57 protein-coding genes and 4 tRNA genes (2 of these 61 running past the window's edge) are annotated in these 56541 nt (G+C 58.1%); 13 read left to right on the top strand and 48 right to left on the bottom strand.

The features are described from left to right. The 6 genes in view from rplF to rplN are tightly spaced (at most 12 nt apart) and all read right to left on the bottom strand, a layout consistent with a single transcriptional unit that may run on beyond the window. Window positions 1-113, bottom strand: the beginning of a protein-coding gene (gene rplF, locus CKA81_RS14650) for a 50S ribosomal protein L6 (RefSeq protein ID WP_128355952.1). The gene continues 421 nt to the left of window position 1, outside the view; the window shows 113 of its 534 coding nt (coding positions 1-113); it begins with the start codon at window positions 111-113; its stop codon lies off the left edge, out of view. 10 nt (window positions 114-123) lie between these two features. Then, window positions 124-519, bottom strand: coding sequence for a 30S ribosomal protein S8 (rpsH, locus tag CKA81_RS14645; protein ID WP_128355951.1), 396 nt, complete (start codon window positions 517-519; stop codon window positions 124-126). Window positions 520-530: 11 nt separating this feature from the next. Then, window positions 531-836 (bottom strand): 30S ribosomal protein S14, encoded by a 306-nt coding sequence (rpsN, locus tag CKA81_RS14640; protein WP_128355950.1) that lies wholly within the window; start codon window positions 834-836, stop codon window positions 531-533. An 11-nt stretch (window positions 837-847) separates the two neighbouring features. Continuing rightward, window positions 848-1387, bottom strand: a complete 540-nt coding sequence (rplE, locus tag CKA81_RS14635) for a 50S ribosomal protein L5 (RefSeq protein ID WP_128355949.1) — start codon at window positions 1385-1387, stop codon at window positions 848-850. Between the two features lie 12 nt (window positions 1388-1399). After that, entirely contained in the window at window positions 1400-1720 is a 321-nt protein-coding gene (gene rplX, locus CKA81_RS14630) for a 50S ribosomal protein L24 (protein ID WP_128355948.1), read from the bottom strand. 10 nt (window positions 1721-1730) lie between these two features. Beyond that, entirely contained in the window at window positions 1731-2099 is a 369-nt protein-coding gene (gene rplN / locus CKA81_RS14625; RefSeq protein WP_128355947.1) for a 50S ribosomal protein L14, read from the bottom strand. A 284-nt stretch (window positions 2100-2383) separates the two neighbouring features. Between rplN and CKA81_RS14620 the strand changes: the two genes are divergently transcribed. The 5 genes from CKA81_RS14620 to CKA81_RS14600 all read left to right on the top strand — a co-directional run bounded on the left by CKA81_RS14620 (window position 2384) and on the right by CKA81_RS14600 (window position 10174). After that, entirely contained in the window at window positions 2384-3811 is a 1428-nt protein-coding gene (locus CKA81_RS14620) for an NAD-dependent succinate-semialdehyde dehydrogenase (protein WP_128355946.1), read from the top strand. 6 nt (window positions 3812-3817) lie between these two features. Next, on the top strand, window positions 3818-5122 hold the full coding sequence (locus CKA81_RS14615; protein ID WP_128355945.1) for an acetyl-CoA C-acetyltransferase: 1305 nt from the start codon (window positions 3818-3820) through the stop codon (window positions 5120-5122). After that, window positions 5119-7050, top strand: a complete 1932-nt coding sequence (locus CKA81_RS14610; RefSeq protein ID WP_164878417.1) for a 3-hydroxyacyl-CoA dehydrogenase NAD-binding domain-containing protein — start codon at window positions 5119-5121, stop codon at window positions 7048-7050. The genes CKA81_RS14615 and CKA81_RS14610 overlap by 4 nt, the downstream gene beginning before the upstream one ends. A 57-nt stretch (window positions 7051-7107) precedes the next feature. Further along, a complete protein-coding gene (locus CKA81_RS14605) occupies window positions 7108-8424 on the top strand; it encodes an OmpP1/FadL family transporter (protein ID WP_128355944.1) in 1317 nt (438 codons plus the stop codon). A gap of 73 nt (window positions 8425-8497) precedes the next feature. Beyond that, on the top strand, window positions 8498-10174 hold the full coding sequence (locus CKA81_RS14600) for an AMP-binding protein (protein ID WP_128355943.1): 1677 nt from the start codon (window positions 8498-8500) through the stop codon (window positions 10172-10174). An 80-nt stretch (window positions 10175-10254) separates the two neighbouring features. Here the strand turns inward: CKA81_RS14600 and rpsQ are convergent, their stop codons facing one another. From rpsQ to rplC, 10 genes are read right to left on the bottom strand one after another with little or no spacing between them, the layout of a single operon-like run. Beyond that, on the bottom strand, window positions 10255-10536 hold the full coding sequence (gene rpsQ, locus CKA81_RS14595; RefSeq protein ID WP_128355942.1) for a 30S ribosomal protein S17: 282 nt from the start codon (window positions 10534-10536) through the stop codon (window positions 10255-10257). A 1-nt stretch (window position 10537) separates the two neighbouring features. Further along, window positions 10538-10729: a 50S ribosomal protein L29 gene (rpmC, locus tag CKA81_RS14590; RefSeq protein WP_128355941.1), complete on the bottom strand. Its 192-nt coding sequence runs from the start codon at window positions 10727-10729 to the stop codon at window positions 10538-10540. A 9-nt stretch (window positions 10730-10738) separates the two neighbouring features. After that, window positions 10739-11155: a 50S ribosomal protein L16 gene (gene rplP / locus CKA81_RS14585; RefSeq protein WP_128355940.1), complete on the bottom strand. Its 417-nt coding sequence runs from the start codon at window positions 11153-11155 to the stop codon at window positions 10739-10741. Between the two features lie 3 nt (window positions 11156-11158). Then, window positions 11159-12007, bottom strand: coding sequence for a 30S ribosomal protein S3 (gene rpsC, locus CKA81_RS14580; RefSeq protein WP_228255732.1), 849 nt, complete (start codon window positions 12005-12007; stop codon window positions 11159-11161). A 9-nt stretch (window positions 12008-12016) separates the two neighbouring features. Then, window positions 12017-12346, bottom strand: coding sequence for a 50S ribosomal protein L22 (gene rplV / locus CKA81_RS14575; protein WP_128355939.1), 330 nt, complete (start codon window positions 12344-12346; stop codon window positions 12017-12019). 3 nt (window positions 12347-12349) lie between these two features. Further along, the gene (gene rpsS / locus CKA81_RS14570; protein WP_128355938.1) at window positions 12350-12625 is read right to left on the bottom strand and encodes a 30S ribosomal protein S19; all 276 of its coding nucleotides are present in this window, start codon (window positions 12623-12625) and stop codon (window positions 12350-12352) included. A 12-nt stretch (window positions 12626-12637) separates the two neighbouring features. Then, on the bottom strand, window positions 12638-13465 hold the full coding sequence (gene rplB, locus CKA81_RS14565; protein ID WP_128355937.1) for a 50S ribosomal protein L2: 828 nt from the start codon (window positions 13463-13465) through the stop codon (window positions 12638-12640). After that, window positions 13466-13762 carry a 50S ribosomal protein L23 gene (gene rplW, locus CKA81_RS14560; RefSeq protein WP_128355936.1) on the bottom strand — a complete coding sequence of 99 codons (297 nt, stop codon included), beginning with the start codon at window positions 13760-13762 and terminating at the stop codon, window positions 13466-13468. It abuts the gene before it with no gap. After that, window positions 13759-14379 (bottom strand): 50S ribosomal protein L4, encoded by a 621-nt coding sequence (gene rplD, locus CKA81_RS14555; protein WP_128355935.1) that lies wholly within the window; start codon window positions 14377-14379, stop codon window positions 13759-13761. The genes rplW and rplD overlap by 4 nt, the downstream gene beginning before the upstream one ends. A 2-nt stretch (window positions 14380-14381) precedes the next feature. Continuing rightward, window positions 14382-15071: a 50S ribosomal protein L3 gene (gene rplC, locus CKA81_RS14550; protein WP_164878416.1), complete on the bottom strand. Its 690-nt coding sequence runs from the start codon at window positions 15069-15071 to the stop codon at window positions 14382-14384. Window positions 15072-15344: 273 nt separating this feature from the next. Between rplC and guaD the strand changes: the two genes are divergently transcribed. After that, entirely contained in the window at window positions 15345-16664 is a 1320-nt protein-coding gene (guaD, locus tag CKA81_RS14545) for a guanine deaminase (protein WP_128355933.1), read from the top strand. A 319-nt stretch (window positions 16665-16983) separates the two neighbouring features. On the opposite strand, the gene CKA81_RS14540 is transcribed toward guaD, so the two are convergent. The 7 genes from CKA81_RS14540 to rpsL all read right to left on the bottom strand — a co-directional run bounded on the left by CKA81_RS14540 (window position 16984) and on the right by rpsL (window position 24613). Further along, on the bottom strand, window positions 16984-17799 hold the full coding sequence (locus tag CKA81_RS14540; protein ID WP_128355932.1) for a betaine/proline/choline family ABC transporter ATP-binding protein: 816 nt from the start codon (window positions 17797-17799) through the stop codon (window positions 16984-16986). Next, complete coding sequence (locus tag CKA81_RS17580) at window positions 17799-19793, bottom strand: glycine betaine ABC transporter substrate-binding protein (RefSeq protein ID WP_128355931.1); 1995 nt, start codon at window positions 19791-19793, stop codon at window positions 17799-17801. Before CKA81_RS17580 ends, CKA81_RS14540 begins: the two co-directional genes overlap by 1 nt. A gap of 79 nt (window positions 19794-19872) precedes the next feature. Beyond that, window positions 19873-20184: a 30S ribosomal protein S10 gene (gene rpsJ / locus CKA81_RS14530; protein WP_013743964.1), complete on the bottom strand. Its 312-nt coding sequence runs from the start codon at window positions 20182-20184 to the stop codon at window positions 19873-19875. Window positions 20185-20245: 61 nt separating this feature from the next. Next, window positions 20246-21436 (bottom strand): elongation factor Tu, encoded by a 1191-nt coding sequence (gene tuf / locus CKA81_RS14525; protein ID WP_128355930.1) that lies wholly within the window; start codon window positions 21434-21436, stop codon window positions 20246-20248. A gap of 74 nt (window positions 21437-21510) precedes the next feature. After that, window positions 21511-23613 carry an elongation factor G gene (gene fusA, locus CKA81_RS14520; protein ID WP_128355929.1) on the bottom strand — a complete coding sequence of 701 codons (2103 nt, stop codon included), beginning with the start codon at window positions 23611-23613 and terminating at the stop codon, window positions 21511-21513. 15 nt (window positions 23614-23628) lie between these two features. After that, the gene (gene rpsG, locus CKA81_RS14515; protein WP_128355928.1) at window positions 23629-24099 is read right to left on the bottom strand and encodes a 30S ribosomal protein S7; all 471 of its coding nucleotides are present in this window, start codon (window positions 24097-24099) and stop codon (window positions 23629-23631) included. 136 nt (window positions 24100-24235) lie between these two features. After that, on the bottom strand, window positions 24236-24613 hold the full coding sequence (rpsL, locus tag CKA81_RS14510; protein ID WP_041682771.1) for a 30S ribosomal protein S12: 378 nt from the start codon (window positions 24611-24613) through the stop codon (window positions 24236-24238). Between the two features lie 434 nt (window positions 24614-25047). On the opposite strand from rpsL, the gene CKA81_RS14505 reads away from it, so the two are divergent. The 3 genes from CKA81_RS14505 to CKA81_RS14495 are packed head-to-tail and all read left to right on the top strand — an operon-like array spanning window position 25048 to window position 28782. After that, on the top strand, window positions 25048-25761 hold the full coding sequence (locus CKA81_RS14505) for a response regulator transcription factor (RefSeq protein WP_128355927.1): 714 nt from the start codon (window positions 25048-25050) through the stop codon (window positions 25759-25761). Next, window positions 25758-26867 (top strand): FecR family protein, encoded by a 1110-nt coding sequence (locus tag CKA81_RS14500; protein ID WP_128355926.1) that lies wholly within the window; start codon window positions 25758-25760, stop codon window positions 26865-26867. The genes CKA81_RS14505 and CKA81_RS14500 overlap by 4 nt, the downstream gene beginning before the upstream one ends. Before the next feature lie 10 nt (window positions 26868-26877). Then, complete coding sequence (locus CKA81_RS14495) at window positions 26878-28782, top strand: CHASE2 domain-containing protein (RefSeq protein WP_128355925.1); 1905 nt, start codon at window positions 26878-26880, stop codon at window positions 28780-28782. A gap of 56 nt (window positions 28783-28838) precedes the next feature. On the opposite strand, the gene rpoC is transcribed toward CKA81_RS14495, so the two are convergent. The 18 genes from rpoC to CKA81_RS14405 all read right to left on the bottom strand — a co-directional run bounded on the left by rpoC (window position 28839) and on the right by CKA81_RS14405 (window position 47429). Continuing rightward, the gene (rpoC, locus tag CKA81_RS14490) at window positions 28839-33086 is read right to left on the bottom strand and encodes a DNA-directed RNA polymerase subunit beta' (RefSeq protein ID WP_128355924.1); all 4248 of its coding nucleotides are present in this window, start codon (window positions 33084-33086) and stop codon (window positions 28839-28841) included. Continuing rightward, entirely contained in the window at window positions 33086-37198 is a 4113-nt protein-coding gene (rpoB, locus tag CKA81_RS14485; RefSeq protein WP_128355923.1) for a DNA-directed RNA polymerase subunit beta, read from the bottom strand. Before rpoB ends, rpoC begins: the two co-directional genes overlap by 1 nt. A gap of 162 nt (window positions 37199-37360) precedes the next feature. Beyond that, window positions 37361-37741, bottom strand: a complete 381-nt coding sequence (rplL, locus tag CKA81_RS14480) for a 50S ribosomal protein L7/L12 (protein ID WP_128355922.1) — start codon at window positions 37739-37741, stop codon at window positions 37361-37363. Between the two features lie 71 nt (window positions 37742-37812). Further along, window positions 37813-38337: a 50S ribosomal protein L10 gene (gene rplJ / locus CKA81_RS14475; protein ID WP_128355921.1), complete on the bottom strand. Its 525-nt coding sequence runs from the start codon at window positions 38335-38337 to the stop codon at window positions 37813-37815. Between the two features lie 232 nt (window positions 38338-38569). Next, complete coding sequence (rplA, locus tag CKA81_RS14470; RefSeq protein WP_128355920.1) at window positions 38570-39268, bottom strand: 50S ribosomal protein L1; 699 nt, start codon at window positions 39266-39268, stop codon at window positions 38570-38572. A gap of 2 nt (window positions 39269-39270) precedes the next feature. Beyond that, the gene (rplK, locus tag CKA81_RS14465; RefSeq protein ID WP_128355919.1) at window positions 39271-39702 is read right to left on the bottom strand and encodes a 50S ribosomal protein L11; all 432 of its coding nucleotides are present in this window, start codon (window positions 39700-39702) and stop codon (window positions 39271-39273) included. Between the two features lie 65 nt (window positions 39703-39767). Next, window positions 39768-40301 (bottom strand): transcription termination/antitermination protein NusG, encoded by a 534-nt coding sequence (gene nusG / locus CKA81_RS14460; RefSeq protein ID WP_128355918.1) that lies wholly within the window; start codon window positions 40299-40301, stop codon window positions 39768-39770. Between the two features lie 9 nt (window positions 40302-40310). After that, window positions 40311-40691: a preprotein translocase subunit SecE gene (gene secE / locus CKA81_RS14455; protein WP_128355917.1), complete on the bottom strand. Its 381-nt coding sequence runs from the start codon at window positions 40689-40691 to the stop codon at window positions 40311-40313. A 50-nt stretch (window positions 40692-40741) separates the two neighbouring features. Further along, window positions 40742-40817, bottom strand: a tRNA-Trp gene (locus tag CKA81_RS14450). Window positions 40818-40910: 93 nt separating this feature from the next. Continuing rightward, entirely contained in the window at window positions 40911-42101 is a 1191-nt protein-coding gene (tuf, locus tag CKA81_RS14445) for an elongation factor Tu (RefSeq protein ID WP_128355916.1), read from the bottom strand. 43 nt (window positions 42102-42144) lie between these two features. Next, window positions 42145-42219: transfer RNA gene (locus CKA81_RS14440), tRNA-Thr, on the bottom strand. A 50-nt stretch (window positions 42220-42269) separates the two neighbouring features. Next, window positions 42270-42343, bottom strand: a tRNA-Gly gene (locus CKA81_RS14435). Window positions 42344-42434: 91 nt separating this feature from the next. Beyond that, window positions 42435-42521: transfer RNA gene (locus tag CKA81_RS14430), tRNA-Tyr, on the bottom strand. Window positions 42522-42605: 84 nt separating this feature from the next. Then, entirely contained in the window at window positions 42606-43526 is a 921-nt protein-coding gene (locus tag CKA81_RS14425) for a ParB/RepB/Spo0J family partition protein (RefSeq protein WP_128355915.1), read from the bottom strand. 20 nt (window positions 43527-43546) lie between these two features. Continuing rightward, on the bottom strand, window positions 43547-44365 hold the full coding sequence (locus CKA81_RS14420; protein WP_128355914.1) for a ParA family protein: 819 nt from the start codon (window positions 44363-44365) through the stop codon (window positions 43547-43549). Then, the gene (gene rsmG / locus CKA81_RS14415; protein ID WP_128355913.1) at window positions 44362-45036 is read right to left on the bottom strand and encodes a 16S rRNA (guanine(527)-N(7))-methyltransferase RsmG; all 675 of its coding nucleotides are present in this window, start codon (window positions 45034-45036) and stop codon (window positions 44362-44364) included. The genes CKA81_RS14420 and rsmG overlap by 4 nt, the downstream gene beginning before the upstream one ends. After that, on the bottom strand, window positions 45036-46952 hold the full coding sequence (gene mnmG, locus CKA81_RS14410) for a tRNA uridine-5-carboxymethylaminomethyl(34) synthesis enzyme MnmG (RefSeq protein WP_128355912.1): 1917 nt from the start codon (window positions 46950-46952) through the stop codon (window positions 45036-45038). Before mnmG ends, rsmG begins: the two co-directional genes overlap by 1 nt. 270 nt (window positions 46953-47222) lie before the next feature. After that, window positions 47223-47429, bottom strand: coding sequence for a cold-shock protein (locus CKA81_RS14405; RefSeq protein ID WP_128355911.1), 207 nt, complete (start codon window positions 47427-47429; stop codon window positions 47223-47225). A 165-nt stretch (window positions 47430-47594) separates the two neighbouring features. On the opposite strand from CKA81_RS14405, the gene CKA81_RS14400 reads away from it, so the two are divergent. Beyond that, window positions 47595-48764 carry a methionine aminotransferase gene (locus CKA81_RS14400; RefSeq protein ID WP_128356831.1) on the top strand — a complete coding sequence of 390 codons (1170 nt, stop codon included), beginning with the start codon at window positions 47595-47597 and terminating at the stop codon, window positions 48762-48764. A 420-nt stretch (window positions 48765-49184) separates the two neighbouring features. Next, the gene (locus tag CKA81_RS14395; protein ID WP_128355910.1) at window positions 49185-49823 is read left to right on the top strand and encodes a Fic/DOC family protein; all 639 of its coding nucleotides are present in this window, start codon (window positions 49185-49187) and stop codon (window positions 49821-49823) included. Here CKA81_RS14395 and CKA81_RS17120 read toward each other — a convergent pair. Continuing rightward, on the bottom strand, window positions 49813-49986 hold the full coding sequence (locus CKA81_RS17120) for a hypothetical protein (protein WP_164878415.1): 174 nt from the start codon (window positions 49984-49986) through the stop codon (window positions 49813-49815). The genes CKA81_RS14395 and CKA81_RS17120 overlap by 11 nt on opposite strands. 378 nt (window positions 49987-50364) lie before the next feature. On the opposite strand from CKA81_RS17120, the gene CKA81_RS14390 reads away from it, so the two are divergent. Continuing rightward, on the top strand, window positions 50365-50694 hold the full coding sequence (locus CKA81_RS14390) for a hypothetical protein (protein ID WP_128355909.1): 330 nt from the start codon (window positions 50365-50367) through the stop codon (window positions 50692-50694). Here CKA81_RS14390 and CKA81_RS14385 read toward each other — a convergent pair. Next, window positions 50691-51239 carry a hypothetical protein gene (locus CKA81_RS14385; protein WP_228255731.1) on the bottom strand — a complete coding sequence of 183 codons (549 nt, stop codon included), beginning with the start codon at window positions 51237-51239 and terminating at the stop codon, window positions 50691-50693. The two genes, CKA81_RS14390 and CKA81_RS14385, sit on opposite strands and share 4 nt — an antisense overlap. Before the next feature lie 56 nt (window positions 51240-51295). On the opposite strand from CKA81_RS14385, the gene CKA81_RS14380 reads away from it, so the two are divergent. Then, entirely contained in the window at window positions 51296-51652 is a 357-nt protein-coding gene (locus CKA81_RS14380; RefSeq protein ID WP_128355908.1) for a helix-turn-helix domain-containing protein, read from the top strand. A gap of 4 nt (window positions 51653-51656) precedes the next feature. Here the strand turns inward: CKA81_RS14380 and mnmE are convergent, their stop codons facing one another. The 5 genes from mnmE to rnpA all read right to left on the bottom strand — a co-directional run. Beyond that, window positions 51657-53024: a tRNA uridine-5-carboxymethylaminomethyl(34) synthesis GTPase MnmE gene (gene mnmE, locus CKA81_RS14375; RefSeq protein ID WP_128356827.1), complete on the bottom strand. Its 1368-nt coding sequence runs from the start codon at window positions 53022-53024 to the stop codon at window positions 51657-51659. Between the two features lie 89 nt (window positions 53025-53113). Beyond that, entirely contained in the window at window positions 53114-54268 is a 1155-nt protein-coding gene (locus CKA81_RS14370; protein WP_128355907.1) for an iron-containing alcohol dehydrogenase, read from the bottom strand. A 137-nt stretch (window positions 54269-54405) separates the two neighbouring features. Beyond that, window positions 54406-56097, bottom strand: a complete 1692-nt coding sequence (yidC, locus tag CKA81_RS14365) for a membrane protein insertase YidC (protein ID WP_128355906.1) — start codon at window positions 56095-56097, stop codon at window positions 54406-54408. A 111-nt stretch (window positions 56098-56208) separates the two neighbouring features. Beyond that, window positions 56209-56442 (bottom strand): membrane protein insertion efficiency factor YidD, encoded by a 234-nt coding sequence (gene yidD / locus CKA81_RS14360; RefSeq protein WP_128355905.1) that lies wholly within the window; start codon window positions 56440-56442, stop codon window positions 56209-56211. Beyond that, on the bottom strand, window positions 56439-56541 hold the final stretch of the coding sequence (rnpA, locus tag CKA81_RS14355; RefSeq protein ID WP_128355904.1) for a ribonuclease P protein component. The gene runs 290 nt beyond the window's last position; 103 of the gene's 393 nt are visible here — the last part of the coding sequence; its start codon lies off the right edge, out of view; the stop codon is at window positions 56439-56441. Before rnpA ends, yidD begins: the two co-directional genes overlap by 4 nt.

Here is a 56541-nt window from a genome sequence, read left to right as displayed (position 1 = left end):
GAGAGGTCTTGGGTCAGCGTGCCCAGAGGTCCTTTGACGGAAATCTGACTTGCGCTGATGGCCGCCTCTACGCCTTTGGGGACGGGAACGGGGTACTTAGCAATACGTGACATATGATTCTCCTTATGCCACGTAGCAGAGTACTTCGCCGCCCACGCCGTTGGCGCGTGCCTTGCGATCGGTCATGACACCACGTGGCGTCGACACGATGGCCACACCCAGGCCATTCATGACCTGAGGAATGGCTTTGCTGCCCTTGTAGATACGCAGCCCTGGGCGCGAGACGCGGTCGATGCGCTCGATGACCGGACGGCCGGCGTAGTACTTCAGGGTGATCTCGAGGACAGGTTTAACCTTGTCACCGGTGATCTGGAAACTGTCGATATAGCCTTCGTCTTTCAGCACGGCAGCAATGGCTGCCTTAAGCTTCGAGGAGGGCATGCTTACCGAAGTCTTGTTGACTTGTTGCGCATTGCGCACCCGGGTCAACATGTCGGCGATGGGATCGCTCATGCTCATGTGTAATTCTCCTACCAGCTGGCTTTGATCATGCCCGGCACCTCGCCACGCAGCGCCATTTCGCGCAGCTTGTGACGAGTGAGACCGAACTGGCTGTATACGCCACGCGAACGACCGGTGACTACGCAACGATTGCGTTGGCGGGTCGGGTTGGCATTACGCGGCAGTTGCTGCAACTGCAAGCGAGCCTGATAGCGTTCTTCGTCAGTCTTGGACTGATCGTCGATGATCGCCTTCAGTGCTGCACGCTTGGGTGCATATTTGTCTGCCAGCTTGGCGCGTTTGATATCGCGATTGATGAGTGAAAGTTTTGCCACGTCATCGCCCCTTAGTTGCGAAACGGGAAGCTGAACGCTGTAAGCAGCGCCTTGGCTTCGTCGTCGGTCTTGGCTGTCGTGATGATGCTGATGTTCATCCCACGTACGGCGTCGATTTTGTCGTATTCGATTTCAGGGAAAATAAGCTGCTCTTTAACCCCGATGTTGTAGTTGCCACGTCCGTCGAATGCACGACCTGAAATACCACGGAAGTCGCGAACGCGCGGCAATGCCACGGCGACCAGGCGGTCCAAAAATTCGTACATGCGGCGACCGCGCAAAGTCACCATGCAACCAATTGGGTAGTCTTCACGGATCTTGAAGCCCGCGATGGCCTTCTTGGTTTTCGTGACAACCGGCTTCTGGCCTGAGATCTTGGTGAGATCGGAGACAGCGTGCTCGATGACTTTCTTGTCGGCAACCGCTTCAGACACACCCATATTCAGGGTGATCTTGGTGATGCGCGGCACTTGCATGATGCTTTTGTAGCCGAATTTTTCTTGCAGGTCGGCCATGACCTTACTGCGGTAAAACTCTTGTAAACGAGCCATGTTCTTCGCCCCTTAAGCCTTGGCGCCAACGACTGCGCCGCTGGAACGGAATACACGGACCTTGCTGCCGTCAATGACCTGGATACCGACGCGATCAGCCTTGCCGGATTCTGGATTGAACAGCGCCACATTGGAAATGTGGATGGGCATGGTCTTGTCGATAATGCCGCCTTGCGTACCGGCCATCGGATTGGCTTTCACGTGCTTCTTGACGACATTGATGCCTTCAACGAGTACGTGGTCGGCGTCAACGCGCTTCAGTACGGTGCCACGGCGCTTTTTGTCGCGGCCTGTGAGAATGACGACTTCGTCGCCTTTACGGATTTTTTCCATGCTTCGCTCCTTACAGCACTTCTGGAGCCAGGGATACGATCTTCATGAACTTCTCTGTACGCAGTTCGCGCGTTACAGGTCCGAAGATACGGGTACCGATGGGTTCCAGTTTGGCATTGAGCAATACGGCGGCGTTGCCGCCGAACTTGATCAGCGAACCGTCTTTGCGACGTACACCCTTAGCGGTACGAACCACTACAGCGTTGTAAATTTCGCCTTTTTTGACGCGCCCGCGTGGGGCCGCTTCTTTGACACTGACTTTGATGATGTCACCGATAGCGGCATAACGGCGCTTCGAGCCGCCCAACACCTTGATGCACATAATAGAACGTGCGCCAGTGTTGTCGGCCACGTCTAGCGTGGTCTGCATTTGGATCATGATTTTTCCTGTTCCAACTTAGTTGCATTGCGCGGCCCTTCAATTGGCCCCGCCACACAACCAGTTTTGGTCCCGTCAGATTTAAGTAGGCTTGCACGCCCACCCAAAGCCTGGGTTGAAATCTTGCTAAAAATTAGCGCTGTTGCTTTCGTAATAAAGCAAGCCATGTACTATAAGCGATCCACAAACCAAAAGCAAGTGGTAAGTATCGTGTATTTGCTTTGCAACCACAGCGCGATTGCGATACAACTGTGGGTTTGATGCAAACACACAGGGATCGAGGCATGTACGAGAAGTTGGCACTATATATAGATGGCGAGTTTCTGGGCGAAGAAGGGCGCAAGACCGAAGAGGTCAGCAACCCCGCCACGCTGGAAGTCCTGGGGCAACTGCCCCATGCCAGCACGGCAGACCTGGACCGCGCGCTGGCCGCCGCGGCCCGCGCATTCGAGACATGGCGCCACAGCTCGCCCATGACACGCTCCGAAATTTTACGCAAAGTCGGCCAACTGACCCGCGAACGGGCCCAGGAAATCGGCCGCAACATGACACTGGACCAGGGCAAGCCGCTGGCGGAGGCCGTGGGCGAGGTTATGTCTTGCGCCGAGCACTGCGATTGGCATGCGGAAGAATGCCGCCGCATTTACGGGCGCATCATTCCATCGCGCAAGCCAGAGGTACGTCAAATGGTGTTGCGCGAGCCCATAGGGGTGTGCGCAGCCTTCACCCCCTGGAACTTCCCGTACAACCAGGCCATACGCAAGATCTGCGCTGCCATAGGCGCCGGTTGCACCATCATACTGAAGGGGCCCGAAGACGCCCCCAGCGCGGTCGTGGCTATCGCGCGCATGTTCCACGACGCGGGCCTGCCTCCGGGTGTGCTCAATATCGTCTGGGGTGTTCCGGCCGAGATTTCCGACTACCTAATTCGCTCCCCCATCGTTCGCAAGGTCTCGTTTACCGGCTCTGTGCCGGTCGGCAAGCAATTGGCTTCGCTGGCCGGCGCACACATGAAGCGCGTAACGATGGAATTGGGCGGCCATTCGCCGGTGCTGGTGTTCGACGATGCCGATATCGGTAAAGCCGCAAAGCAACTGGCCCGCTTCAAACTGCGCAATGCCGGGCAGGTATGCATATCGCCCACCCGCTTCTATGTACAGGACAAGGTCTATGGTCAGTTCCTGGAAGCCTTCGTCGAGACGCTCAAAACCGTCAAAGTCGGCGATGGCCTCGACCCTGACACCCAGATGGGCCCCTTGGCGCATGCACGCCGCATACCGACCATGGATAAATTTGTTGAGAACGCACGCCAGCTGGGCGGAAAAGTCGTCCTGGGCGGTGAGCGTATCGATCGCACGGGTCATTTCTTCTCGCCCACCGTGGTTACCGATCTGCCCGAAGACGCCATGCTGATGACCGAAGAGCCTTTCGGCCCCATCGCGCCGGTCGTGCGATTCAGCGACATCGAAGAAGGAATACGCCGCGCCAACGCATTGCCCTTTGGCTTGTCCTCGTATGTGTTCACCAATTCTCTTCAAACGGCCACACGTACCTCCAATGGCCTGGAAGCGGGCATGATCAATATCAACCACTTTGGCAGTGCCTTGGCCGAAACGCCTTTTGGCGGTATCAAGGACAGCGGCATCGGCAGCGAAGGGGGCACCGAGACCTTCGACGGCTACCTCGTCACCAAGTTCGTAACGCACGTGTAGGTTCAGATGCCCAGGGCCTTTGTACCCGTATACATCATCGACGGTGCCCGCAGCCCGTTCTTGAAGGCGCGCAATACGCCAGGCCCGTTCTCGGCATCTGACCTGGCGGTGCAGCCTGCTCGCGAGCTGCTGTTGCGGCAGGCGTTCCGCCCCACCGATTTATCCGAGGTCATCATCGGCTGCGCGGCGCCGTCCCCCGAAGAAACCAATATCGGCAGGTTGATAGCCTTGCGCCTGGGCTGCGGCCACAAGGTGCCTGGCTGGACGGTCATGCGCAACTGTGCATCAGGCATGCAGGCGCTCGATTCCGCAGTCATGTCCATACAGACCGGCCGTGCCGACCTGGTGCTGGCCGGGGGAACCGACGCGCTGTCCCGCGCGCCTGTTCTACTGGGCGACGAGCTCGTGCGTTGGTTGGCCGCCTGGGGCAAGCAGCGCAGTCTGATCAAGAAGCTTGCCACACTGAAAACGCTGCGCCCCCGGCATCTGGCGCCCGTCATCGGCCTGCTTAAGGGACTGACCGATCCTTATGTCGGGCTGTCCATGGGGCAGACTGCCGAGAACCTCGCACATCGTTTCGGCATCAGTCGGTCCGATATGGATTACTACGCAGCCCGTAGCCACGAGCTGGCAAGGCAAGCACAACAACGGCAAGCCTTCAACGAGATCGTGCCGCTTACCGATCATGGCGGCAGGCTGTATGCCCAGGACGATGGCATACGCGACGACTCGACCCCCGAGAAGCTCGGACGGCTCAAGCCGGTGTTCGACAAACCGTGGGGCAATATCACCGCCGGCAACAGCTCGCAAGTCACTGACGGCGCCGCCGTGCTGCTGCTCGCCTCACAGGCGGCTGTGCAGCGCTGGCAGTTGCGGCCCATCGGACGCATACTCGACGCTCAGTGGGCTGCACTTGATCCGGCCAACATGGGTCTGGGGCCCGTGCATGCCGCCACACCGATACTCCAACGTCACGGACTGGGACTCAACGATCTTGACCTGTGGGAAATCAACGAAGCCTTTGCCGCGCAGGTACTGGCCTGCATCGCGGCCTGGAACGACGCAGACTGGTGTCAACAGAACCTGGGCCTGGGCGCCCTGGGGACTTTGGACATGCAACGTCTGAATGTCGACGGCGGCGCCATCGCGATGGGCCATCCTGTAGGGGCGTCGGGCGCGCGCATCGTGCTGCATTTGCTTCGCGCGCTGCAGGCGCGGGGCCTGCAGCGCGGCATGGCGGCAATTTGCATCGGCGGCGGCCAGGGCGGCGCCATGCTGGTGGAAACCTGCGACGATGGAGCCACAGCATGATCGCCCTGCCGGAATCCATGGTCTTGCGCAATTTCAGTTGCCACATCGACCAGGACAATGTTGCTTGGCTCGCCATCAATTGCCCCGACAGTCCAATCAACCGCCTGTCCCGCGCAGTCATGCAAGAATTGGCCGAGGTGCTGGATCACTTCGAGCATGGGCCGCCAGCCGGTCTTGTCATCTACTCCACCAAAGACGCGGGCTTTATTGCCGGCGCCGACATTGACGAATTCGCAGGTCTGGATACGCCGGAAAAAGGGCTGGAACTCGTGACCCGGGGTTGGGAGCTCTTCAATCGGCTGGCCAGGGTCAGGTATCCGACGCTTGCGCTTATACATGGACACTGCCTGGGCGGCGGTCTTGAGCTGGCCCTCGCTTGCCGATACCGGCTTGTGGTCGACCAGCCCGGTACGTCTCTTGCGCTGCCGGAAGTCATGCTGGGCATCTTCCCCGGGTGGGGTGGGATGCGGCGGCTGCCGGCCCTGATCGGCGCGCCGGCAGCTTTGGACATGATGCTTAGCGGACGCCCACAAGATGCGCGCAAGGCCGTGAAGTCCGCCCTGGCCGACGGCATGGTCGCGCCCCGGCTCCAACGCCAGGCCGCCAAAACGCAAGTGCTAAGTGGCAAACCTCGGCGCAAGGCCGCTGGCGTGCCGGCCTTACTGAATCACAGGCTGCTGCGTGCGCTGGTGGCCCGCCAGACAGCCAGGACGGTCGACCAAAAAGACCCCTACCATCATTACCCTGCGCCACGCGCCATTATCGAGATCTGGTCCCGGCACGACGGCAACCCGTTGCAAGCACCTCACTTGGTCGACCGACTGATACGGTCCGACACAGCCCGCAACCTGTTGCGGGTGTTCAGACTGCAAGAGCGCCTGAAATCCTTAGTCAAGCGCGACAACGCGACAGCCAAGGCAGCACATGTGCATGTCGTGGGCGCAGGGGTGATGGGCGGCGATATCGCGGCATGGTGTGCGCTGAAAGGGCTCACCGTCACCCTGCAGGATCGCGATCGCGAACTGATCGCCAGTGCACAGGGGCGGGCCAACACATTGTTTGCCCGCAGGCAGAAAAACCCGCGCCTGGCCCGGGCCGCCGCCGACCGCCTGATTCCTGACCTGAACGGAGATGGCGTCGGGTTGGCCGATATCGTGATCGAGGCCATCACCGAGAACCCGGAAGCAAAACGCAGCCTCTACGCAGACATCGAACCGCGTATGAAGGCCGGAGCCCTCCTGGCCACCAACACCTCCAGCCTGTCCTTGGCCGCCCTGTGTACCGACTTGGCCGCGCCGCAGCGCTTCATCGGCATACATTTCTTCAATCCTGTGGCCCGCATGCCGTTGGTCGAGGTCGTGCACCATCCCCTAAGCGACCCGGCCGCACTCCAGGCCGGCTGCGCCTTCGTCGGGCAGCTGGACAAGCTGCCTCTTCCTGTCCTGGACAGCCCCGGCTTTCTGGTTAACGCCGTGCGCGCGCCTTACCTGCTTGAAGCTATGCGCTGCGTCGACGAAGGCATCAAGCCAGAGACCGTGGACGAAGCCATGCGCGCCTTCGGGATGCCCATGGGCCCGATCGAACTGGCCGACACCGTGGGCCTGGATATCGTGCAAGACGCGGGACGGCAGCTTGCCGGACAACACACCGCACCCGCCTGCTTGCAAGAGCGCCTGGCCCGCGGCCACCTTGGGCGCAAGACCGACCGGGGCTTCTATCGCTGGAAAGACGGCAAGCCGATCAAGTCGAAAGCCACTGAGCCGGCGCCAGGCCTGGCCGAGCGCCTGATTGCCCCGCTAATACAGCAGACGCGCGTTCAGGTCGATCGCGGCGTCGTTGACGACGCAGATCTGGCCGATGCCGGCGTCATCTTTGGTACCGGTTTCGCGCCCTTCACCGGTGGGCCATTGCATTACAGCAAGGTGTAGTCCGGCACAGTATCTGCTGGCTGCCTCGGCGGGGAAGGAGGATCCCGGAGGTGGCAAATGAAATCAGCAAGTTCCTTACGCATTATTTCGGTCCTCGTGCTTGGACTGGGCGCCGGCGGCGCTTATGGGGCGGGCTTCCAGTTGCTGGAACAAAACGCCAGCGGCATTGGCAATGCCTACGCGGGCTCTGCGGCGATTGCCGAGAATGCCAGTACGATTTTCTTCAACCCGGCGGGCATGACGCGCTTGCCCGGCGTCAATGTTTCGGCGGGCGCCACAGCGGTGCGTCCATCGTTCAAGTTCAGCAATACCGGCAGCACCGGGCCAGGCGGACTGCCCTTGGGCTCGAACAATGGCGGTGATGCGGGCTCGTGGGGCCTGGTGCCCAACGCCTATCTGTCTTGGCAACTTAGCCCCGACTGGTACGCCGGGGTCGGCATAGGCGCGCCATTCGGGCTAATGACGGAGTACGACGGCGACTGGATAGGCCGCTACCATTCCAAGAAGTTCAGCATTGAAAGCATCAATATCAATCCGTCGCTTGCCTACAAGGTCAATGAGCGGCTCTCCGTAGGCGCCGGCTTGAACTGGATGCGCCTGGATGCCGATTATCGGCGCAATAGTCCGGCTGCAGGCCTCATAACGTTCCTGCCCGGTGGCATCGCCAACCCTGCCGCACCCATCGTTGCTGGGTCTCCCGATCTGGAAGCGAAAGTGAAGATGGACGGCGACGCCTGGGGATGGAACTTGGGGGTGCTGTTCGAAGCCACGCCCAGCACCCGGATCGGTTTCTCGTACCGTTCGAAGATGAAAATCAACGCGAGCGGGCACACGACCATCAGGAACGCAAGCCCTGTGCCGATTCCCACCCGTTTCAATGCCAGCACGTCGGTCGAGCTTCCGGACACCGCTGTGCTTAGCGTGGCCCACGATCTGAACAGCCGCTGGCAAATCTTGGCTGACGTCTCGTGGACGGGCTGGAGCAGCATCAAATCGCTCGAGATCGACAACGGCGACCCGCGCTTCAGCGACGATCTTGATCTGCGCTTCCGTGACACCTGGCGCCTCGCCCTAGGCGCCAACTACAAGGCGACCCCAAGATGGACCTTGAAAGGTGGCCTGGCATGGGATCAATCCCCCGTGGACAGCGCCCGGTATCGGCCGACCTCTCTGCCGGATAGCAATCGCTATTGGGTCTCGGTAGGCGCTCAGTACAATATCAACGAAAGGACGACACTCGATGTCGGATACGCACATCTCTTTGTAAAAAGCACCAGCATCGACAATGACACAGATCCTTCCAAGGGCGTCGTACGGGGCGACTATAAATCCAATGCCAACCTGATCGGCGTACAGGTGTCGCATCGGTTCTAATTTGTGTGTCCCCTCGGTATGTCGCGCCGGTTCAACGTAGAATCAATAACAAGATAACTCGAGGGGATGACACATGGAACCCATTTGGCTGGACCACTATCCACCCGGCATACCGGCAGACATCACTGAGCAAGCGGCCACATACGACTCTTTGGTGGGCATCTTCGAGGACAGCTGCCGCAATTACGCCAAGGATGTCGCTTACATCAGCATGGGCGTCACCATGACCTTCGCCCAGCTTGATGAACGCTCGCGACACTTTGCGGCCTGGCTGCTATCCATCGGCGTAAAGAAAGGCGATCGGGTCGCCCTGATGATGCCAAATCTGCTGCAGTATCCGGTTTGCCTGTTTGGCGTATTGCGCGCGGGCGCTGTTGCCGTCAACACCAATCCGCTGTACACCGCAACCGAACTCGAGCATCAGTTATCGGACTCGGGCGCTGAAGTCATCGTCATTGCCGAGAACTTTGCCCACACATTGCAAGAAGTCTTGCCGCGCGTCGCCATCAAGACCATCGTCGTCACGTCGTTGGGAGACATGCTGGGCAGCCTGAAGGGTGCCCTTACCAACCTGGTCGTGAGACACGTCAAGAAACTGGTTCCCGCCTATGCATTGCCAGGCAAGCTGCCTCTTCAGCAGGTGCTGGCGCGTGGCCGCAAATTGCCTTATACCCGCCCGTCGCTGACCCATGATGATCTCGCGCTGCTGCAGTACACCGGCGGCACCACCGGCGTGCCCAAAGGCGCCATGCTGACGCACGGCAATATGGTGTCCAACGTGTGCCAGGCGCATGCCTGGGTAAAGCCCCACCTGGGTAATAGCGAGTGCATTGTCACTGCCTTGCCGCTTTATCATATCTTCGCTCTCACAGCCAACTGCCTGACCTTTCTCAAGCTGGGAGCGAGCAACCTTCTTATCGTCAATGCCCGCGACATCCCGGCTGTCATTAAAAGCATGAAGCAGCACCGATTTACCGCGATCACCGGCGTCAACACCTTGTTCAATGCCATGCTTAATCATCCCGACTTCGCCAAGCTGGACTTCAGCGGTTTAAAGCTCGCCTTGGGGGGCGGAATGGCGGTTCAGGAAGTCATTGCACAGCGCTGGCTCAAGGTGACGGGCAAGCCTATTGCACAGGCCTACGGGCTGACCGAGACATCTCCGGCTGTCACGATCAATCCGTTGGACAAAACCGAGTTCAACGGTTCAATCGGCCTGCCGGTATCGTCCACGGAGATCGCCATTCGAGACCACGAGGGCCGCGATGTTCCACAAGGCAAAAGCGGCGAGATATGCATCCGCGGTCCTCAGGTCACGCCGGGTTACTGGAACCGGCCGGACGAAACAGCCAAGGCTTTCAGCGCCGACGGCTTCCTGCTTAGCGGCGACATTGGCTACGTCAACGAGCAAGGCTATGTGTTTATCCTTGATCGCAAGAAAGACATGATCCTGGTGTCCGGCTTTAACGTCTACCCCAACGAGGTCGAGGCGGTGGCCATGGAACACGAAGACGTGCGCGATGCTGCGGCCATCGGGGTACCGGACGAACACTCGGGCGAGGTCGTCAAGCTATTTGTCATACGCAAGAACGAGCGCGTCACGGAAGAAGAGCTCATCGCGTTCTGCCGCCAGAAGCTCACCGGCTACAAGGCCCCCAAGTACGTCGAGTTCCGTAAGGAATTGCCGCGCAGCAACGTCGGCAAGATACTGCGACGCGCGCTTAAGGACGAAGGCAAGCAACAGCCGTAAGCCAAAAAGGAAAAAGCCCCGGAAGAGAACTCCCGGGGCTTGCTGACTGGCCCGGTGCTGACACCGGGCTGGCCTACTGCTTAAATAACGCGCGCAGCTTCGAGCAAACGCACAACTGTCCACGACTTGTCGCGGGAGATCGGGCGACCTTCTGCGATTTCGACAGTGTCGCCTTCGTTGTACTGGTTGGTTTCATCATGTGCCTTGTACTTGTTGGAGCGCACGATGATCTTGCCAAAGATGGGGTGCTTGACGCGACGTTCGATGCGAACGACAACGGTCTTGTCCATCTTGTTGCTCACGACTTGGCCAATGAGGGTACGTTGGCGTTTTGCGGGCTGGGTGTTTTGAGTTTCGCTCATTTTACTTTCCTGCGGTCTCAGTCATGATGGTACGTACACGCGCGATATCGCGGCGGACCTTACCAATTTGACTGGTATTGGAAAGCTGCTGAGTGGCACGCTGCATACGCAGGTTAAATTGTGCCTTCAGCAGGCTCTCGAGCTCTTTGCTTAGCTCGGTGGCATCTTTGGAACGGAGTTCGCTGGCTTTCATGAGGTCTCCTTAAGCACCAATGTGACGCGACACGAATGTCGTCGAGATTGGCAACTTAGCGGCGGCCAGGCGGAAAGCTTCACGTGCCAGTTCTTCGCTGACACCTTCCATTTCGTAGAGCACCTTGCCGGGTTGAATTTCTGCGACCCAGTATTCCGGATTACCTTTACCGTTACCCATCCGGACTTCGGCAGGCTTCTGCGAAATCGGCTTATCGGGGAAGATACGGATCCAGATACGGCCGCCACGTTTGATGTGACGGTTGATCGCACGACGAGCAGCTTCGATTTGGCGTGCGGTAAGGCGGCCACGACCTGTGGCCTTCAAACCGAACTCGCCAAACGAGACCTGCGCACCGCGAGTAGCCAGGCCGGTATTGCGGCCCTTTTGCTCTTTGCGGTATTTTCTGCGTGACGGTTGCAGCATGTTTTATTCTCCTTCAGGCGCAGGCGCGGCAGCCGGAGCCGGCGCGGCGGGCGCATCGGCGGCGGCAACTTGCGCGGCTGGCGCAGCGTCTTTGCGAGGGGCACTACGACCACGGCCCGGGCCACCAGCAGGACGACGGCTGTCAGGACGGTCGCCACGAGGTGCACGGCGAGGACGACGCTCTTCATCGCGAGGAGCGGCGGTCTCGGGGGGCATTTCGCCGTTAGGCAGCATGTCGCCCTTGTAGACCCATACTTTGATACCGATGATGCCGTAGGTGGTCTGCGCTTCGGACGTACCGTAGTCGATATTGGCACGCAAGGTATGTAGCGGCACGCGACCTTCGCGATACCACTCGGTGCGAGCGATCTCAATACCGTTCAAGCGGCCGGCGCTCATGATCTTGATGCCTTGGGCACCCAGACGCATGGCGTTTTGCATGGCGCGCTTCATGGCACGGCGGAACATAATGCGCTTTTCCAGCTGCTGCGCGATCGAGTCGGCAATAAGCTGTGCATCGGTTTCGGGCTTGCGGATTTCTTCGATATTGACGTGCACGGGCACGCCCATCAAGCGCTGAAGATCAGCCTTGAGGTTCTCGATGTCTTCGCCGCGCTTGCCGATCACGACGCCCGGACGAGCCGAGTAAACCGTGATGCGGGCATTTTTAGCCGGACGTTCGATGATGACGCGGCCTACCGAAGCGCTTTTCAGCTTCTTCTTCAGGTATTCGCGTACACGAATGTCTTCGGCCAGCATGCCACCGAACGCTTTGTCGTCTGCGTACCAGCGCGAAGTCCAGTTGCGTGTGACCGCGAGGCGGAACCCAATCGGGTGTATTTTCTGTCCCATTGTGACTCCTTACGCGCCGACTTTGACCACAATGTGGCAAGTCTGCTTCTCGATACGGTTACCGCGGCCCTTCGCACGTGCGGAGAAACGCTTCATCGATTCGCCCTTGTCGACATAGATAGTCGTGACTTTGAGTTCGTCGATATCGGCGCCGTCGTTGTGCTCGGCGTTGGCGATCGCGGACTCAAGAGCTTTCTTGAGTATGCCCGCGGCCTTCTTGGGTGTGAATGTCAGGATATTCAGCGCCTGGGCAACCGACTTGCCGCGGATAAGGTCCGCAACAAGACGTGTTTTCTGGGCCGAAATATGGACTCCACGGATAATTGCTGTAGTTTCCATCACTTACCTCTTGGACTTTTTGTCCGCAGCATGACCCTTGAACGTACGGGTCAGTGCGAACTCGCCGAGCTTGTGGCCGACCATGTTCTCGTTGATATAAACGGGAACGTGCTGGCGGCCATTGTGCACAGCAATCGTCAGCCCAATGAACTCGGGCAGGATGGTGGAACGGCGCGACCAGGTTTTGATCGGCTTTCTGTCTTTGCCTTCGACGGCCGCATCGACCTTTTTGATCAGATGCGCGTCGACGAATGGGCCTTTTTTGATCGAACGTGACATGTTGTTCGCCCCTTACTTGCGCTTGCGGCGCGAGACAATCATATTGTCTGTGCGCTTGTTACGACGGGTTCTGAAGCCCTTGGCAGGTGTACCCCATGGACTGACCGGCTCACGACCTTCACCAGTGCGGCCTTCGCCACCACCGTGCGGGTGATCGACCGGGTTCATGGCAACGCCACGTACCGTAGGACGCACACCACGCCAGCGCATCGCACCGGCTTTACCGATTTGACGCAAGCTGTGTTCTTCGTTTCCGACCTCGCCGATGGTTGCGCGGCAATCGATATGCACGCGACGGACTTCGCCGGAGCGCAAGCGCACCTGAGCATAAGTACCTTCACGAGCCATCAGCACTGCCGAAGCACCTGCGGAACGGGCCATCTGTGCACCCTTGCCCGGAAGCATTTCGATGCAGTGAATGGTGGAACCCACTGGGATATTACGGATGGGCAGCGTGTTGCCGGCGCGGATGGGTGCATCCAGGCCCGACAACAAGGTGGCGCCCACTTCCAGGCCACGAGGAGCAATGATGTAACGACGTTCGCCGTCGGCATAGCACAACAGTGCAATATGAGCCGTGCGGTTGGGGTCGTACTCAAGGCGCTCGACCTTGGCCGGAATGCCGTCCTTGTTGCGACGGAAATCGACCAAGCGGTAATGCTGCTTGTGACCGCCGCCACGATGGCGAACCGTGATGTGGCCGTTGTTGTTACGTCCGGAACCACGTGTTTTCTTTTCCAGCAGCGCTTTGAACGGCTCGCCCTTGTGCAGAGCAGGGCTTACCACCTTGATCATGCCACGGCGGCCGGGCGAAGTTGGCTTGACTTTTACGAGAGCCATTTAGTTCACCTCCGTAAAGTCGAGTTCCTGGCCGTCTTTAAGCGAAACGTATGCTTTGCGCTCGTGACGGCGGCGACCCATGAAACGGCCAAAACGCTTTTCCTTGCCTTTACGGTTCAAAACCTGCACGGACTCGACTTCAACCTTGAAAAGGAGTTCGACAGCAGCTTTGATTTCAGGCTTGGTGGCGTCTGCAGAGACGCGGAAAGCGATTTGCTGATTTTTTTCGGCAACAAACGTGGCTTTTTCAGTCACGATAGGAGCCAGGATGACTTGCAATAAACGTTCGGCGTTCATCCCAACATCTCCTCGAGTTGAGCGATAGCCGGCTTGGTGATCAGCACTTTCTTGTAGTGGATCAACGACAGCGGATCGGCATAACGCGGTTCGACCACGGCAACGTGCGGCAGGTTGCGCGTAGCGAGGTAGAGGTTCTCGTCGAGCACGTCGGTAATGATAAGCACCGACTCCAGGCCCATGCTTTTCAGCTTGTCGGCTGCCAGCTTGGTCTTGGGTGCGTCCAGTACGAATGCGTCGACGACGGCAATGCGGTCTTCACGAGCCAACTGCGAGAGGATCGCGCGCAGACCAGCGCGGTACATCTTCTTGTTGACCTTATGCGAGAAATTCTCTTCGGGAGAACTTGGGAACGCACGGCCACCTCCACGCCAGATGGGCGAGGACGTCATACCCGAACGGGCACGACCGGTACCTTTTTGGCGCCAAGGCTTCTTGGTGCTGTGCTTGACGGTGTCGCGACCTTTCTGGGCACGATTACCGCTACGCGCATTGGCTTGAAACGCCACAACGATCTGGTGGACCAGCGCTTCGTTGAAGTCGCGACCGAAGATGGTATCGGGTGCGGCAACCGTTGCGTCGGATTGACCCTGGTCATTCAGGAGCTTGAGTTCCATTATTAGGCTCCTTTCTTGGCCGACATCTTGATGGCGGGACGCACGACCACGTCGGCATTCTTGTGGCCCGGGACTGCGCCCTTGACCAGCAACAAGCCACGCTCGGCGTCGACACGCACGATGTCGAGGTTTTGAACGGTACGAGTAGCGTCACCCAGGTGACCTGCCATTTTCTTGCCCGGAAACACGCGGCCTGGATCTTGGGCCATGCCCGTGGAACCTGGTGTACGGTGCGACAGGGAGTTCCCGTGGGAGTTTCGCTGTCCGGCAAAGTGGTGGCGCTTGATGGTGCCGGCAAAGCCTTTACCAATAGTCGTACCAGTGACGTCAACCTTTTGTCCTGCTTCGAAGACGCTTTCGACGGCCACGACCGAACCGGCTGAAAACTCAGCGGCTTTGGCGGGATCTAGACGGAATTCTTTGAGGATGCTACCGGCTTCGGTGCCGGCCTTTGCGTAATGCCCGGCTTGCGGCTTGACCACGCGGGAAGCGCGGCGGGAGCCATAGGCCACTTGCACAGCTGCATAACCATCGATTTCTGGCGACTTTACTTGGGTAATGCGATTGTTGGACACGTCCAGTACGGTTACCGGGATGGACTCGCCTTCCTCGGTAAAAATACGGGTCATGCCAACTTTACGCCCCACAAGCCCCAGCCGATAGGCGGCAGGTGTAGGTGTCGAGTTCGACATCGTTTTCTCCATTCCCGACTACGATTGGTCGGGGCTAATTGCTGTATGCATTGATCGGCCCGCTTGGGGGCTAGGCCGGCATACCTGAGTTTACTCTTTAAACCAAAACATACTTTTTTGGTTAAGCGTAGCACTTTAGCATGGAAAAGGGCACTATCGCAAGTGGGCAAGGGGTAATAACCCCAAGGCCCAACAAGCGTGAAGCAAGCCTGCAACACGACACCGATTGGTACATTACTATCGGCCTGTATTTGTGACCGAGGAGCCGGAGCGGTGAACGATGAGAACAAGCAGCGCATAGCACTGCGCGGGCCAGTATTGAGCTTTCGGGATGATCCTTTCATTGCCGGCGACGCCGCCGCCATGCACTACGAGGCGGACGGCCTCGTGCTTATTGATCATGGCCTGGTCACGGCCTTCGGCGATTATCAGCAGATCCGGACGCAGCTTTCAGACCATGTGGTCACCGAGTATAAGAATGCGCTGATCATGCCCGGCTTCATCGACACCCACGTGCATTATCCACAGACCGAGATGATGGGCTCTTATGGCAAGCAACTGATCGACTGGCTGAATCAATACACCTTCGTCACGGAACAGCGTTACGCCGACCCCGCCCATGCCGCGATGGTGGCCGATGTCTTCCTGCGCGAATGCCTGCGCGTGGGCACGACAACAGCCTCGGTCTACTGCACGGTTCATCCCGCATCGGTCGATGCCTTCTTCAACGCGGCGCAATCGCGCAAAATGCGCATGATTGCCGGCAAGGTCCTCATGGACCGCAATGCCCCCGCCGGACTTACCGATACAGCACAGTCCGGTTACGACGATTCCGAGGCCCTGATCCAAAAGTGGCAGCACACGGGCCGGCTGTCCTATGCGATTACGCCACGCTTTGCGCCCTCGTCCACGCCTGCGCAGCTCGAAGCCGCCGGCGCCCTATGGAAACGCTATCCGAACAGCCACGTACAAACCCACGTCTCGGAGAACCTGCACGAAATCGCCTGGGTAAAGGATCTGTATCCGGAGCGCAGCAACTATCTGGACGTATACGCCCACTATGGCTTGACGGGCCCCAAGGCAATTTTCGGCCACGCTGTCCACCTGGAGGAATCCGAGTGGCAGCACCTGGCCAGCAGCGGTTCGGCCGTATCCCACTGCCCAAGCTCCAATGGCTTCCTGGGCAGCGGGCTGTTCAACTTCCTGCGCGCCAAGCAAAACCCCAACCCCGTGCGAGTAGGCTTGGCCACCGATGTAGGCGCCGGCACAACCCTGTCCATGCTGCAAACCATGGGCGCCGCCTACAAGATAGGGCAGCTCGGACACTATTCCTTATCCGCCGCTAAGGCCTTCTACCTGGCCACCCGCGGCGCCGCGCAGGCCCTGTACCTGGACGACAAAATAGGCAGCATCGCACCAGGCATGGAAGCCGACCTGATCGTTCTGGACCTGCACTCCACCCCACTGATCGATTTCCGCATGCAGCATTGCGCAGGCATCGAAGACGCCATGTTCGTGCAAATGACCATGGCCGACGACCGCGCCACCCAAGCCGTCTACATCGCCGGCCAACTGGCTTATCAGCGCGATTGAAAATAGGTACATCAACCGTGGCGCATAGCCCCTTTCACCCCACCCCGGTTCGTCGGGCGCAAACTCTTCTGATACACAGGCGTTTGTGGGCAGGGGCGGGCCGGCGCTTATGGGTGCGCCGGTTAAATGCCAGCATCGGGGAAAAAAGGGAGCAACTGTTTGAGCAACAAGTTTGTCGGGGCACCGCCCCGACGTTGCGAGTTTTGCGACCGCCCCGATGCTGACATTTAACCGGGAAGTCATGACCCCACGGGCCATGACCGCAACCATCAAGCCGGCCCGCCCCTGCCCACAAACGCAAGCTGCCCCAAAAGAAACCTCAAACCAAACGACGAACCACAAACCTCTCCACATATTCATTGGCAGGATGATTCCGAATGTCGTCCGGCGTACCAACCTGCTCTACCTTGCCATCGCGCAGTATCACAATATGCTGCCCCAGCCGCAGCGCCTCTTCGATATCGTGCGTAATGAACACTATGGTCTTTTGCAGACGCTGCTGCAGCGCCAACAACTGATCCTGCATGTCATAGCGAATTAGCGGATCCAGCGCCGAAAACGCCTCATCCATCAACAGTACTTGCGCGTCTATCGCCAGAGCACGGGCCAGGCCCACGCGTTGCCGCATCCCGCCCGACAGCTCGTCCGGATAGTTTTTTTCGTATTCCAGCAAGCCCACCCTTTCCAGCCACAGCAATGCTGTCTTGTAAGCCTGCGCCTTGCTTTCGCCGCGTACCCGCAAGCCGAATGCCACGTTATCCATCACATTCAGATGCGGCAACAAACCAAAGCTCTGAAAAACCATGCTGATCTGATGGCGACGCAACTCGCGCAGCTCTGGCATGGTCAGCTTCAGAATATTATTGCCATCCACCAGAATCTCACCTGCGCTTGGGTCGATCAGGCGGTTAAGGTGGCGCACCAGCGTCGATTTGCCCGAACCCGACAGGCCCATGATGCATGTGATGCGGCCCGTCGGGATAACAGCGCTGACGCCGGCCAGGCCCACGTTGCACCGGGTCTCTGCCTGCACTGTGCCGCGGTCGGCGCCCTCGCGCAGCAGGGCCAGCGCCTTGGCCTCGTCGCGGCCGAACACCTTGTAGACTTCTCTGATCTCTATCTTGATGTCATCCATCAGTGCATCTCCCGCACTTGCTGTTGTCCGCTGCGTGCGCGACGCGGCTTGCCATAAGCCTGGGTGATGCGATCAATGACAATAGCCAATATCACGATGGCGATACCGGCCTGCAGGCCGCGCCCTACATCCAGCGTCTGAATGCCGGCCAGCACGTCTTCGCCCAGGCCTCGCGCGCCTATCATCGAGGCCACCACCACCATGGCAAGCGCCATCATGGTTGTCTGGTTCACCCCTGCCATGATGCTGGGTCGCGCCAAGGGCAAGGACACTTTGATCAGCATTTGCCAGGGGGTCACGCCAAAGGCTTGTGCAGCCTCCATCACGTTATGGTCGACCTGGCGCAGGCCCAAAATAGTCAGGCGAATGAGAGGCGGTACGGCATAGATAATGGTGGCAAACAGGGCCGGCACCTTGCCCAGGCCAAACAGCATCAAGACCGGAATCAAATACACAAAGCTGGGCAAAGTCTGCATCACATCCAGTACCGGTATGAGCAGGCGGCGCAATAAGCGGCTGCGCGCCGCGACGATGCCCACCGGTATGCCCACCACGATAGACAACACCGTAGAGACCAGTACCAAAGAGAAGGTCTGTATAAGTTTGTCCCAAAGGCCCACGGCGCCAATAGCGTACAGGCAGACAACAAACAACACCGTCGACACCGCCTTGCGTGTGGCATGCCAGGACAGCAGCGCGACCAGGGCCAGGAACAGCCAGGGCGGCACGTTTTGCATGCCGCGCTCTACCGGTAGCAGGATCCCCGTCAGCAGGAAGTCGCTGACCTGGCGCAACACCCCCCCGTATGCCTTCACGACGCTCATCAGATGGCGATTCACAAAGTCGGCGGCCGACCATAGTGGGAAAATGCCGTCGCGGGTCTGCGGCGCAAGGGTAGCCTCTGGCGCCGCGGCGCTGTCGGGCAAGGCCGTGAGCCCGGCGGCGCCAGGCTGCTCGAGCGGCACACTCAGTGCGGCGCTTGCCTTTTGCATGGCCTCAGGCGCAAGCCAGGCCTGCCAGACATCCGGATGGGTGCGCAAGAACTGTTCCGCAATATCGGCAGCCGGCGCGCGTGTCTCCGTCATGGTCAGGATCATTTGATTCATCAACGCCGGCTCGATGCGCAGTTTGTTGAAAAATTCGATCAGCTGCGGATTGGCCTGTGCAAAGAGGCTTGATACCGCCACGCCAAGGCGGGCCACCAGAAAGTCGGAGGAGCACAACTGCCCTTCGCCACTGACGATGGTGTCCCAGCATTCTTTATTGAAAGGATCTTGTTCGATCTTGTAGAAGTCGTATTTGGCCATCAGGCCAGCCGGCTGCCAGTAGTAGAACAGGATGGGCTCGCCACGGTCGTACGCCGAACTGATGGCGGCGTCCAGCGCGGCCCCGGTTCCGGCACGAAAGTTGTTGTAGTCATCGTCCAGACCATGCAGGGTCAGCAGGCGCGAGTTGGTTTGCTCGCACACCCAGCCAGTCGGGCAATTAAGAAAGCGACCCTTGGTCGGCACTTCCGGGTCTTTGAATAACCCCTTGTACTGCGGAAGATCACGCCAGGATTTCAGGTCGGGCGCCATGGGCTGTATGCCGCGTGCCGGGTCTCCGTGCACGACATAGTCGGGAACATACCAGCCTTGTTGCGCGCCACCTATCAGCGTGTCGCCAACGACTTGTACGTCGCCTTGCTGGATCGCCTTTTCAATAATCGGCGACCTGCCCGACCACTGTTCAGCGATGATGTCCACGTCACCTTGCGCCAATGCGGACTCGATCGCAGCAGGCGTTCCGGGGACGATATCGGTCTTGCACCCATAACCATCGACCAGCAATCGACTGATAAGCTGCGTTGTGAACTCGGCGCTTTCCCAGGTTTGTCCCGCGAGCTTGATGGGCACGCCGTCATTGCACAATGCCGACTGCGCAGCGCCTACCTGTGGCCATATCCCCGCCGCCCCTAGCGCCATCGCGCCGAGTATTTTTGCTAGTCGTCTCATGACAGCCTCGAAATGCAAAACGCCATGCTCTCGAGCATGGCGTCTTGTTTTGTTGCGCGAACTGGCGCTCCGGCAAAGCTTACTGCAACGCGATTTCCACGTCTACACCTGCGGGCAGGTCCAGACGCATCAGGGCATCAACAGTCTTGTCTGTGGGATCCACAATGTCCATCAAACGCTGGTGAGTGCGCATTTCGAACTGGTCGCGCGAGGTCTTGTTCACGTGCGGTGAACGCAAGACGTCGTAGCGGCGAATGCGAGTGGGCAGAGGTACTGGACCACGCACTACCGCGCCCGTGCGTTTGGCTGTTTCCACAATTTCGGCGGCTGACTGGTCGATCAACTTGTAGTCAAACGCTTTCAAACGGATGCGGATTTTCTGGTTTTTCATCGGAATTCCTAAAGAACGAACTTAGACCAGGGGCGATCGCCCCTGTCTGAACAAGCAATAATTACTTGGTAATGCTGGCTACGACGCCGGCGCCCACGGTACGGCCGCCTTCGCGAATAGCAAAGCGCAGACCTTCTTCCATGGCGATCGGGGCGATCAGGCTGACCTTGATCGAGACGTTATCGCCTGGCAGAACCATTTCTTTGTCCGCTGGCAGTTCGATCGTACCCGTTACGTCCGTCGTACGGAAGTAAAACTGGGGACGATAGCCCTGGAAGAACGGCGTGTGACGGCCACCTTCATCTTTGGACAGAATGTACACCTCAGCCGAGAAGTCCGTGTGCGGCTTGATCGAGCCGGGCTTGGCCAACACCTGGCCGCGCTCGACGTCTTCGCGCTTGGTGCCGCGCAGCAAAATACCCACGTTATCGCCGGCTTGACCTTGGTCCAGCAGCTTGCGGAACATCTCGACGCCCGTGCAAGTGCTCTTGACCGTGTCCTTGATGCCCACGATTTCGATTTCTTCGCCAACCTTGATGATGCCACGCTCGATACGGCCGGTAACCACCGTGCCACGACCGGAGATCGAGAACACGTCTTCCACCGGCATCAGGAACGTGCCGTCAACGGCGCGCTCTGGCGTAGGAATGTAGGTGTCCAGCGCTTCGGCCAGGGCCAGGATGGCGGGCTTGCCCAGGGGGCCTTCGTCGCCTTCAAGAGCCAGCTTGGCCGAACCCTTGATGATCGGGGTGTCGTCGCCAGGAAAGTCGTACTTGGACAGCAGCTCGCGCACTTCCATCTCGACCAGCTCGAGCAACTCTTCGTCGTCGACCATGTCGGCCTTGTTCAGGAACACGATGATGTACGGCACGCCGACCTGGCGCGAGAGCAGGATGTGCTCGCGCGTTTGGGGCATGGGGCCGTCAGCGGCCGAAACCACCAAGATGGCGCCGTCCATTTGCGCCGCGCCCGTGATCATGTTCTTGACATAGTCAGCGTGGCCCGGGCAGTCAACGTGCGCGTAGTGACGCGCTGTCGTTTCGTACTCGACGTGCGAGGTGTTAATGGTGATGCCGCGCGCTTTCTCTTCAGGCGCTGCGTCAATCTGTGCGTAGCCTTTGGCTTCGCCGCCAAATGCAGTGGCCAGCACCGTGGTGATCGCTGCCGTAAGTGTCGTCTTGCCGTGGTCAACGTGCCCGATCGTACCTACGTTTACGTGCGGTTTATTCCGCTCAAACTTACCTTTTGCCATGATTTATCCCGTCGATTTTTCAAGGAAACAAAATAGTGCCTGTCCGCCACAAGGGCGGACAGGAGCTTAATTAATTACTTGCCGCGTGCGCTGATGACTTCATCAGCGACGTTCTTCGGCGCCTCGGAGTAATGCTTGAACTCCATGGTGTAGGTTGCGCGACCTTGCGTTTGCGAACGCAGGTTGGTCGAGTAACCGAACATCTCGGCCAAGGGAACTTCAGCCTTGATGGTCTTGCCACCGCCCGGGATGTCATCCATGCCCTGGACCATGCCGCGACGTGAGGACAGATCGCCCATTACCGTACCGGCGTAGTCTTCTGGTGTTTCGACTTCTACAGCCATCATGGGCTCGAGCAGCACAGGGCTGGCCTTGCGCATGCCGTCCTTGAACGCCATGGAAGCTGCCATGCGGAATGCATTCTCGTTAGAGTCCACGTCGTGGTAAGAACCGAAGAACAGCGTTACCTTGACGTCGACCACCGGGTATCCGGCAACAACGCCTGCCGGCAAGGTTTCTTGAATACCCTTGTCCACCGCAGGAATGTATTCGCGAGGAACCACACCGCCCTTGATGGCGTCCACGAACTCGTAGCCACCGCCAGGAGGCAAGGGCTCGAGCTTGAGCACGACGTGACCGTACTGACCACGACCGCCGGACTGCTTGACGAACTTGCCTTCGATTTCTTCGCAAGTCTTGCGGATGGTCTCGCGGTAGGCAACCTGAGGTTTGCCCACGTTGGCTTCCACGCCGAATTCGCGGCGCATGCGGTCAACCAGCACTTCCAGGTGAAGTTCGCCCATGCCCGAAATAATGGTCTGGCCGGACTCTTCGTCGCTGCGGACCCGGAAGGAAGGATCTTCCTGAGCAAGACGCGACAGCGCAATGCCCATTTTTTCCTGGTCGGCCTTGGTCTTGGGCTCGACAGCCTGCGAAATGACCGGCTCGGGGAATTCCATGCGCTCGAGCAAGATGTGCTGACCGACGTCGCAAAGCGTTTCGCCAGTCGTGACGTCTTTCAGACCCACGACAGCGGCGATGTCGCCAGCCAGAACTTCTTTGATCTCGGCGCGGTTGTTGGCGTGCATCTGCAAGATACGGCCGATGCGCTCTTTCTTGCTTTTGATGGGGTTATAAACCGTTTCGCCTGCATGCAGGACGCCGGAATACACCCGCACGAAAGTCAACTGACCAACAAAGGGATCGCTCATCAGCTTGAATGCCAGCGCGGAGAACTTCGCGCCGTCGTCGGCAGGCAGGCTGATCGTATTGCCGTCATCGTCCATGCCCTCAACCGGAGGAATATCGACCGGAGATGGCAGGTAATCGATCACGGCGTCCAGCATGCGCTGTACACCCTTGTTCTTGAAGGCGGTACCGCAAAGCATGGGCTGGATTTCACCAGCGATCGTGCGCGTGCGGATGCCCAGATTGATTTCGGCTTCGGTCAGTTCGCCTGTTTCCAGGTACTTGTCCATGAGCTCTTCGGACGATTCTGCCGCCGCTTCTACAAGCTTCTCGCGCCATTCGTTGGCTTGCTCGACGAGCTCGGCAGGAATGTCGATGTAGTCGAACTTGGTGCCGTGGCTGGCTTCATCCCAGATGATGCCCTTCATGCGGACCAGGTCGACAACGCCCGTGAAAGTGTCTTCTGCGCCGATCGGAATAACGATAGGCACAGGGTTGGCTTTCAGGCGCAGCTTGAGCTGGTCGTAGACCTTGAAGAAATTGGCGCCTGTGCGATCCATCTTGTTGATGAAAGCCAAGCGCGGCACGCCGTACTTGTTGGCCTGACGCCATACGGTTTCCGACTGTGGCTGCACGCCGCCCACGGCGCAGTACACCATGCATGCGCCATCGAGCACGCGCATGGAACGCTCGACTTCAATCGTGAAGTCGACGTGTCCCGGGGTGTCGATGATGTTGATGCGGTGCTCGGGGAGGTCGCCCGCCATGCCACGCCAGAATGCAGTCGTGGCAGCCGAGGTAATGGTAATGCCACGCTCTTGCTCTTGCTCCATCCAGTCCATGGTGGCCGAGCCTTCATGGGTTTCGCCAATTTTGTGATTGACGCCGGTGTAGAACAGGATGCGCTCTGTCGTGGTGGTCTTCCCTGCATCGATATGCGCAGAGATGCCAATATTGCGATAGCGCTCGATTGGGGTTTTGCGGGCCATGATTGTGTCCTTAGATTACCAACGGAAATGGCTGAATGCCTTGTTGGCCTCTGCCATCTTGTGAGTGTCCTCACGTTTTTTCATTGCTCCGCCGCGGCCTTCGGATGCGTCAAGCAACTCGCCGGCCAGGCGCAGATCCATCGATTTCTCGCCACGCTTCTTGGCTGCTTCACGCAACCAGCGCATGGCAAGAGCCAGGCGGCGCACAGGGCGCACTTCAACCGGCACTTGATAGTTCGCGCCACCGACACGGCGGCTTTTCACTTCAACGAGAGGCTTGATGTTGTTAATCGCGGTGTTGAACACTTCGATAGGCTCTTTGCCAGTTTTAGCCTGAATCTGATCGAAAGCGCCGTAGATAATACGTTCGGCAACAGCTTTCTTACCAGACAACATAACAACGTTCATGAATTTGGCGAGCTCTACGCTGCCAAACTTTGGGTCGGGCAGAATATCACGCTTGGGTACTTCGCGACGACGAGGCATTTTTAACTTCCTTGTGACAGTTCAGTTGAACCGCTATTTGCGGCCACGATCATTCATTGGAATGATCACTTACATGCTGCGGGCACATGCCCACGGCTGCACTGATGCGACCAGCCGAGCTGGACTATAAATGGGTTTAAGCTTTCTTCGGACGTTTCGCACCGTACTTGGAGCGCGACTGCTTGCGGTCTTTCACGCCTTGCAGATCGAGCGAACCGCGAACAATGTGATAACGCACACCGGGCAAGTCTTTGACACGACCGCCGCGGACAAGAACCACCGAGTGTTCCTGCAGGTTGTGACCTTCGCCGCCGATGTACGAAATGACTTCGAAACCGTTGGTAAGGCGTACCTTGGCGACTTTACGCAAGGCCGAGTTAGGCTTTTTAGGGGTGGTGGTGTATACGCGAGTGCAAACACCACGACGCTGAGGGCAGTTCTCGAGCGCTGGGCTCTTGCTGCTCTCGCGTGAGACTTCGCGCGGCTTGCGCACGAGTTGGCTAATGGTTGGCATGACCTTTTCGCATCCTGTTTTACGAATTACGTGTACTGTCGTACTTGATTTAACGCCTGCCACCGCGATATCCGTCAGGTAAACCAAGACGGCCAACAGGGCAACTTGCGGCGGATTTGCGCAAAAACCGCCAGCCACGATAAAAAACGTAAAAGAGCGGGTCTTGCAGCAACGCTACGGGCGTTACGGGTGGGTTACTACGGGTTATTGCTTAAAGCTTCTTACCTTCCTGAAGTACCGCTAAAAAGCGCCAGTTCATTAAAGTAAGCTTGCCATCGTAGCATGTCAGTTGTCATCTGGTCAACAACGCATAAGCGTGTTTGTCAAGCCGGGGGTGTCCATGAGGCCAATACGCGACGCCGGCACCGCTCGACACCACGCGCCGCCATAACGTAACATCCGGTTATGACAAGAAACCATAGGCGCACACGGGCATGAACATCGCTTCTCTGGAGGATGATTTCTCCGAAGGGCGACTGATCCAGCAAACCCTCGAGAACGCCGGCTATCGCTGCACCGTCTTCCCCACCAGCAACGAATTGCTGTCCGCGCTTCGCAAGACGCAGGGCTACGACCTATTGCTGCTCGACTGGGAAATGCCCGACATCAGCGGTCTCGATGTCTTGCATTGGGCGCGCGGCAACTTCGGTCCAGCGCTCCCCATCATGTTTCTTACCAGCCGCACCCTGGAAGAGGATCTGGTGACCGGCTTGCGGGCCGGGGCTGACGACTACATGATCAAACCGATCCGGCAAGGCGAGCTTACGGCAAGAGTAGAAGCACTGTTGCGTCGCCATCATGGCGCTCCGGTACAAGAGCTGGCTTTCCGTTGCGCTGCTTACGAGATCGATCCTGGCGCGCTAACCATCAGCCTGCGCGGCCGCCCGGTAGAACTCACGCCTAAAGAGTACGAGCTGGCCTTGCTTCTGTTTCGCAATCCGGGGCGGCTGTTCTCGCGCGACGTGCTAAGCAGCAACGTATGGCAACGCGACATCCCCGCCACATCCAGAACACTGGACACCCATCTTTCCAATCTCAGACGCAAGTTGCAGCTGGAGCCGCAGAACGGCCTGCGCCTGAACGCATCCTACGCGCTGGGCTATCGCCTCGAAATACTCCCCGACCAACCTGCTTCCGGTGCTCCATGACGCTCTCATTGTTTGCCCGCTCTTTGCTCAGTCTGGTTTTTGCCACTATCTGCGGCGTGCTGATGCCGGCCGTCGGAAACGCACAACCGGCAGGGGCCGCCGGAGAGAACTTCATCCACAGGGTCCAGCCGGGCGACACCTTGATTGAACTGTCGCAGCGCTACACCGAAACGCCATCAAACTGGAGCGCCTTGCAGCAACTTAACGCCGTCCAGGAAACTACCCGTCTTCCTATCGGTCTTGCCCTGAGGATTCCGTTCAGCATGATTCCGGAAATTCCGGCGCGGGCTAAGGTGCTGCATGCCGTGGGTGACGTCAGCGCAAACCAGCGGCCTGTCGCGGTGGGCGACTTGCTGGAGGAAGGTGCGGCCATCCAGACCGGCTCGAACGGGTTTCTTACACTGACGCTATCGGATGGCAGCACTTTGGCCATCCCCCCCGACTCTGCTTTGCAGCTTGAGCGCGTGCGCGTGTTCCGGGCGGCAGCGCTTACCGACACGATATTCAAGATGGAGCGCGGTTCGCTGGAATCTCAGGTCGCCCCACAAGACACGGGCGTGGGCCGCTTTGAGGTACGCACGCCGGTCAGCATCACGGGGGTGCGCGGCACAAACCTGCGTGTGCATACGCTTAAGGACGGCTCCAGAAGCGAGGTGCTGTCCGGCATTGCGGCGCTAAGCACCGGCAGTGGAGCCGATCAGGCCAACTTGCGACCGGGCCAGGGCGCTGCCGTGGACGCAACCGGCAAGCTGCTGGGCGTACGCACGCTTTTGCCGGCACCGGTCTTGTCAGATCCCGTACGAGGAGGAAAAGGCTGGGTAGTATCCTTTGATCCGGTACCGGGCGCCGTCGGCTACCTGGTACGGGTCGCCGGCGACGCGACCGGGTCCATACTGTTTTCCAGCCAGCGCTTTCCAGCCCCCGAGGTCACCTTCAGCGCGCCGGGCAGCGGCGAGTTCCACCTGATGGTGCGCGCGATTGACCAGGATGGCCTCATGGGGCCAGACGCGACACTGCCTTTCCTGGGCCGACGCACCCTACAAAGCTCCGACGGTTCTGCGGTGTCGACCGGCTACGGACAGTTGGTCCTGCTGACTGAGCACTGAAGTGAAGGGCATGGCGTGGTCGGTGGGCCTGGGCCGGAGGGTGCGCCGGGAATGGCTGCTGGTGACGGCAGCCATGCTTGTTTTGACGGCGGCCCTTAGCTGGTTCAGTACGCCGCTGGGGCTTTCCCGCCTGGATCATGCCTTCTACGATCAGTCGTCCAGCGCCATCACCGATACGGTCGCGGATGACGATATTGTCATCGTTGCCATCGACGACAGCAGCATAGCGCAACTGGGTTACTGGCCCTGGCGCCGCGCGCTTCACGCCGAGCTTCTCGATCGACTGCGCTTGGCTCGCGTAGTGGCCCTCGATTTACTTTTCACGGATCTGAATCCGGCCTATCCCCATGATGATGCCACGCTGGCTGCCGCCATCAGCGAACATGGCCGGGTGATCCTGCCTGTGGTGGCCGGCGCCGACCATGCCGCGACACTTGCCCCCGTTCCGACGCTTGCCGCGAGTGCCGCCGGCATCGGATACATAGATATTTCACCCGATAGCGATGGCGTAGTCCGGCGTATAGCATTTACCGGCAAGGCTGATAATGGCCCCCCGCACTTTACGCTGGCCATGCTGGATATTGCAGGCGTGGACACCAGCACGGACAGCAGTCCATCGCAATTAATCCCCTACGTCGGCCCACCGGGAAGCTTTCGGATGTATCCGTACGCGCCGGTAGTGACAGGCCTGGTGCCGGCCGAGGTTTTCCGCGACAAGTATGTACTTGTCGGCTCGTGGGGCTCGGGCTTGGGCGACAGCTTTCCGGTCCCCGTATCAAACAGCGGCGCCACCATGTCGGGCGTGGAGATCCTGGCAAATATGCTGAACAGCCAGATACATGGCTTGTGGATCCAACAGCCGTCCGCGTGGGTAGTGGCGCTGTTGTCCTGCCTGCCGGTCGTGCTGGCCTGCGTGGCCTTGGGATGCCTGTCGCCACGTCGCTCTTTCATAGCAAGTATCACGCTCTTGCTGCTGATCTTCCTCGTCGACGGTTTGCTGTTGCACTACGGGCAGCTTTGGATTCCGCCTACGGCTGCCCTGCTGGGCGTGGCGCTTAGCTATCCGGTGTGGACCTGGCGTAGCCAGGAGGCCGCCCTGCAACATATCGACCAAGAGCTACAGGCCATGGACGTCGAACGCCGGCAGCTGGGCGATACCATAGCAGAGCGGGGCGGGCCTACAGTTGGCACTACCCTTCCGGCGCGCATCGTTCAGCTTCAACTTGCTGTGACGCAACTGCGTGTTGCCCGCCAAAGGCGTGAAGAAACGGTCCGTTTCCTGTCGCACGACATGCGCTCGCCACAGAACGCCATCCTGGCCTTGACCCAGCTGCAGCGCGGCCATACCGGCGCCTTGCCACAGCCAGAGCTGCTTGAGCGGATAGAGGGATACGCCCACAAGACTCTGGCCCTGGTGGACGGCCTGGTGGAACTGGCGCGCGCGGAGTCGGCCCCGATCCCGGCGCAACCTGTAGACCTCGTCGCCGCAGCCTTGCAGGGCTGCGATGATTTCTGGGGCTTGGCCCGCTCGCGCGGTATCGCCATTCGCCTGGACGATCATCCCGAATCGGCGTGGACAGAAGGCGACCCTTCACTAGTAGCCCGTGCATGGTGCAACTTGCTGGACAATGCCATCAAGTACAGTTTCGATCACACAGCCATCACGTGCCGGATCCATCGTGAAGGCGACCTGTGGAGCATGACGGTTCAGGATGAAGGCAGCGGCATTGAAGCGTCGCAACTGGAAGAATTATTTCAGCCCTTCAGGCGCCTGCCCGGCAGTCAACAGCAAAGCGGCGCCGGCTTGGGATTGGCCTTCGTCAAGGCCGTGGCGGAGAGACACGGCGGCAGCGTGCGCGTCAGCAGCCGACAGCCCGGCGGCACCCGCTTCAGCCTCTGCTTCCCGGCGGTATAAAAAAAAACGCCAGACCGCTAGGCCTGGCGTCTTCAATACTGCAGGGAACTGCCCAGTTACTCTTCGGCAGCGCCTTCACTTGCGTCGGACGCCGGGCCTTCATGCGCCTCTGCAACTTCAGCAGGCGGCGTGTCTTCGAACGGGTTGGCCATGGCGCGTGCTGCTTGACGCTCGGCAGCTTCGTGAGCCTCTTTGTCTTTGCGCGCCAAGTGATAAGCCATGCCGGTACCGGCTGGTATCAGTCGGCCCACAATGACGTTCTCTTTCAGGCCACGCAAGTCGTCCCGCTTGCCCATGATGGCAGCTTCGGTCAACACCCGGGTCGTTTCCTGGAAGGAAGCGGCGGAGATGAACGAGTCGGTCGACAGCGATGCCTTGGTGATGCCCAGCAGTACGTTGTCGTAGGTTGCCGGCAACTTGCCGTCAGCTTCCATGCGGTCGTTTTCGTTCAGCAACTCGGAACGCTCGACCTGCTCGCCCGTAATGAAGCTGGTATCGCCCGGATTGGTGATGTTCACCCGGCGCAGCATCTGACGAACAATCACTTCGATGTGCTTGTCGTTGATCTTTACGCCTTGCAGACGATACACGTCCTGCACTTCATTGACGACATAGCTGGCCAAACGCTCGATACCTTGCAGACGCAGGATGTCGTGCGGGTCGGCGGGGCCGTCGACGATCATCTCGCCCTTGTTCACTACCTGGCCGTCGTGCACCAGCACCTGTTTTTCCTTGGGAATCAGGAACTCGTGGCTGACGCCTTCCAGGTCGGTAATGACCAGGCGCTGCTTGCCCTTGGTGTCCTTGCCGAACGAAACCGTACCCGTGACATCGGCAAGCATGCCGGCATCTTTCGGGGAACGGGCTTCGAACAACTCGGCCACACGAGGCAGACCACCGGTAATGTCGCGCGTCTTTTGCGATTCTTGAGGAATACGCGCCAGAACTTCACCGACCGATACCTTCTGGCCATCGCGCACCGTGATCAGCGCACCGACCGGGAACGAGATATTGACCATGTGGTCGGTGCCGGCGATACGGACCTCTTCACCGGACTCGCCGATCAGTTTGATCTGCGGACGCATCATGATCTTGCCGCCACGCGTCTTGGGCGTGATGACGACCAGGGTGGACAAGCCGGTTACTTCGTCCAGCTGCCTGGCCACCGTTACGCCCTCTTCGATGTTCTCGAAACGGACGACACCGGCGTACTCGGACACGATAGGACGGGTGAGAGGATCCCAGTTGGCCAGCCGCTGGCCAGCCTTGACGACGTCACCGTCGCCCACGGCAATGGTGGCACCGTAGGGGATCTTGTGGCGTTCGCGTTCGCGGCGGGCATCATCAAAAATGATGATCTCGCCAGAGCGGGAGATCGCCACGCGTTCGCCCTTGGCGTTGGTGACGTAGCGCAACCCAATGGCAAAACCGATAGTGCCTGACGATTTGGTTTCGACGGAACTGGCCATGGCGGCACGCGATGCAGCACCACCGATGTGGAAGGTACGCATCGTAAGCTGCGTGCCCGGCTCACCGATGGACTGTGCGGCAATGACGCCGACAGCCTCGCCTCGGTTGACCAGATAGCCGCGACCCAGGTCACGGCCATAGCAACGGCCGCAAAGCCCGTGTCGGGTTTCGCAGGTAAGCGGCGTGCGGACCTTGACTTCGTCCACGCCGATGCTGTCGATGAACTCGACCAGATCTTCGTCCAGCAGCGTGCCAGCTTCCAGGGCGGTTTCCTGCGTGTCGGGATTGACGATGTCGATCGCCGTAACGCGGCCCAGGATGCGGTCACGCAAGGGCTCGATGACTTCACCGCCCTCGACCAGGGCTTTCATGGAGTAGCCGCGGCTGGTGCCGCAATCTGCTTCGGTGATGACCAGATCCTGCGTCACGTCGACCAGGCGACGCGTGAGGTATCCCGAGTTTGCCGTCTTCAGTGCCGTATCGGCCAGGCCTTTACGTGCACCGTGAGTCGAGATGAAGTACTGCAGTACGTTCAGCCCCTCGCGGAAGTTGGCGGTAATGGGGGTTTCGATAATCGAGCCATCCGGCTTGGCCATCAGTCCGCGCATACCGGCAAGCTGCCGGATCTGGGCGGCCGAACCACGGGCGCCAGAGTCGGCCATCATGTAGATGGAGTTGAACGACTCTTGACGGACGTTTTCGCCATGACGGTCTACGACAGGTTCGGTAGCCAACTGTTCCATCATGGCCTTGCCGACTCGATCGCCCGCCTTGCCCCAGATGTCGACCACGTTGTTGTAACGCTCTTGCGACGTTACCAGGCCCGACGAGTATTGCTTGTCGATCTCTTTGACTTCCTTGCTGGCCTGCGTCAGGATGTCTTCCTTGACCGACGGGATGAGCATGTCGCTCATGGCAATCGAGATACCGCCGCGCGTAGCGAGGCGGAAACCGGACTGCATCAGCTTGTCGGCAAAAATGACGGTGGCACGCAAACCGCAACGACGGAACGACTGGTTGATCAGGCGCGAAATTTCTTTCTTCTTGAGCGGGCGGTTCAGCACCGAGAACGGCAGGCCCTTGGGCAGGATCTCGGACAGCAAGGCACGTCCGACCGTCGTTTCAAAACGCTTGAGCACCGGTTGCCATTCGCCTTCGGCATCCTTCTCGTATTCGTTCAGGCGCACCGTAACGCGGCTTTGCAGCTCGACTTCACGGTTGTCGTAGGCGCGTTGCACCTCGGACACATCCGTGAAGAACATGCCTTCGCCCTTGCCGTTGATGCGTTCGCGCGTGGTGTAGTACAGGCCCAGCACGATGTCTTGCGACGGCACGATGGAAGGTTCGCCGTTGGCCGGGAACAGCACGTTGTTGGAAGCCAGCATCAGCGTGCGGGCTTCCAGCTGTGCTTCCAGCGACAGCGGCACGTGAACAGCCATCTGGTCGCCGTCGAAGTCGGCGTTGAAAGCCGCGCAGACCAGCGGGTGCAGCTGGATGGCCTTGCCTTCGATCAGTACCGGCTCGAACGCCTGGATGCCCAGACGGTGCAGCGTAGGCGCACGGTTGAGCATGACGGGGTGTTCGCGGATGACTTCTTCAAGAATGTCCCAAACGACTGGCTCGTGGCTTTCGACCAGCTTCTTGGCCGCCTTGATGGTCGTAGCCAGGCCCATCATTTCAAGACGATTGAAAATGAAGGGCTTGAAGAGCTCGAGCGCCATCAGCTTGGGCAGGCCGCACTGATGCAGCTTGAGCTGCGGACCCACCACAATGACTGAACGACCGGAGTAGTCGACCCGCTTGCCCAGCAGGTTTTGACGGAAACGACCGCTCTTGCCCTTGATCATGTCTGCCAGGGACTTGAGCTGGCGCTTGTTGGCGCCCGTCATGGCCTTGCCACGACGACCGTTGTCCAGCAGCGAATCGACGGACTCTTGCAACATGCGCTTTTCGTTGCGCAGGATGATGTCCGGCGCCTTCAGTTCAAGCAGGCGCTTCAGGCGGTTGTTGCGGTTGATGACGCGACGATAGAGATCGTTCAGGTCGGACGTGGCGAAACGGCCGCCGTCCAGCGGCACCAGCGGACGCAAGTCCGGTGGCAGCACTGGCAATACTTCCATGACCATCCACTCGGGCTTGATGCCCGACTTCTGGAAACCTTCCAGCACTTTCAGGCGCTTGGAGATTTTTTTGATCTTGGCGTCGGACGAGGTGGCCTTGAGTTCGGCGCGCAGGGTCTCGACATCGCGATCGATGTCGATGGTGCGCAGCAGCTCGCGGACGGCTTCCGCACCCATCAGGGCGTGGAAGTCGTCGCCGTATTCTTCCGTCTTGGCCAGGAAGTCGTCGTCGGACATGATCTGGCCGCGCTTGAGCGGCGTCATGCCCGGTTCGATTACGCACCATGCTTCAAAATACAGCACGCGTTCGATATCGCGCAGCGTCATATCGAGCACCATGCCCAGGCGCGACGGCAGGCTCTTGAGGAACCAGATGTGCGCAACCGGGCTGGCCAGTTCGATATGGGCCATGCGCTCGCGACGCACCTTGGCAACGGTGACTTCGACACCGCATTTTTCGCAGATCACGCCGCGATGCTTCAGGCGCTTGTACTTGCCGCAAAGGCATTCGTAATCCTTGATGGGACCGAATATCTTGGCGCAGAACAGGCCGTCACGCTCGGGCTTGAAGGTGCGGTAGTTGATGGTTTCTGGCTTGCGTACTTCGCCATAGGACCACGACCGCACTTTCTCAGGCGATGCGATGCCGATCTTGATGGCATCGAATTGCTCGTCTTGCGAGACTTGTTTAAATAGATCGAGTAGCGCTTTCATTATTTACGCTCCAAATCCATGTCCAGGGACAAGGATCTAATTTCTTTGACCAGAACATTGAACGACTCTGGCATACCGGCGTCGATGACGTGGTCGCCCTTGACGATGTTCTCGTACACCTTCGTGCGGCCGGAGATGTCGTCGGACTTGACCGTGAGCATCTCTTGCAGCGTGTACGACGCACCGTAGGCTTCCAGGGCCCAGACTTCCATTTCCCCGAAGCGCTGGCCACCGAATTGGGCTTTCCCGCCCAATGGTTGCTGCGTAACGAGCGAGTATGGACCAGTAGACCGCGCATGCATTTTGTCGTCAACCAGGTGATGCAGCTTCAGGTAATGCATGTAACCGATGGTGACGGGACGTTCGAACTCTTCGCCTGTACGGCCGTCGACGAGCCACGCTTGCGTACGGGTATCCGTAAGCTTGAGGCGCTCGGCGATGTCGTCCGGGTAAGCCAGCTCGAGCATGGTCGTGATCTCTTCTTCGGTCGCACCGTCGAATACCGGCGTTGCCAGCGGCACGCCGTTCTTCAGGTTGTGCGCCATTTCGATCACTTCATCGTCGGTAAGCTCGGAAATGCGGGCTTTGGCACCGGCGGTGTTGTAGACCTTCTCGAGATAGGCTCTTACGGCCTTGATCTGAACGTTCTTTTCGTCCTCGAGCATGTCCGCAATGCGATGGCCCACGCCCTTGGCTGCCCAGCCCAGATGCACTTCCAGCACCTGCCCGACGTTCATCCGTGAAGGAACGCCCAGGGGGTTCAGCACGATATCGGCTGGCGTGCCGTCGGCCATGTGCGGCATGTCTTCGACCGGAGTAATCCGCGACACCACACCCTTGTTACCATGGCGGCCGGCCATCTTGTCGCCCGGCTGCAGGCGGCGCTTGACGGCAAGGTATACCTTGATCATCTTGAGCACGCCCGGGGGCAATTCGTCGCCTTGCGTCAGCTTCTTGCGCTTCTCTTCGAAGGCAAGGTCAAATTGATGACGCTTCTGCTCGAGCGACTCCTTGGCCTGTTCCAGCACCACGGCGTGCGCCTCGTCGGACAGACGAATATCAAACCACTGCCAGCGATCCAGCTCGGTCAGGTAGTCCTTGGCCAAAGCCGTGCCCTTGGCCAGCTTGCGCGGGCCGCCGTTGACGGTTTTGCCGACCAGGAACTTGCCGATACGATCGAAGGTGTCGTCTTCGACGATACGCAGCTGATCGTTCAGATCCTGGCGATAGCGGCGCAGCTCGTCGTCGATGATGGACTGAGCACGTTTGTCGCGTTCGATACCTTCGCGCGTGAAGACCTGCACGTCAATGACGGTGCCTATCATGCCCGAGGGCACGCGCAGCGAGGTGTCCTTGACGTCGGAAGCCTTCTCGCCAAAGATGGCGCGCAGCAGTTTCTCTTCTGGCGTAAGCTGGGTTTCGCCCTTGGGCGTTACCTTGCCCACCAGCACGTCGTCGGCACGCACTTCGGCGCCGATGTAGACAATGCCCGAGTCGTCCAGACGATTAAGCTGGGTTTCGGCCAGGTTGCTGATGTCGCGGGTGATTTCTTCGGCACCCAGCTTGGTGTCGCGCGCAACCACCGTCAATTCCTCGATATGGATCGAGGTGTAGCGGTCGTCGGCAACGATTTTTTCGGAGATCAGGATCGAGTCTTCGAAGTTGTAGCCATTCCAGGGCATGAACGCGATCAGCATGTTCTGACCCAGAGCCAATTCGCCCAGGTCGGTCGATGCACCATCGGCCAGCACGTCGCCGCGGGCGACTTGATCGCCCGGCTTGACGATAGGGCGCTGGTTGATGTTGGTGTTCTGGTTGGAACGGGTGTACTTGATGAGGTTGTAGATATCCACACCCACTTCGCCGGCCACGTTCTCGTCATCGTTGACACGGATCACGACGCGCTCGGCGTCAACGTGATCGACGACGCCGCCACGTATGGCCTGTACCGTCGTGCCCGAGTCGACCGCAACCGTGCGCTCGATACCGGTACCGACCAGAGGCTTCTCCGGACGCAGACAAGGCACTGCCTGACGCTGCATGTTGGCGCCCATCAAGGCTCGGTTGGCGTCATCGTGCTCCAGGAAGGGGATCAGCGATGCGGCGACCGATACGATCTGCGATGGCGCAACGTCCATGTAGTGCACGTTCGACGGTGCAGTCAACATGGTTTCGCCAGCCTGGCGGCAGGCAACGAGGTCATCGGCAAACGAGCCGTCTTCGGCCAGCGTGGCGTTAGCCTGGGCGATGACGTAGTTGCTTTCCTCGATGGCCGACAGATAGTCGATCTTGTCGCTGACCTTGCCGTCCACAATCTTGCGGTAGGGCGTTTCCAGGAAGCCGTACTCGTTCAATTGCGCATACAGCGCCATCGAGTTGATCAGGCCAATGTTTGGACCTTCCGGCGTTTCGATCGGACATACCCGACCGTAATGGGTCGGGTGCACGTCGCGCACTTCAAAGCCGGCGCGCTCGCGCGTGAGACCGCCAGGGCCCAATGCCGAGACGCGACGCTTGTGCGTGATCTCGGACAAGGGGTTGGTCTGGTCCATGAACTGCGACAGCTGGCTGGAGCCGAAGAACTCTTTAATAGCAGCCGAAATCGGCTTGGAGTTGATCAGATCGTGCGGCATGAGGTTTTCGGTCTCTGCCTGGCCCAGGCGCTCTTTGACAGCGCGCTCGACACGAACCAGACCGGCACGGAACTGGTTCTCGGCCAATTCGCCAACACAGCGAACACGACGATTGCCCAAGTGATCGATGTCGTCGATCTGGCCACGGCCGTTACGCAGCTCGACCAACACCTTGATGGTTTCAAGGATGTCTTCGTTGGTCAGCGTCATGGGACCGGTGATGTCTTCACCACGGCCCAGACGGCTGTTGACCTTCATGCGACCTACGCGCGACAGATCGTAGGTGTCTTCGCTGTAGAACAGTCGCTGGAACAGTGCTTCGACCGCGTCTTCGGTAGGGGGCTCGCCGGGACGCATCATGCGATAGATGGCGACACGAGCTGCCATCTGGTCAGCCGTTTCGTCGGTACGCAGGGTTTGCGAGATATAACCGCCGCGATCCAGGTCATTGATGAACAAGGTCTGGATGTCGCGGATGCCGGCGACACGCATGTCGGCCAGCATGGTTTCGGTGATTTCGTCGTTGGCGTTGGCGATGACTTCGCCCGTTTCCGGATTGACGATGCCCTTGGCCAGCACACGGCCCAGCAGGAAGTCTTCGGGTACGGACACGTACTCGACCTTGGCCGTAGCCAGGTCGCGCAGATGCTTGGCATTGATGCGCTTGTCTTTCTCGACAATGACCTTGCCCGAACGGTCGGTGATGTCAAAGTGCGCGACTTCGCCCTTCCAGCGATCCGCCACAAACTCGAGCATGCCGCCTTCTTCCTGAAGTTCGAAATTATCGAAATCGGAGAAATGCGCCAGGATGGCTTCGGGCGTCATGCCGATAGCCTTGAGCAGTATGGTGACCGGCATCTTGCGGCGACGGTCAACGCGGAAGAACAGGATGTCCTTGGGGTCGAACTCGAAGTCCAGCCACGAGCCGCGGTAAGGAATCACGCGGGCCGAGAACAGCAGCTTGCCCGAGCTATGCGTTTTACCGCGGTCATGCTCGAAGAAAACCCCTGGTGAACGATGCAGCTGCGACACAATGACGCGCTCGGTACCGTTGATGACAAAAGAGCCCGTATTGGTCATGAGCGGTATTTCGCCCATGTATACTTCTTGCTCTTTGACTTCCTTGACGGTGGGCTTGCTGACTTCGCGATCCATCAGAACCAGGCGCACCTTGGCACGCAAGGGAGACGCATAAGTAAGGCCACGCAGCTGACATTCTTTGACGTCGAACACGGGCTCGCCCAGCACATAGCTGACGAACTCCAGGCGCGCCATCTGATTATGGCTTACGATGGGGAATATAGAACTGAAAGCCGCTTGCAGGCCTTCTTCGTTGCGTTTGGACGGTGTAGTATCCGCCTGCAGAAACGTTTTAAATGATTGCAGTTGAGTCGCCAAAAGGTAAGGGACGTCCTGGACGTCTTCACGCTTGGCGAAGCTCTTGCGTATGCGCTTTTTTTCGGTATACGAATAAGGCATGAGCACTCCGACTCGAGGGTTACATGGGCCGTCAACCACGGCCCTGGTTTACGACTCCAGAAAACCCGGCTTCAATAAAAACAAGCAAACCGGAATCGCGGGTTTTCTGGAAACGCAAAAGCCCGGGACGGCCTAAACCATCCCGGGCAAGCGTAAATAGCCTTACTTAAGTTCGACTTTTGCGCCAGCTTCTTCAAGCTTTTTCTGTGCAGCTTCGGCGTCAGCCTTGGACAGACCTTCCTTGACAGGCTTCGGTGCGCCGTCAACCAGATCCTTGGCTTCTTTCAAGCCAAGACCGGTGATTTCACGCACGGCCTTGATGACGCTGACCTTGTTAGCGCCGATTTCAGCCAATACAACGGTGAACTCGGTTTGCTCTTCAGCGGCAGCGGCACCGCCGCCAGCTGCAGGAGCAGCCACAGCCACAGCGGCGGCAGCAGCCGACACGCCAAATTTTTCTTCCATTTCGGTGATCAGCTCGGACAATTCGAGCACGGTCATGCCGCCGATCGCGTCCAGGATTTCAGCTTTGCTTAATGCCATTTTAAGAACTCCAAATATTTATAAATGCCAGGTTGGGTGTCGCTCGGTTCGACGAAATCCGAAGGGGCTGCTTACGCAGCTTCCTTCTGATCGCGCACAGCCGCGAGGCCGCGTACGAACTTGGTTGGAACTTCGTTGAGCGTACGCACAAATTGCGTGATAGGTGCTTGCATCGTACCCAGCAGTTTCGAAAGCAACTCTTCGCGCGAAGGCATGGTGGCCAGGGCCTTCACACCATCTTGGCTAAGCAGGCTGTTGGGCAATGCCCCGCCTTGGATAGCCAGCTTATCGTTGGTCTTTGCGAAACCGGCAAGTACTTTGGCCGCCGAAACCGGATCACTGCTGATCGCATAGATCAGCGGACCGGTAAGCTGTGCAGAAAGCTCCTCGAAGGGAGTTCCGGCGACAGCCCGACGAACCAGCGTGTTTTTGAGAACACGCAGATACACGCCCGACTCACGCGCAGTTTTGCGCAATACGGTTGCAGAGGCGACGTCCAGACCACGGTACTCAGCGATAATGATCGATTGGGCCTTTGCAACTTGTGCAGCGACTTCTTCGATAACTACCGCTTTCTCTTTACGATTGAGACTCACGGTTTGAACACTCCATCAAACGACGCAAAAGAGGGTCTCTTGCGTCAACCGAATGCGGCGCACCTGGTCGAGTTCTTCGTACTGCAAGAATTCTTCCATGGGACGCCGTCTACGCTGGACCCGGGTTTTTTACGACCCGGAATTAAGTTCTGTTAACAGAGCTCCAGCGGTCTTTGACAGCAGTGCCTGGAGATGCCCAGACACAGCCCAAAGTTCTTTACCCCAAGGCCTATCAGGCGGCCGTCAGGGATGCTAATTCAACGCGCGCGCCGCCGCCCATCGTGGACGAGACGGCCAGCTTGCGCAGATACACGCCCTTGGCTGCGGTCGGACGAGCCTTGTTCAAGGCATCGACCAGGGCGGCCAGATTGGTTTGCAGCTGCTCGACGCCGAAGGAGGCGCGACCGATAGTGGCATGGATGATGCCAGCCTTGTCGGTACGGTACTGAACCTGTCCAGCCTTGGCGTTCTTGACGGCGGTGACGACGTCAGGAGTTACCGTACCCACTTTTGGGTTAGGCATCAGGCCACGCGGGCCGAGGATCTGGCCCAGCGCACCAACGACACGCATGGTGTCAGGCGATGCGATGACGATGTCGAAATCGATCTGTCCGGCCTTGATGCTGTCGGCCAGGTCGTCCAGGCCGACGATGTCGGCGCCGGCGGCCTTGGCGGCTTCGGCTTTTTCGCCCTGCGCGAATACAGCAACGCGGACAGCCTTACCTGTACCTGCTGGCAGCACGACCGAGCCACGAACCAGTTGGTCGGACTTCTTGGGGTCGATGCCCAATTGCACGGCTACGTCGATGGACTCATCGAATTTTGCCGTGGCAGTGTCTTTGACCAAAGCCAGGGCTTCGGCGACAGGGTAAAACTTGTTGCGATCGATCTTGGCGGCAATAGCGGCCGTACGCTTGGATAATTTGGCCATGCTTATACCCCTTCCACCGTGATGCCCATGCTGCGCGCGCTGCCAGCCACCGTGCGTACAGCGGCGTCCAGGTCGGCCGCCGTCAGGTCGGGTGCCTTGGTCTTGGCGATCTCTTCAGCCTGGGCACGGGTCAGCGTACCGACCTTGTCCAGGTTGGGACGCGCGGAGCCCTTTTGTATGCCACTGGCCTTTTTGATCAGGATGGTGGCAGGCGGCGTCTTCATGATGAAGGTGAAGCTCTTGTCTGCGTAGGCGGTAATGACCACTGGAATAGGCAGACCGGGCTCCAGGCCCTGCGTCTTGGCGTTGAACGCCTTGCAGAATTCCATGATGTTCAGACCGCGCTGACCCAGCGCCGGACCGATAGGGGGTGAGGGATTAGCCTTACCAGCTGGTACTTGCAGCTTGATAAAGCCGACGATTTTCTTCGCCATGCTTTGCTCCTTGCGGGTTCATGCGCCGAACAGCGATGTGCTGTAACGGCTCCCCGGGGTTGAAGTCAGGACTTCTCGACCTGACCGAAATCGAGTTCGACAGGGGTGGCGCGGCCAAAAATCGTGACCGAGACACGCACCTTGCTTTTCTCGTAATTAACGTCTTCAACGTTGCCGTTGAAATCTGCAAACGGGCCTTCCTTGACGCGGACCATCTCGCCCACTTCGAACAGGACCTTGGGCCGTGGCTTCTCGACGCCTTCTTCCATCTGCGAAAGGATTTTCTCGACTTCGCGATCAGAAATAGGCGCGGGACGATTACCCGAGCCGCCCAGGAAACCGGTAACCCGGTTGGTGTTCTTTACCAGGTGCCAGGTCTCGTCGGTAAGATCCATCTCGACCAGGACATAGCCCGGGAATATGCGTCGCTCGGAGATGGACTTCTTGCCACCCTTTACCTCGACGACTTCTTCGGAAGGAACCAGAATACGACCAAAGGAGGTTTCCAGCCCTGCACGTTCAATACGCTCGACGAGCGCTTTGTGCACGCTTTTTTCCATTCCGGAATAAACGTGTACGACATACCAACGCTTGCTCATGTGTGTCCTTTATTTCCAGCCAAGCAGCAGGCCGTAAATGGCCCACGCGAGCCCTTTGTCGACAACCCACAACAAAATGCCGATGACAACGACGAACACAAAGACAATACCCGTCATCTGGGTGGCTTCTTTACGCGTCGGCCATACCACGCGTTTGGTTTCGTTGTAGGCGTCGCGCCCGAAGCTCATGGTGCGGCGGCCCGGTTCGCTGAACCAGGCAATGATGCCGGCGACCACCAGCCCGGCCAGGAACACGCCCACCCGGGCGATGGTCGGTTGACCCTCTAGCACCGAGTAACCCACAATACCGGCGACGATAACGAGCACGGCCAGACCCATTTTGATGCGGTCGGCGGTACTGGTAACGGTTTCTACGTTGCTATTCGACATATTCCGGCATGTGGCGCCGCCCTAGCGGCAGCGATGTGACTGACTGTGTGTGGCAGGGGCAGTAGGAATCGAACCTACAACCTTCGGTTTTGGAGACCGACGCTCTGCCAATTGAGCTATACCCCTAAACCCTGTAGCGACGTATTGGCGGTATCCATCGCTTTTTACAACGAAAGCGGAAGAGCGCCAAGACGCTCATCCGCCCTTCTGGACTGCGTGTTACTTGGTAATGCTGGCTACGACGCCGGCGCCCACGGTACGGCCGCCTTCGCGAATAGCAAAGCGCAGACCTTCTTCCATGGCGATCGGGGCGATCAGGCTGACCTTGATCGAGACGTTATCGCCTGGCAGAACCATTTCTTTGTCCGCTGGCAGTTCGATCGTACCCGTTACGTCCGTCGTACGGAAGTAAAACTGGGGACGATAGCCCTGGAAGAACGGCGTGTGACGGCCACCTTCATCTTTGGACAGAATGTACACCTCGGCCGAGAAGTCCGTGTGCGGCTTGATCGAGCCGGGCTTGGCCAACACCTGGCCGCGCTCGACGTCTTCGCGCTTGGTGCCGCGCAGCAAAATACCCACGTTATCGCCGGCTTGACCTTGGTCCAGCAGCTTGCGGAACATCTCGACGCCCGTGCAAGTGCTCTTGACCGTGTCCTTGATGCCCACGATTTCGATTTCTTCGCCAACCTTGATGATGCCACGCTCGATACGGCCGGTAACCACCGTGCCACGACCGGAGATCGAGAACACGTCTTCCACCGGCATCAGGAACGTGCCGTCAACGGCGCGCTCTGGCGTAGGAATGTAGGTGTCCAGCGCTTCGGCCAGGGCCAGGATGGCGGGCTTGCCCAGGGGGCCTTCGTCGCCTTCAAGAGCCAGCTTGGCCGAACCCTTGATGATCGGGGTGTCGTCGCCAGGAAAGTCGTACTTGGACAGCAGCTCGCGCACTTCCATCTCGACCAGCTCGAGCAACTCTTCGTCGTCGACCATGTCGGCCTTGTTCAGGAACACGATGATGTACGGCACGCCGACCTGGCGCGAGAGCAGGATGTGCTCGCGCGTTTGGGGCATGGGGCCGTCAGCGGCCGAGACCACCAAGATGGCGCCGTCCATTTGCGCCGCGCCCGTGATCATGTTCTTGACATAGTCAGCGTGGCCCGGGCAGTCAACGTGCGCGTAGTGACGCGCTGTCGTTTCGTACTCGACGTGCGAGGTGTTAATGGTGATGCCGCGCGCTTTCTCTTCAGGCGCTGCGTCAATCTGTGCGTAGCCTTTGGCTTCGCCGCCAAATGCAGTGGCCAGCACCGTGGTGATCGCTGCCGTAAGTGTCGTCTTGCCGTGGTCAACGTGCCCGATCGTACCTACGTTTACGTGCGGTTTGGTCCGTTCAAACTTACCTTTTGCCATGGCAGACTCCTGACGATGGAATAGAGCTATAAATAAAAAGTTCTGGTGCCCATGACGCGGATCGAACGCGTGACCTCTCCCTTACCAAGGGAGTGCTCTACCACTGAGCCACATGGGCAACTGCTTAGTTGCTTTCCGCCACAGCGGGCGAAATTCGAAAATATTTACTGGAGCGGGTGAAGGGAATCGAACCCTCGTCATCAGCTTGGAAGGCTGTTGCTCTACCATTGAGCTACACCCGCGAAAGATTCCTTCACCCATGCAGCCCAGCCGGAAGCCCTTATAGCCGCCGGCATGGAAAACCTGCGTATACATCTCTAAATTTCGTGCTGCTGGTGGTGGGAGTTGGATTCGAACCAACGTAGGCGCAAGGCCAACAGATTTACAGTCTGCCCCCTTTAACCACTCGGGAATCCCACCAAAAGCGAACTCCGAATTATGCAGGGTTTTTTTAGGGCTGTCAAATGGTGTTCGGCAAGCCGCTCACAGACGATGGCCCCGATATCAGCTTTCGACCAAGCCGGACAATCCTTGGCGTTCCAGCAAGGAATTCAGGTGTTCCCATCCGTGGAAGTCGATTTGCAGCTGGCCGCGGTTCTTGGCGCCTATTTTCAGGCAGACTTTGGTACCGAGATGGTCAGACAGCGCTTCTTCCAGGCGTTTGACGTCACCCGATTCGGCTACTGTCTTCTTGGCCGGCTTGGCGGCCAAGCCTTCTGCTTCGCGCAGGCTGCGACCCACGAGCTTTTCCGTTTCTCGTACAGACAGGCGTTTGGCGATGATTTCGTTGGCCAGCAGAATTTGCGTGGCGGCATCCGTGGCCAACAGGGCACGCGCATGCCCCATGTCTATGTCGCCTGCCAGCAGCATGGTCTGTACAGGCCCCGTGAGGTTAAGCAGGCGCAGCAGGTTGCTGGTGGCCGAGCGTGAACGACCAATGGCCTGGGCGGCTTGTTCGTGCGTCAGGCCGAATTCGTCCAGCAGCCTGCGCACCCCGTGAGCTTCTTCCAGGGGGTTCAGGTCTTCGCGCTGGATGTTCTCGATCAGCGCCATGACGGCTGCGTTCTTGTCTTCTACCTCTTTTACCAGCACCGGTACTTCCCGCAGACCAGCCAGCTTGGCGGCGCGAAAGCGACGCTCGCCAGCGATAATCTCGTACTTGCCCGCATCTTTACCAGTCAGCGGGCGCACCAGGATGGGCTGCATGATGCCCTGGGTGCGTATGGAATCGGCAAGCTCGTTCAAGGCGCCTTCATCCATGCGTGTGCGGGGTTGATACTTGCCGGCCCGCAGTGCGGTGAGTTTCAGCGTTGAAGGCTGCCCGGTTTCAGGTTCGGCCTTGCCGAAGTTGCTGATCACCGCTGCGTCTTCACCAAGCAGCGCGTCCAGGCCTCTGCCCAGCCCTTTTGGTTTTTTGGTTGCCATAGTGTGTATTCCTTATGCAGTTAGGGGCGCGGACGGGCTTGCTGGCGCAGGGCTTCTTTCTTGACCCTTTGAACGAGCTCATTGCCGAACTCGATATAAGCCTTCGCGCCGCGAGAATTCTTGTCGTAGACAATGCCAGGCAAGCCGTGGCTGGGTGCTTCGGCCAAACGCACGTTGCGCGGCACAATGGCCTTGAAGACCTTGTCTCCAAAATGAGCCTCGATCTGGGCCGAAACCTGCTGCTGCAAGGTAACACGAGTGTCAAACATGACGCGCAGCAAGCCGATGAGCTGCAGATCCGGATTGATATTGTTATGAACCCGCTTAATGGTGTTGACCAGGTCGGACAAGCCTTCCAGGGCGAAGTACTCGCACTGCATCGGGATAATCACGCCATGGGCCGCTGCCAGGCCATTCAAGGTCAGTAAAGAGAGCGTGGGCGGGCAGTCGATAAGAATGAAATCATAGTCATCCATGACCTGTGCAATGGCCCGCTTGAGCTGCTGCTCGCGGTTGTCCATTTGGATAAGGTCGATTTCTGCCCCGGACAGCTCGCGGTTGGCTGGCAAGACGTCGTAGTCGCCCACTTCCGAGCGCACCCGTGCGTCGGCGATGGTAGCGTCGCCTATCAGCACCTGATAAAGGTTTTGCGCAACCTTGTTCTTATCGACACCGCTGCCCATGGTGGCATTGCCTTGAGGGTCCAGGTCGATCAACAAAACGCGTTTGCCCAACGCGGCCAGCGCAGTGGCCAGATTGATTGCAGTGGTAGTTTTGCCTACCCCACCCTTTTGGTTGGTAATGCAGAACACATTGGCGGTAATGGCGCTGTGACTCATAGGTTTCCTTGACGGCTCATCCAGACCAGACAACGCTGGGCATCCAGTTCGGGCACGGCGAGCGCTTGAATATGATCGACTCGCCATTCGGTTTCTTCATGTAATGCTCTGACTTCGTCCACGGGCTCGCGCCCTTTCATTGCCAACAGGGTGCCACCCGGGCCAACATGCCGTCCCGCCAGGCGCGCAAAGTCAGCCAGTGAGGCAAACGCACGCGAAACCACCAGGTCGGCTTGCAGCGGCTCTAACTGTTCGACACGGGCGTGCAGGGCTTGAACATTGCTTAACCGCAAGACAGAAGCAACCTGGCGCATGAACGCCACTTTTTTTTCTACTGCATCGACACAGCGAACCTGCCACTGCGCGCGCATAATAGACAGGATGATGCCGGGCAAACCCGGCCCCGAGCCGATATCGGCAATAGCGGGTGCAACTACTGTGTTTTTATCCAGTATATCCTGCACTGGCTGCACGATTGCAAGACTGTCAAATACGTGCTGCACCAGCATGTGTTCCGGGTCGCGCAGGGCTGTCAGATTATAAGTGTTGTTCCAACGCTCTAATTGACGCAAATAGGCTAGCAAAGCCTCGATTTCGTCGTCTTCGATGACCAGGTCAAGTGTTTGAGCTGCACTGCGTAAACGTTGCTTGATGTTATCCGTGCCTCCCATTACGCGGCTTTCTTTTGATGCTGCTGACGTTTCAGGTGAATCAACAATAACGATACCGCTGCTGGGGTAATGCCGGAAACCCGGGCGGCTTGGCCGACTGTCTCGGGACGTATGGACTTCAGGCGCTGGCGTACCTCTATAGACAGGCTGTCTATGCCGTCGTAGTCAAAATCGGGCGGTATAGGCTGGCCCTCCTGGCTAGCCTGTTTTTCGATCTCTTCCCGTTGTTTCGCCACGTAGCCCTCGTATTTTATTTGGACTTCCACTTGCGCAGCGTAGTCGGCCTCTTGCAAGGCATCAACAAGCAAGGCGGTGCCGTCGGCCTTTTGTATTTGCCCCAGCATCTGGTAGGTAACCTCCGGACGCTTCAATATGTCATGCAGCGAATAGTCCCGCTCTATTTGTTTTCCTAATAGGCTTTCAGCCACATGCTGCTCCAACGTGCGCGGGTTGATCCACGTGGATTTCAGACGCTCGACTTCCAACGCGATAGCATCGCGTTTACGGCTGTAGGCATCCCAACGCTGATCCGATACCAAGCCCAGGCGCCGCCCCTCTTCCGTCAGCCGAAGATCCGCATTGTCTTCACGCAGGCTTAGCCGATATTCGGCGCGCGAAGTAAACATGCGATAGGGCTCGGTCACACCACGCGTGATCAGGTCGTCCACCAGGACTCCTAAATAGGCTTCGTTGCGCTGGGGCCACCAGGGTTCCAAGCCCCGTGCTTGGCGCGCGGCATTGACTCCGGCCAGTAGCCCTTGCGCCGCGGCTTCCTCGTAACCTGTCGTCCCGTTAATTTGCCCGGCGAAGAACAAGCCCTTGATTGCATGCGTTTCCAGCGTGCTGCTCAGTTCACGTGGATCAAAGTAGTCGTATTCAATCGCATAGCCCGGTCGGGTAATGACGGCGTTCTCAAGCCCAGGCAGGGTACGGGCTAAAGCCAGCTGTATATCAAAGGGCAGGCTGGTTGAAATCCCATTGGGATAAATCTCTTGTGTACTTAGGCCCTCGGGTTCCAGAAATATCTGGTGGCTGGCTTTGTCTGCGAAACGATGTATTTTGTCTTCGATCGAGGGACAGTAGCGTGGACCTATACCCTCTATCGTCCCACTGTCGCTATACATCGGCGAGCGATCCAGCCCTGCACGGATGATATCGTGGGTGCGGGCATTAGTATGGGTCATCCAGCAAGGAAGCTGCTGCGGATGCATGTCAACCGAACCCATATACGAGAACACCGGAATAGGGTTGCTATCGCCTGGCTGCTCTTCTGTCTTGGAAAAGTCGATACTACGGGCATCAATCCGCGGAGGCGTGCCGGTTTTCAGGCGGCCCTGCGGTAGCTTCAGCTCCTTTAACCTTTGGCCCAACGTCACCGAAGGTGGATCGCCAGCACGCCCACCGGCGTAGTGATCCAGACCCACGTGGATCAAGCCATTAAGGAAGGTACCTGCCGTAAGCACCACCGTTTGACTACGAAACTTCAAACCTATCTGGGTTACAGCGCCTACTACCCTATCCCCTTCTAAAATAAGGTCATCCACCGCTTGTTGAAAGATAGTGAGGTTGGGCTGGTTTTGAAGAATGCCACGGATCGCACGTCGGTAAAGAGAACGGTCTGCTTGGGCCCTGGTCGCACGAACGGCCGGCCCTTTGGAACGGTTGAGAATTCGGAACTGAATACCCGCGGCGTCAGTCGCTAATGCCATCGCGCCACCCAAGGCGTCTATCTCTTTCACCAGGTGGCCTTTGCCGATACCGCCTATAGATGGATTGCAGGACATCTGGCCAAGCGTTTCCATATTGTGAGTAAGAAGCAGCGTGGAGGCACCAGTGCGCGCAGCGGCAAGCGCAGCCTCTGTGCCGGCGTGGCCGCCGCCAACGACAATAACCTCGTATTCATCTGGGTAAATCATGATTCGCTCAAGCGAAGTGGACTGAAGGCCGCATTATACTGCTGCTACTCAAACGTGCCTGATGACGCTGGATGTTTCACGTGGAACATGCCGGCACTCAACGTTCCACGTGAAACAGAGCCACGGTAGGTTCCACGTGAAACAACATCCGTGCATATGGGTAAGCCTGTGGATAAACGGTGTATAGATTTTGAACAAACCAGGCCTAAAAATGCAACGCCCCGGCATGGAGCCGGGGCGCTGTTATATGTTCGGTACGTCAGTGCTGGTTTACAGCGGTCGGATCTCGGCCGCCTGCGGCCCCTTGGGTCCGTCCTTCACTTCAAACTCTACTTCCTGACCTTCATTCAGGCTGCGATACCCGCGGCCCTCAATGGCGGAGAAGTGTGCGAATACGTCGGTACCACCTTCGTCTGGAGTAATAAAGCCAAAACCCTTGTCAGCGTTGAACCACTTTACTTTGCCCTTTTGAGCCATGATGCTTAACGTCCTAAAAATAAACAAAATTCAGGTGTGAGCATAACCACGACGTATTGACTTATCAAATACTTATTTACCCCAATGTGGTATTTAGTCGTCAGGCCATTAAGCAACTTATTATGGCGTTATCAGAATCCCAACCCTTCAATAGCAGAAGAATATATGCGACTTATATCCAAGCTTCCAAATGTGGGCACCACCATATTTACTGTCATGAGCCAATTGGCCAATGACCACAAGGCTATTAACCTTGGACAAGGCTTCCCCGACTTTGACCCCGACATCGATCTAATGACGAAGGTAAGTCAAGCCATGATGGAAAGCCATAATCAGTATCCGCCGATGGCGGGTGTGCCGGAGCTTCGCAACGAGATATCGCTCAAGGTTAAAGAGCTGTATGGCCGACTATATGATCCCAACCAGGAAGTGACGGTTACGAGTGGCGCTACGGAAGCCCTGATGGCCAGCATCCTTGCCTTTGTGCACGAGGGTGATGAGGTGGTGGTAATCGAGCCTTGCTACGACCTGTACCTGCCGGCTATCGAGCTTGCTGGAGGCAGGCCGGTAGTTGTTGCCATGCAAGCCCCTACGGAACAAGTCCCTCGTTATTCCATCGACTGGCAAGCCGTGCGTGATGCCATTACAGATCGCAGCAAACTGCTTATCTTGAATTTCCCGCATAACCCTACGGGAATCAATATGCAGGAAAGCGATCTGGATGCCTTGGAAGATATTGTGCAAAACACCGGTATTTTTCTCCTGGGTGATGAGGTTTACGAACATATCGTCTTCGATGGCCAACAGCATTTAAGCTTGGCCACCCGGCCCGCCTTGTCCGCCAGGTCTATCGTGATTTCGTCCTTCGGCAAGACCTATAACGCCACCGGATGGAAAGTCGGGTACTGCTGTGCTCCTGCAGCCATGACTGCTGAAATAAGAAAAGTACATCAATTCATGGTGTTTACCGTGAACTCTCCGATGCAGGTCGGCCTGGCTAACTACATGAAAAACTCCAGGGCGCATTTAGCGCTGTCCAGCTTCTATCAACAAAAACGGGACCGGCTTGTAGCAGGCCTTGCCGGCACCCGATTTAAGCCTTTGCAGACACAAGGCAGCTTTTTCCTGTTGGCCGATTACAGCGCGATCTCCGATATGCCCGAAGCGGACTTCGCACGATGGATGACCACGGAACATGGGGTAGGGGTCATCCCCGTTTCGGCTTTCTACCAAGACGCTGCGGCAGATCGATCCAACCATCAGCTGATTCGATTCTGCTTTGCCAAACGAGACGACACTCTGGACACCGCTATTGCTCGGTTAGCAAAAATCTAGACTAAGACCCAGGCCCGCTGACTCGGGCCTTTTTCTTGCTTGCTGAGGAACCAAACGCAGTATAGCCCTGTATTTTTTTTGTGATGAGGGCTTAGCTGGCCGGTGATCATTGCAGTTATACATGTTCTTTATATTTATGAAGATGACTAATAATGGGTGTCTGTGGATAAATAGAATAACCTGATATTAATGTTTAGAATCAATAACTTGCATAGGATTTCGACCAGTGGATAACACAGCTTGTGTCAGTGGGTGGAATCGGGACAACTTCTTGGCGCGATCGTTATCGGCTACTTGTGCATGCACCGTCCACACCCTATACACATCCAGCTCTCATAGAGCTTATCCACAGGCTGACTGCGGCGAGCGGCAAACCTGAAGTAGCCCGAAATTTTGTAATAATTTGTACAGGATGGCGGTATGAGTACTCGCTACGAGGTCTACGGGTCGCAAGGACAGCTACAGCCAGGTTCTGGAGGCAGAGTGCTGGCCAACAAGCTAGGCATCGTCGAGCCCGCAGACATGGACGAAGCAGAACTTGTGTTGCTAAGAAAGCTTTACGACGCGGTGCTGCAACACGATTTGCCCCAAGGAAGAATCTCGGCGGGCATCTTGCAACAATGGCATCGGCGCTGGCTGGGTAACGTCTACGCCTGGGCAGGGCATGTTCGGACGGTGAACATGGCCAAGGACGGTTTTCCGTTCGCGCCTGCCACGCAGTTGCCTCGCCTGATGGAAGAGTTCGACCGAACGTGTTTGCAGGGTCTGACGCCGTGTACGGGCTTCGATGCCGGCCAGTTGATAGAAGCTATTGCGGTGACGCATGTGGAATTTATTCTCATGCACCCTTTTCGGGAAGGCAACGGAAGAATAAGCCGATTGCTGGCAGACGTGATGGCCACTCAGGCTGGCCATGGGCCGCTGGACTACAGTAGTTGGGAGTCGGGCAGGAAGGGCTACGTGTTGGCCATACAGCAAGGTCTGGGCCGCAATTACGAATCGATGAAACTATGGGTGCAGCAAGCGCTGCGTCCGTACCAAGGGCTTGTTACGGAGTAACAGGGGCCAGGCTAAGTTGCTGGAACTTGCTGGACTGCATCTTGAGCAGCGCTTCCAGGTCTTTGACAGGCTGCCCTGTTTCGATTGCCGTCGAGCTTGCTACCGCACGAATGATGCGAGTTTGTATAAGCGCTTGGGCAGCACCTGCGGTGGATGTTTTCATTGAGTGGTTTGCTTCAGACACAAATGCAATTGTACCGCAGAGCATCTGCTTTTCCTACTGTGGAAGGACCGTCGCTGCTTCGCTATCAGTTGTTGTTCATTCTTTTATATATATAAAGACTACTGATAATGGGTGTCTGTGGATAACAGGGATAAGTCTTGTAGCCCTTGCTGGCTAAGGCTACGCAGAATTATGACCTTGTGCATAGCCAAGCTTATTCCTGTGGATCTAATCTGGATAACATTTCGGCCTGCTTGCCGGGCCGCTGTTGTTCTCGTTCCTTCCACAGCTTATCCCCCGCCGCTAGCCCCGTGCTTATCCACAGGCACATCCGTTATACAATCTATAACAAACAAGCATTTATAAAGAAGGTTAGCGATGGGACACAAGACTACGCCGGTCGCAGGCGATTCACTGGAAGACTCCTGGAGCCCCGAACTGCGGCAGCACATAGAAGTGCAACTGGGGTTCTGGCTGGCCATGATCAAAGTAATAGAATCAAATAATCAGGTGTTGGGCACTAGCGCAATGGTGTCTTACTCGACCGAAGAACGAGAGCAACTGAAGATCATGGGACAGCACATGCAAGAGCTGGCTATGTCAGTGGGACCACACCGTGGCGAGCAAGTGCTTTTGCTGCGCAAGCGCTTACAGGATGCGCTGGATGTATACGACGATTTTCCCGCCGCCCTGCAAAAGTCAGCCTAGGCAGGCTTACGGGCCGCCTTGCAATACAGCGCAAGCTTTATGGCATACAAGACCAGCAAACTGCCATTGAGGTCACCAATCAACATCACCAGGGCTCCGCTCCAGTTTGCAGGCCTGCCCTCCATCAAGAACCACAAATGATGCATACCCGAGTTAGCGATGGCAAAGGCAAAGACACATATCAGCAGCGGCCCGGTGGTCAAATTGCTAAGCGAGCCTCGCAGGCCCAGGTAGCGTCGCGCAAAGAGATAAGTCAGGTAAGGGGCTCCGGCGGAAATGACGCTACCTACGGCCGACCTGATAAAATCATCCGGGAAAAAATAGAACACGCATGTCAGCCATGATGCAATCAATATGCCAATGGCACCGGCCCCACCAAAGAGCAGTGTGCATAGCAACCTTGCGCCCGCCGGCAGGTAGATCCAATTGATGCCGCGCACGAATTCAGAGCGCGTAAATATCCACTCGTTCAAGATCAGCATGAACAAAAAGGTGACGACAGTGGTTGCCGTCATGGCCAATTGCAATCCAAACTGGGGCTTCATGCCTATCGTCCTATGAGAAACGACGCACTCACGTGTACCAGCGGGATCATAACCTTATGACTGACAAGACGCGCCCGGCGGATGTTTATCTTCGGTTCTTGAATTTGGTGGAGGCTGTAAGAGGGTTGCCCGCCTTGCCTACTTTGGACCCTTTGGAAGAGCGCATATTGGCATTGGTGGCGCGCAAGGCGCAGCAACCCAGTCGCTTATCGGTTCGGGATGTCATGGCCATGGAGGCGCTTGGTTCGCCGGCGACCATACATGGAAGGTTGAAGTCCATGCGGGAGAAGGGCTGGATCCGCTTGGCCGACACTGAAGATGCGCGGCGCAAGCAAATAGCGCTTACGCCGGCGGCACTAAAGCATTTCGACAAGCTGTCCATGTGCCTGATGCAGGCTGCCAATGCGGAATAACAAGCTATTTGCCAATACAAAAGCTGGAAAAGATTTCGCCCAGTAAATCGTCGCTGGTGAACTGGCCGGTAATGGCACTGAGCTGTTCATGTGCCAGGCGCAGCTCTTCTGCAAACAGATCCAATACTTGATCGTTACGGCTGGCATGTTCGTCAGCGGCCTGCAGGTGCGACTCTGTATTGGTCAGAGCGTCCAGATGGCGAGCTCTTGCCAGCCAGGGTGATTCGGCGCCGGGGTTCCAACCCGCAATAGCCAACAAGCGTGCCCGCAGTACATCCAGCCCTTCGCCGGTCTTGGCCGAGATACCGATGGATTCGGCCGCTGACGACAGTAGCTGGGCGCGCGCAGCATCTTCGAGCAAGTCGATCTTGTTGAACACCTGCAGGATGGGTGTACGCGCTGGCAGCCGACCGGTTATGGCGCTGTCCAGCGCATCATTAGGCAGGCGGGCATCGTGCAGATGGGCAATCAGGTCGGCTTTCTCGATTTCGCCCCATGTGCGCGCGATGCCGATGCTTTCTACTGCATCTTCGGTTTCGCGCAGACCGGCGGTGTCGACGATGTGCAGGGGTACGCCTTCGATATGGATCTGCTGTATGACTTTGTCGCGGGTGGTGCCGGCTATAGGTGTGACGATGGCGATATCGTCGCCGGCCAGCGCATTAAGCAGGCTGGATTTTCCGACATTGGGTTGGCCGGCAAGTACGACGTGCAAGCCGTCGCGCAGAATCATGCCTTGGCGCGCTTGCGCGCACAAGGCTTGCACATCGTGGCGAATGGCCGCCAAGCCTTCCCGGGCCTGGTACTTCTCGAGGAAGTCGATCTCTTCTTCAGGAAAGTCCAGTGTCGCTTCTACCAGCATGCGCAAGCGGATAATGCGTTCAGCCAGGGCATTGATGCGGTTGGAAAAGTCACCGCTCAAGGACGCCATGGCGCTACGCGCGGCCGCTTCGGATGAGGCGTCGATCAGATCAGCCACCGCTTCGGCTTGGGCGAGGTCTAGCCGCTCGTTAAGAAAGGCGCGTTGCGTGAACTCGCCAGGCTCGGCATGGCGCAGGCCGAGATCGCGACCCGTTTGCAGGCAATGCGCCAGTAAACGCCGCAGGACCGCGGGTCCGCCATGCCCTTGCAGCTCGAGCACATCTTCGCCCGTATAGGAATTGGGGCCGGGAAAGTACAGTGCTATGCCGGCATCGATGACCTTGCCCTCATTATCTTCAAAAGGCAGGTAATGGGCATGGCGTGCTTTCAGTTCCATGGAAAACAACCTTGCCAACAAAGGCTGGAGGCTATTGCCTGAAATTCTGACGATGCCGATACCGCCGCGGCCCGGGGCAGTGGCAATGGCGATGATCGGGTCGTGGGAGCGCAATGTCATGAGGCTGGGGCGTTGATAAACAGCGTGGATGAAGGTTGCACGCAGTTTACCAAGCGCCTGCCCGGTGATCGCGCTTTGTGGCCTTAGAGCGCCGCAGCGTAAATGTCGTAGGCGTCGTCTTCGTGGACTTCGCGCGGGTTATTGCCCAACAAGCGTGTTTGCTTCATGGCGTCTTGAGCCATGCGGCGCAGGTCAGATTCTTGTACCCCGACCTGGCGCAGTTGTCGTTCGATGCCTGTTGCTTCGGCAATGTCTTCCAGTGTTGATATCAGGGTGATCGTACGGGCTTCGTCGCTACCGGCGCACCCGGGAACCATTACCTCGGCAAGCTGCGCATACAGCGGCGCGGCTGCTGCTGCGTTGAAGCGCAATACATGAGGCAACACCAAGGCGTTGGACAGGCCGTGGGGCACATGGAAGATGCCGCCTATGGGGTAGGCCAGCGCATGGACGGCGGCCACCGGTGCGTTGGCGAAAGCCTGGCCAGCGAGCATTGCGCCCAACAGCATGGCCTCGCGGGCAGCGAGGTTCTGGCCGTCGCGGCAGGCAGTCAATATGTTGGTCGACAGCAGTTGCAATGCCTTGATGGCCAGCATGTCGGAAATGGGATTCTTGAGTTTCTTGCTGGTGTAGGCTTCGATGGCATGGACCATGGCGTCGATGCCTGTTGCCGCGGTGGATCGGCTGGGTAGCCCGAGGGTCAGCGTGGCATCCAGGATGGCCAAATCGGCGTACAGCGTGGGCGATACCACCCCGGATTTCGTGGTCTCCCCGGTGGTGACGATGGAAACCGGAGTGACTTCCGAGCCGGTACCGGCGGTGGTGGGTATTTGAACCAGGGGCAGGCGCCCACCGGTGACCTTGCCGATGCCATACATGTCGGTCAGTGGCTGGTCGCTGCCCAGCAAGACCGCCAGGAGCTTGGCAACGTCCATGGACGAGCCGCCGCCCAGGCCAACCACCAGGTCGGCCCCAACGGCCCGAGCTTGTCGGGCGGCCTCTAGCACCACGTGTTCGGGCGGGTCGGCCACAACGTCATCGATTACCTGTACCTGCCAGCCGGCTGCCGCCATGCTGGCCAGGGCTTGATCCAGTACACCGCAGGTATGTAGGTAGTGGTCGGTGACCAGGCAAACTTGCGTCCCGGTATAGCGGTCGCGCAGCACCTGGCCCAGCCGGTTGGTGATGCCGGCCTCCATCACTACGCAGGGGACAGTGCGGAATTCAAAGTTATTCAATATTGGCTCCTTGGCAAATCGTGCCAGGGTTTATGAAGTTACATTAGGCTTAAACCTTTTGCCATCAGGAATTACCCAGTGGCGCATAAAAAACGCCCCACGAGGGGGCGTTTGCATCAAGCCGTGGTGCTTGGTCCTTAGCGGCGAGCCGCTACGGTTTCCTTGTCCAGGCGATACATGATGTAGCGCTGTTGTGCGATGGAGACCGCGTTATTGACGCACCAGTACAAGACCAGGCCAGCCGGGAAGAAGAACATCATCCCGCCGAATACCAGCGGCATCACCATCATGATCTTGGCCTGGGTGGGATCGGGTGGCGTGGGGTTCAGCTTGATCTGCAGGAACATCGTGGCCATCATGAAGGCGGGCAAAATGAACCACGGATCGCGCACTGACAAGTCGTGGATCCAGAGTATCCAGGGCGCGCCGCGCATCTCCACGCTGCCCAGCAGCACCCAATACAGCGCAATGAAGACGGGAATCTGTACCACCATGGGCAAGCAGCCTCCCAACGGATTGATTTTTTCGGTGCGGTACATTTCCATCATGGCGGCGTTCAACTTGGCTTTATCGCCGCCGAACTTCTCGCGCAGGGCCTGCAGGCGAGGCGTGACCTGTTTCATTTTGGCCATCGAACGGTAGCTGGCAGCCGATAGCGGATAGAACACCAACTTGATCAGCAGCGTAAGCGCCACGATGGTCCAGCCCCAGTTGCCCAGCGCCGCATGCAGCCAGGTCATCAGCTTGAACAAGGGCTTGGAGATGATGGTCAGGAAGCCATAGTCGACGACCAGGTCCAGCCCAGGTGCCAGGTCGCTCATGGCTTGCTGGTCTTGCGGGCCCACCCACAGATCGGCGTGGATCGTGGTGCTCTCGCCCGGGGGTATGGCGCCAATCGCTTCGATAGTGCGTATGGCGTATACGTTGTTCGACACGCGCAAGACTTCGTTTGTCCGCGGCTTGCCTGCCGGCGGGACCCACGCGGCCGCAAAGTAGTGTTGCACGATGCCGACCCAACCATTATCGGCTTGCTTCACGTAAGAGGCCTTGCCCTTGTCGATATCCGAAAAGGAAATCTTCTGGAAGTTTTCTTCTGTTGAATACAGTGCCGGGCCGGTAAAGGTATTGTAGAAAAACGAGGAGTCGGACGGATCGTTGCCATCGCGCACCAGTTGCAGGTATACCGATGGCGATACTGGCTCGCTACCCATGTTGGTGATCTGGTGGTCAACGTCGATGTCGTAGCGGCCCTCGTGCACGGTATAGGTCTTGACGACCTTGACGTCGCCCGACTGCGCTTCGAAGGAAATTTTGCGCGAGCCATCGGCTTCGCTAGTGGAAGCCACCAGGCGATAAGGCGTCAGATGCGTGGGAAAGCTTAGCCCTGCGGGCGCACCGATGATGCCTGTTTGAGCCACATAGAACGAGCTGTTGGAGTTGTCCAGCAACACCATGGGTTCGGTGTCCGAGCCCGGTGCGGTGTAGTTCACCAGCTCGGCCTTCACCAGTTGTGCCCCCAGCGTATCGAAGGTCAGTTTGTAGACGTCGGTGGCGACGTTGATTTTCTCTGATGTTGTCGGCGCAGCGGCTGTTCCGGTCTCGGGAACATTGCCATCGGCAGCGGGCGCGCTGGGGGTGGTGGCCGGGGCGCTAGCCGTTGGAACGGTGGCGTCGGCTGGCGCGGCCGTAGACGTAGCTGGCTCTGCCGGTTCCGTCGCTGTTGGGCCGCCAAATAGCGAGGGCTTGCCGTTATGCACTTGCCAGTTGTTCCACAACAGCAAGAGCGAGAGGGAGAAAATCATCCAGAGGACGGTGCGTCGGATATCCATAGCGCCTGTATTTGAGTTAAAGCGGGGCAAAAGCCCAACAGTTTAACGTAGCTCGGTCCCTTGCAGGATAAGCCGGAAAAATGCAACAAACCGGGGGCGGGAGGGCCTGCCCTATCGGTGCTTGTGGGTGGGCGTCGGGACGGGATCGTATCCGCCCGCACACCATGGCTGGCAGCGCGCAATGCGCTTCGCTCCCAGCCACAGGCCCTTTACCGCTCCGTGAGTTTCGATGGCTTCGATGGCGTAATCCGAACATGTCGGCGTAAAACGGCAACTGCGGCCCACCCAGGGACTAAGAAAATACTGATAGCAACGTATGGGTGCGATCAGGATTTTTTTGATCATGATGCTGCTCGATCCAGCAACAGGTCCGCTTCGGCGCGTACCTGTTTTTTTAATTGCGTCAGCGACGTTGGCGCCACTTTACTATGTAGCCGGAACACC

The organism is Pollutimonas thiosulfatoxidans (genome assembly GCF_004022565.1).
Lineage (GTDB): Bacteria > Pseudomonadota > Gammaproteobacteria > Burkholderiales > Burkholderiaceae_B > Pusillimonas_D > Pusillimonas_D thiosulfatoxidans.
The sequence above is the reverse complement of the archived record's forward strand: the minus strand, read 5'-3'. Positions and strand labels throughout refer to the sequence as shown.

Bases quoted from the DNA above. Each gene is read 5' to 3' on its own strand.
- rpsH (WP_128355951.1), bottom strand. From the start codon at position 519: ATGAGCATGAGCGATCCCATCGCCGACATGTTGACCCGGGTGCGCAAT.
- rplE (WP_128355949.1), bottom strand. From the start codon at position 1,387: ATGGCTCGTTTACAAGAGTTTTACCGCAGTAAGGTCATGGCCGACCTG.
- rplX (WP_128355948.1), bottom strand. From the start codon at position 1,720: ATGGAAAAAATCCGTAAAGGCGACGAAGTCGTCATTCTCACAGGCCGC.
- rplN (WP_128355947.1), bottom strand. From the start codon at position 2,099: ATGATCCAAATGCAGACCACGCTAGACGTGGCCGACAACACTGGCGCA.
- CKA81_RS14620 (WP_128355946.1), top strand. From the start codon at position 2,384: ATGTACGAGAAGTTGGCACTATATATAGATGGCGAGTTTCTGGGCGAA.
- CKA81_RS14615 (WP_128355945.1), top strand. From the start codon at position 3,818: ATGCCCAGGGCCTTTGTACCCGTATACATCATCGACGGTGCCCGCAGC.
- CKA81_RS14610 (WP_164878417.1), top strand. From the start codon at position 5,119: ATGATCGCCCTGCCGGAATCCATGGTCTTGCGCAATTTCAGTTGCCAC.
- CKA81_RS14605 (WP_128355944.1), top strand. From the start codon at position 7,108: ATGAAATCAGCAAGTTCCTTACGCATTATTTCGGTCCTCGTGCTTGGA.
- CKA81_RS14600 (WP_128355943.1), top strand. From the start codon at position 8,498: ATGGAACCCATTTGGCTGGACCACTATCCACCCGGCATACCGGCAGAC.
- rpsQ (WP_128355942.1), bottom strand. From the start codon at position 10,536: ATGAGCGAAACTCAAAACACCCAGCCCGCAAAACGCCAACGTACCCTC.
- rpmC (WP_128355941.1), bottom strand. From the start codon at position 10,729: ATGAAAGCCAGCGAACTCCGTTCCAAAGATGCCACCGAGCTAAGCAAA.
- rplP (WP_128355940.1), bottom strand. From the start codon at position 11,155: ATGCTGCAACCGTCACGCAGAAAATACCGCAAAGAGCAAAAGGGCCGC.
- rpsC (WP_228255732.1), bottom strand. From the start codon at position 12,007: ATGGGACAGAAAATACACCCGATTGGGTTCCGCCTCGCGGTCACACGC.
- rplV (WP_128355939.1), bottom strand. From the start codon at position 12,346: ATGGAAACTACAGCAATTATCCGTGGAGTCCATATTTCGGCCCAGAAA.
- rpsS (WP_128355938.1), bottom strand. From the start codon at position 12,625: ATGTCACGTTCGATCAAAAAAGGCCCATTCGTCGACGCGCATCTGATC.
- rplB (WP_128355937.1), bottom strand. From the start codon at position 13,465: ATGGCTCTCGTAAAAGTCAAGCCAACTTCGCCCGGCCGCCGTGGCATG.
- rplW (WP_128355936.1), bottom strand. From the start codon at position 13,762: ATGAACGCCGAACGTTTATTGCAAGTCATCCTGGCTCCTATCGTGACT.
- rplD (WP_128355935.1), bottom strand. From the start codon at position 14,379: ATGGAACTCAAGCTCCTGAATGACCAGGGTCAATCCGACGCAACGGTT.
- rplC (WP_164878416.1), bottom strand. From the start codon at position 15,071: ATGTCGAACTCGACACCTACACCTGCCGCCTATCGGCTGGGGCTTGTG.
- CKA81_RS14540 (WP_128355932.1), bottom strand. From the start codon at position 17,799: ATGGATGACATCAAGATAGAGATCAGAGAAGTCTACAAGGTGTTCGGC.
- CKA81_RS17580 (WP_128355931.1), bottom strand. From the start codon at position 19,793: ATGAGACGACTAGCAAAAATACTCGGCGCGATGGCGCTAGGGGCGGCG.
- rpsJ (WP_013743964.1), bottom strand. From the start codon at position 20,184: ATGAAAAACCAGAAAATCCGCATCCGTTTGAAAGCGTTTGACTACAAG.
- tuf (WP_128355930.1), bottom strand. From the start codon at position 21,436: ATGGCAAAAGGTAAGTTTGAGCGGAATAAACCGCACGTAAACGTAGGT.
- fusA (WP_128355929.1), bottom strand. From the start codon at position 23,613: ATGGCCCGCAAAACCCCAATCGAGCGCTATCGCAATATTGGCATCTCT.
- rpsG (WP_128355928.1), bottom strand. From the start codon at position 24,099: ATGCCTCGTCGTCGCGAAGTACCCAAGCGTGATATTCTGCCCGACCCA.
- rpsL (WP_041682771.1), bottom strand. From the start codon at position 24,613: ATGCCAACCATTAGCCAACTCGTGCGCAAGCCGCGCGAAGTCTCACGC.
- CKA81_RS14505 (WP_128355927.1), top strand. From the start codon at position 25,048: ATGAACATCGCTTCTCTGGAGGATGATTTCTCCGAAGGGCGACTGATC.
- CKA81_RS14500 (WP_128355926.1), top strand. From the start codon at position 25,758: ATGACGCTCTCATTGTTTGCCCGCTCTTTGCTCAGTCTGGTTTTTGCC.
- CKA81_RS14495 (WP_128355925.1), top strand. From the start codon at position 26,878: ATGGCGTGGTCGGTGGGCCTGGGCCGGAGGGTGCGCCGGGAATGGCTG.
- rpoC (WP_128355924.1), bottom strand. From the start codon at position 33,086: ATGAAAGCGCTACTCGATCTATTTAAACAAGTCTCGCAAGACGAGCAA.
- rpoB (WP_128355923.1), bottom strand. From the start codon at position 37,198: ATGCCTTATTCGTATACCGAAAAAAAGCGCATACGCAAGAGCTTCGCC.
- rplL (WP_128355922.1), bottom strand. From the start codon at position 37,741: ATGGCATTAAGCAAAGCTGAAATCCTGGACGCGATCGGCGGCATGACC.
- rplA (WP_128355920.1), bottom strand. From the start codon at position 39,268: ATGGCCAAATTATCCAAGCGTACGGCCGCTATTGCCGCCAAGATCGAT.
- rplK (WP_128355919.1), bottom strand. From the start codon at position 39,702: ATGGCGAAGAAAATCGTCGGCTTTATCAAGCTGCAAGTACCAGCTGGT.
- nusG (WP_128355918.1), bottom strand. From the start codon at position 40,301: ATGAGCAAGCGTTGGTATGTCGTACACGTTTATTCCGGAATGGAAAAA.
- secE (WP_128355917.1), bottom strand. From the start codon at position 40,691: ATGTCGAATAGCAACGTAGAAACCGTTACCAGTACCGCCGACCGCATC.
- tuf (WP_128355916.1), bottom strand. From the start codon at position 42,101: ATGGCAAAAGGTAAGTTTGAACGGACCAAACCGCACGTAAACGTAGGT.
- CKA81_RS14425 (WP_128355915.1), bottom strand. From the start codon at position 43,526: ATGGCAACCAAAAAACCAAAAGGGCTGGGCAGAGGCCTGGACGCGCTG.
- CKA81_RS14420 (WP_128355914.1), bottom strand. From the start codon at position 44,365: ATGAGTCACAGCGCCATTACCGCCAATGTGTTCTGCATTACCAACCAA.
- rsmG (WP_128355913.1), bottom strand. From the start codon at position 45,036: ATGGGAGGCACGGATAACATCAAGCAACGTTTACGCAGTGCAGCTCAA.
- mnmG (WP_128355912.1), bottom strand. From the start codon at position 46,952: ATGATTTACCCAGATGAATACGAGGTTATTGTCGTTGGCGGCGGCCAC.
- CKA81_RS14405 (WP_128355911.1), bottom strand. From the start codon at position 47,429: ATGGCTCAAAAGGGCAAAGTAAAGTGGTTCAACGCTGACAAGGGTTTT.
- CKA81_RS14400 (WP_128356831.1), top strand. From the start codon at position 47,595: ATGCGACTTATATCCAAGCTTCCAAATGTGGGCACCACCATATTTACT.
- CKA81_RS14395 (WP_128355910.1), top strand. From the start codon at position 49,185: ATGAGTACTCGCTACGAGGTCTACGGGTCGCAAGGACAGCTACAGCCA.
- CKA81_RS17120 (WP_164878415.1), bottom strand. From the start codon at position 49,986: ATGAAAACATCCACCGCAGGTGCTGCCCAAGCGCTTATACAAACTCGC.
- CKA81_RS14390 (WP_128355909.1), top strand. From the start codon at position 50,365: ATGGGACACAAGACTACGCCGGTCGCAGGCGATTCACTGGAAGACTCC.
- CKA81_RS14385 (WP_228255731.1), bottom strand. From the start codon at position 51,239: ATGAAGCCCCAGTTTGGATTGCAATTGGCCATGACGGCAACCACTGTC.
- CKA81_RS14380 (WP_128355908.1), top strand. From the start codon at position 51,296: ATGACTGACAAGACGCGCCCGGCGGATGTTTATCTTCGGTTCTTGAAT.
- yidC (WP_128355906.1), bottom strand. From the start codon at position 56,097: ATGGATATCCGACGCACCGTCCTCTGGATGATTTTCTCCCTCTCGCTC.
- yidD (WP_128355905.1), bottom strand. From the start codon at position 56,442: ATGATCAAAAAAATCCTGATCGCACCCATACGTTGCTATCAGTATTTT.